The organism is Microcoleus sp. bin48.metabat.b7b8b9.023 (assembly GCF_013299185.1).
Taxonomy (GTDB): Bacteria; Cyanobacteriota; Cyanobacteriia; order Cyanobacteriales; family Microcoleaceae; genus Microcoleus.
Genome location: NZ_JAAFKG010000044.1, coordinates 1 through 42,809 on the forward strand (window position 1 = coordinate 1; position 42,809 = coordinate 42,809).

Here is a 42,809-nt window from a genome sequence, read left to right on the forward strand (position 1 = left end):
TGTAGGGGCAATCCCACGCCAGGTTGCCCCAATTCCTGAAATGCTTGCAAATCATCGATAAGGAGGGTAGGCACGGGGGCACTACCCCTACAAAACCCTGGTTTCCCTGAGAATGAAATAGCCCTGCAAATCCAATATTTTTACTCGCAATCAAACGTTTTATACGATTCAAGAATTAGACAAACTCTTTGCTGCGATCAATTACGTGTTTCAACAGTGTGAATTGCTGCTGGATGCTGAAATAGCGAGTCATAATTGAAAAGTAGTATAGCAATCCTCGCATCATTTTCATAATTATTGTAGGTTTTTTTTAAGAACCCGGTTGCCCCGATAGATAGGTAGGGTGGTTTTATTGTCTGGATAGGAAATTTTAAACTACCAAAAGTATTGCTCAAAAGTCGGCTCGCACTTGGGCGAAGGTACGTAGTTGGGCTTTAGCCTCCTTTCCTAATATTATAAAGAGGGCTAAAGCCCAACTACATACCTAAATAGCAAAAATGACTTTACTAGCCCAGGCGTCAAATAAAATATTATAAAGTCTCAAATGTGGGGAGTGATTCGCTTTCTCTACGATCGCCCTTGCCACTCCCCATCCCACCAAAAGCGATCGCCCTTCACCTCCCATAAGGCTAGACTGGTCTAAGTTTTACCATAAAAATTTCTACCCCGTTCATGAACATCGCCTATCTAGTCAACCAATACCCCAAAGTCAGCCACAGCTTCGTCCGCAGAGAACTCCTGGCTGTCGAAACTTACGGCATCAAAGTCGGGCGTTACTCGATCCGATCCTGCGAATCCGAACTCGTAGACGGCGCAGACAAACAAGAACAAGAATTGACCAAAGTCATCCTAGGAGTTGGCGTACAGGGCTTAGCGTTGGGCTTACTCCGCACTGCCGCAACTAGGCCAATTCGATTCCTCGAAGCTTTGCGCTTAATGTTCAAAGTTGGCTTACACTCGGAACGCGGGATTTTGCTGCATCTGGCTTATTTCGCAGAAGCTTGCATTCTTTTAAACTGGTTCGCAGAATCCGGTACCACACACGTACACGCCCACTTCGGCACAAATTCCACAACTGTTGCAATGTTATGCCGCGTGCTCGGCGGCCCGACATACAGCTTCACCGTTCACGGGCCTGAAGAATTTGATAAAGCTACACTTCTTTCCTTAGATGAAAAAATTAAACGATCGACCTTTGTAGCAGCAGTTAGTTCCTTCGGCAAAAGTCAGCTTTTTCGGTGGTGCGATCGCGCTTATTGGTCAAAAATCAACGTCATACACTGCGGTGTCGATGCAGCATTTTTAGCCGCACCCCACGTCCCCATACCCGCAGCACCCCGCTTAGCCTGCATCGGGAGACTCAGCGAACAAAAAGGTCATTTATTACTACTAGAAGCCGCCAGCAAGCTAGCTGTTCAAGGCTTGGAGTTTAAATTGGTATTTGTTGGGGACGGGCCGCTGCGAGCTGAAATTGAGCAGCAGATTGCACAACTCAATCTGCAAAACTATATAGAAATTACCGGCTGGGCCAGTGGCGATCGAGTTCAGAAAGAGATTTTAGCTTCCCGCGCCATGGTATTGCCGAGTTTTGCTGAAGGTTTACCGGTCGTAATTATGGAAGCCCTCGCCCTCAATCGGCCCGTAATTAGCACCTATGTTGCTGGTATCCCGGAGCTCGTAGAACCCGGTGTTTGCGGTTGGTTAGTTCCTCCCGGTTCCGTAGAAGCATTGGCTGTTGCTATGCGTGCGGCATTGGAAGCACCTTTGGAAAAGCTAGAAGAAATGGGGAAAATAGGAGCCGAACGGGTTGCTCAACAACATAATGTTGATATAGAGGCAAAGAAATTAGTGGCGCTATTTCAAGCATCTATTGAACAATCATCATAATATAAGAAGACCGGGCGGTTAAAACCGCGTCGATACAGACGAAACCCGCCTCCGCGGGTTGAAGAATTGGCGATTTCAACCGCCGAATTATCTTTAGTCCGCGGAGGCGGACTTTGTTTGTGTAGACGCGGTTTCAACCGCCGTCTTATCTTTTTAAGGAATAGGAACAGATTTCAACAACTTATCAACAATCGTCTTCGCCTTCCTTCCCCCCGCCGGAATCAAACGGTGAGAAAGTACGTGCGGTGCCAAATATTTCACATCATCAGGAGTCGCATAATCCCGGCCCTCCATAAACGCCAAAGCCTGAGATGCGCGGTGCAAAGCCACTGCACCACGGGGACTCACGCCTAGAGTAATCTCTTCATCCTGGCGAGTCGATCGCACCAAATCCACAATATACTGCTTCAAAGAGCCTTCCACCTGCACCAAAGCACACAAACGGCGCAATTCCTGCACCTCTTCCAACGAAATACAAGGCTGCAAATCCTCAACAGCAAAAGTATCAGACAGCCGTTGCAACATTTGCAACTCTTCCGACGCAGCGGGATAGCCCAACGTCAAAGACAAGGTAAACCGATCCATCTGCGCTTCCGGTAGCGGAAAAGTGCCTTGATATTCGATCGGGTTTTGAGTCGCAATCACAAAAAACGGCGCCGGAACATTCCGAGAAACTCCATCTACCGTCACCTGCTTTTCTTCCATCACTTCCAGCAAAGCCGACTGAGTGCGAGGCGTCGCCCGATTAATCTCATCTGCCAGCAAAACATTAGCAAAAACTGGGCCCGGCAAAAACTCAAACTTGCCGCTGCTAGGATTCCAAATATTAGTACCGGTGATATCGGTTGGCAACAAATCGGGAGTACACTGAATGCGTTGAAACTTCCCATCGATCGATCGCGCTAAAGACTTCGCTAACAGCGTTTTTCCGACACCAGGCACGTCTTCCAGCAGCGCGTGTCCCCCGGAAAGCACGGCTACCAGCACTAAGCGAATAGCATCCGCTTTACCGACAATTGTCTTGCCTAGATTTTGTTTGAGCCGCTCAATATGTTCTCTCATATCCCTGATTTTTAAGTAGAAGTCATCAGTCATTAGTCATTAGTCATTAGTCAGTTGGTAGGGTAGGGGCGGTGCCCCCGTGCCCGCCCTCTCTCTCTCATTAGTCATCAGCAAGGAAGAAAAGAAGGAATTAAGAAATACACAGCTAGCTTTTTAGCGTTCCGCATTTTACGTTACTTACGTTAATTTACTTGGCTAATTGCTAGTTGTTAATTGCTTGTTCTTTTATTCTCATTCAGCCTGCGCGGACGCAAGTTTGTGTAGTAGTGATTTCAATCGCCCAAGCAAAACTGTACGCAATGAATTGACAATTCGGACGATGCTCGGAGTAACGTCCCACAATTATTTTTCTTGTGGGATGGCTTTGAGCATCCTCCGAAAATTTGATTAATAAATATTTTGGCAAGATATATACTAACCATTAGCAGCTAACACCTTTCTAGCAACATCACAATCTGCCTGAATTTGATTTTTGAGAGCATCTAGAGAAGCGAATTTTTGTTCGGGTCGCAAAAATTCTATCAAACTTGCGCTCAATGTTTGACCGTACAAATCCCCAGACCAATCTAACAGGTGAACTTCTACAGTGAGTTGCAGGCCGTTTACCGTCGGGCGGCAACCAACATTCATCACTCCATTTATGAATGATAAATCTGATGCTGGGCGCGGAATTAGAGATTGGGGATTTTCCCACTTATAGGCAGAACTTTCATCTTTTTTGATGATTCCGCCTCCATCCTTCACCGAGACTTGCACCGCGTACACGCCAAAACGCGGCAAAAATTTTTCCGGTGGCAGTTCGATATTAGCAGTCGGAAATCCGATCGTCCTACCCAGCCGCTGTCCGCCCACCACAGGCCCCACTAAACTGTAAGGCCGCCCCAGCAATTTATTCGCTTTTGTGAGGTCGCCGGATGCTAAACCTTCGCGGATCGCGGAACTGCTGATTCGATCGCCCTCAGCGCAATTGTGCAGGGGTACAAGAGCAACATCAATACCGTAACCCGAGGCGATCGACTGCAAATCCACAGCCGTCCCAGCACGTCCGCGTCCGAACCGAAAATCTACCCCCACACTAATTCGACTCGCTTGCAGTTGCCGCACCAGAATTTCCTCGACAAACTCAGCAGCAGTCAATGCCGCCAGTTCTCGATCGAACGGCAGCAGCACAAGTTGCTCGACACCCATTGCTGCGAGCAATTCTACCTTTTCTGCCAGAGGTGTCAGCAGTTTTTTGGGTTGACCTGTAAAAAATTCTTGCGGGTGGGGATTGAATGTCACCACAGTACCGTAAAGCCGATCGCCCGCGTCACAATCGCGACCAGAGAGGCTGTTGCCCTCTGCCCGGGGGTGGGCACCATTGAAATTCAGGGCGCTGCGGGCTGTTTCCGGCAGTGCTGCTGAGTCGTTTTCCCAGCTTGCCGGATGTTCGCCTTCCAAATTTTGAGCTCTGCCAGCGTTTGGGCGCAAGTTTTGCCCCGACGCAGAAACCGTCGCAGAAGTTAGCCCCGGCGATCGATTTAAAATTGGCTGCACGACTTGTTGATGCCCTAGGTGCAAACCATCAAAGTTTCCCAAGGCAACAGAAGTTGGAGTCAGAGCAGCGGTTGAAGAAGAAGTTATCCACACGCTTAAGATTTTGCCATACTTAGCCAGATTGCGATCGCCAGTCGATTTTAGATTTTAGATTTTAGATTTTAGATTTTAGATTTGACTCCACAGAATCGATCTGGGAGTTAGAACTTCAATCTAAACTTTTTTGTTCTCTGCGACCTAAGCCAGGGCTTGTATCCGTCTTTAACTCAGGTCAGCCCTCACTTAAATTTTAGATTTCCGACCTCAAGATTTCCGAACCATCTGGCAATCTCAAATCCATCACGCAGGCACTTTAGGGGCTTCCACCGACCCTTCAGACGACCCTTCAGACAAATCCTTGTTTTGAGGAGGTAGCAACTGTAACGACAAACCTTCCCGCGCCATCAAACTGTTCGGGAATCTTTGAGCCACTTGTTCTCCCACCTTGTCTAAAAACTCGTCATTGTGCAGCGGATCGTGGTGAAAGATCACCAACTTTTTGACATTAGCAGCCTTTGCCACCTTCACAGCTTCCTGCCAAGTCGAATGTCCCCAGCCAACTCTGCTAGACTTTTCCGAATAATACTCCTCATCCGTATAAGTAGCATCGTAGATCAGCACCTCAGCATCGCGAGCCAAATTCAGCACATTTTCGTCCAAACGATCGGGAAAATGTTCGGTATCAGTCACGTAAGCAGCCGCATACCCCCGCCAGTTGACGCGGTAGCCGATAGCTTCACCGGGGTGGTTCAACAAAGCTGTTTCCACCTTAATCTCTCCGATTTCCATGGGCTCACCCACCTCTATATCGTTAAATTTCAGGTCTGCCCCCATAATTTGCAGGGGCACCGGAAAATTAGGGTGGAGCATCTGGTCGTTGAGTCGCTGCTGGATAGTAGCTTGATTAGGAGTAGGAGCAACGGCACCATAGATGTGAAAACAATTGCCCTTAATAAAAGCTGGTACAAAAAATGGGAATCCTTGAATGTGATCCCAGTGAGTGTGAGTAAAAAACATATGAGCTTCTACGGGCATCTGCGACAGGAGAGTTTGTCCCAAAACCCGCAATCCAGTACCGCCATCGAAAATTAGGCGGCTGTCACCCACTCGCATTTCTATACAGGGCGTGTTGCCCCCGTAACGTACTGTTTCAGCTCCGGGAGACGCTATACTACCTCTAACGCCCCAAAAGTGAACCGTAAATTGGTTTTGCATACTAGACATGGGTTTTCCTGCAAGATTGTTCCGGCGAGCCATCGATAAGGTGTTTACATATTTAGTAAGGGCTTTTCCATCAAACCCAAGCTTTTTGACGGTCGAGTTCCCCACTTGTTGGAAGTGCCAAGAGTCTCGCTTCCCAGAAAATGCAAAACTGTTGGGCTTGATAACAGAGGAATAAATTACAAGGTAGACTGATGAAGTCTCGATCGTAACTATTCTTTTTCTCTCTTCACTAGCGTAACCTCCGCAGACACACTTTGGGGCAGGAGTTTGACCTGATTCTAATCTGGCAGCCGCTGTTTTCGGATCTCTGGACTTGGCGAGTGCGCTAGCGCGGTGGGTTGTTGCCGTTCCTACTTGATATCTCGTCCGGTCGATCGACCGTAATATATGCTACCGGAGCGCGTTTGCACCCATATTTGGCAGAGCTTGCGGATGAGCGTGACTGCGGGCCCCTACAATAAATTACAGTTAATTTTAACCGACTTAAGACGATCGGCCCATCAAACCCCTGCCCCAAGCGTCAGGGACTGCTGTCGATCGCCCGGTTTTATTAACTGAACTCCCTTTAAATTAACCAGCCTCATCATTATAAATCTCTTTCCACAGGATTCTTCAACCGGCGATGCCGCCATCCTTGGAACTATTGCCGTCCGATTCCCAGTGACTGGAACTTTTGCCCGATCGCTCCCTAAAATAAAAAGGAAATTCTCTGCGGTCGTACTCGATCGAGGTCGTACCGAGGAATGGCATTTGGTCGTGCCAACTTAATGCCCTACCTCAAAAAAATATCAGGACACCAGGGTTTAAAACCCCGTCCTAAAAGGACGGCTTGTAAATCTTTGTTGCAACACAGTCAGTTTTATGCTAGGAGGTCTAGTATAAGGAAATAGGTAAATGCCATGCTAGTTTTTGAGTTTAAAGCCTACGGAAATAAGAGTCAGTTTGCCGCAGTTTTTGAAGCAAGCTGATGGCAACGCATCTGTTTGTTGGCAACGCTCGACCCAATTTTTGTATTCTTTAATCTAAAATCGGAAATGGTATGACACTGGGGGCAGCGAGATCCCGGGCTCTTGGCAAAAGGCTATATTTTCGTCGCGCGGTTCTCGGAGGGCGAATTCCAGCACTCAAAATATCCGAAATTTCTGAAATTTTCAATTGTTGTGTCTTTTGCCGGCACCGAACTCCGATCGCCCTCGGTCTCAAGAGTAGGTTAGAAATATTGGCGAACTACCTGTCGTGATTTTCTCAACTATCTTCAATAACTCTTTTTGGGGTAATGATTTCTCGGAATTCGACGGATTTGTGGCAGTCACCATGAGTGGGAATTTCAGGTATTATAAAACTTCATTAAGATTCTAAGCATCAATAGACAATGGTAGTATCATATAGTCAAGAGAGCCAACTGAGAGAATTATGGCGAGAGTTAAAAAATGGAGAGTCTGAATGCAACTAGCAGAGAGACACATCATTAAATCCACCGAAAATCGTTTTGTTGAAATTGACGGGCTAGCCTTTAAATCAAAAAATTTGTACAACGCGGCTAACTACGTTATTCGTCAGAGTTTTGTCTATGGATGGGGTTACATTAATTACAACGAAATGAACCGTTTGATGAAGTCTCATCAAGCATACAAAGACTTACCAGCCAAGGTAAGTCAACAAGTATTGATGATATTGGACAAGAATTGGAAGTCTTTTTTTGAAGCAATCAAAGCTTACAAAACGCAGCCCACGAAATTCACGGGTTGCCCGAAATTACCAAAGTATAAAGATAAAGTCAAGGGTCGGAATATTCTTATTTATACAATTCAAGCGATTAGTAGCAAGCAACTAAAAAAAGGAATTATCAAGCTGTCCGGTAGTAATATTTTAATTAAAACCAAAGTAAAACCAGAGCAAATTTGTCAAGTTAGATTGGTTCCCAAATGCGATTGCTATGTAATTGAGGTAGTTTACAATGAACCGGAGTCCACCCTGGATGAAAACCCAAAAGAATTAGTAGCTAGTATTGATTTAGGATTGAATAATTTAGTAGCGCTAACTTCAAATCAGCCGGGATTTGTCCCTTTACTGATTAACGGGCGACCACTGAAATCAATTAATCAATTCTACAACAAGCGTAAAGCCCATCTACAATCTCAGCTAAAAGGTTCGCGTAAAACCTCATCACGGATGCAACGCCTAACTCGTTGTCGAAACCAGAAAATCGATAATTACTTGCACTCATCCAGTCGTGACATCATCAATCTTTTAAGAGAACTCAAGATTGGGACTCTGGTAATTGGCAAAAATGTACAATGGAAAAACGAGATTAATTTAGGGAAACAAACTAATCAGAACTTCGTAACTGTTCCTCATGCTCGATTGATTGAGATGTTGGAATATAAGGCTGCATTGGTGGGAATAAAAGTGATGGTGCAGGAAGAATCATATACTTCTCAATCCAGTTTCCTGAATTTAGACCCGATTCCTGTTTATGGGGAGAATGGTGCCGATCGTGTCAAGTTTTGTGGTAAACGAATTAAGAGAGGATTGTACAAAACATCGAGCGGTAGATTAATTAACGCCGATGTCAATGGCTCTTATAATATCTTAAGAAAAGCAATCCCAAATGCGTTTAGCAATGGGATAGGTCGTGGGCGTAGTTCAGCCAAGGCGGGTCAATCCGCTCGAAGTAAAAGTGAAGGGGGAGGGACTCAACGCCTCCCATGTCATGTCATAAATGCCTATACTTTTACCAGCTATCCTAGAGTCTAAGACTCTAGTTTGCCAAGAATCTAAATTAGTGCCAAAAATGACTGGATAACTTAAAGTTATTTGTGCAAAAAAGTAAGTATGAATCAATTTAAAAAAACTACAACCAAGCTGCATCAAACTGTAGCGCAAGAGTCCGATCGCACTTGGGAACTCGGTCAGCGACCACCCATCGACCTGTCCTTGGACTTGGCTGATGCTGGTGCTTTGAGGACATTTAGCCGTCTAGACGATCGCCCGCAGGAAACCCCAGAGAGAACCGAAAAAAAACGCCGGAGGGTGGATGGGAAGAGCAATCGAGCTCGATCGCCTGTGGTTTCTAGCGCCTTTCTCAAGTGGCTGCTACCGCGTTTGAGTCGATCGAAAGGTGGGTTGGCGGCTTTCACCCTGGCAGCAGTTTGGGGGTGGTGGAACAGTCAGTTATTGCTTTCGACAGGGCTGGGGATCGCAGCGATGATGCTGGTTTACCGAGGGCAGTCCGGGGAATGGCAATTGCTGCGATCGAAAGCCGAGCAATTTTGGGAGGGCCCGAACCGCCGGTTGGTTGTAGCAGTCGGCGCCGGCGGGATTGCGACTCTGGGTGCTTACATGAGTTTAGGGATTTGGGAGGATTCTGAGAGCCACTGGACGGCTTTGAGCCTGATTTTGCAAAATTTTGGCACGATCGCGATTGCAGGGCTGTTGCTGCGCCAAGCGCTGAGTCTGGGCTCCTCAAAAGATGAAGATGAAGCAGCGCTCGATCGAATCTTGGGAGATTTGACTGATGCTGACCCTGTGAAGCGTTTGATTGCTGTGCGGCAAATGACCGATTTGGTGAATCGGGGTGGGTTTAAGCGCGTGACTTCTGTTAAAAGTTGGAGCGCCCGGGCTCGGGCTGCCGAGTGTTTTCGGCTGATGTTGAGTCGGGAACCCGAAGCTATAGTCCGCAATGCCATTCTTGAAGGTTTGCAGACTTGGGACGACACTTATGGCGTTGTTTTAGAGTCCAAAAATAAAGTCATCGACTATTAGCTGACCGTCAAAAGCATAAAATGTAATGCGATGAATATTCGGGGCTTTGACGCGCAGGGGTGTGTTGGGCGCGATCGGAGAATTAGACCCTGCCAGATTGGGCGCTGGCATTTCATCTTGAACGATCGGGTTGCCGTCGATGTCGCAAGCAGATAAAACCGTTCGCCGCGAACTGGTGACAAGTCCTGCTACGCTGCGAACTGGATACTTGAAACTTACTTCTATTAGTCCGCTTTTTGGGGCACCCATTAATACTGTTGAGCCAGAAACCGTTAGGAATGCTGGGTTTGAAGGTTGGATGGCGACGGCATTGCTAAAAGTCACTCCCCAATGGGCAAACTGGTTTTCTACTACTTCAAAGCATTTCAATTCTTCTAAAGCTAGGCGAACCATTCCCGGTGCGCTGACGCGCGATCGCACATCTAACCCTGAACCCGATCGTTCTGGAGTAGCGACCAATGTCTGTTTGCCGTTTAAATCCATGCTTCGACAGGCAGTATCAAACTCTGCAAACCCGTCAGCTAGAAGACTTTTTGCATCAACCATAAAACCCTCGCGATCCCGTTTCCTAAGCAGTTGCATTTTTTATACCTCCCTGATATTAGTTGTTTCTTGTGTTTTGGAATTGATAGCGGCGAGGCTCGTGATTTCATTGCCTGCAATCAGAGGTATGGAAAACCCATCGCCCGCCTTTTAACAGAAACCTTCGACATTAAAAGCCACTGCTCCGTAAAATATGGTAATTAATTATTTGCGATCGGCGATCGGATGTAAACCTGCCGCGATTAAAAGCTAGATCTGATACCGCTGCTTTCCGAGTGCCTGCTTTCGGAGTCGGCGAACCGACTTGATTGTGTTGAGGGGTCTTACCCATCATTTTGTTATTATCTCCGATCGCAAGTAGTTTGCAACGGTGAGGATAACTGCACAACCTGGGCGCGCAGATCGCAAAACTTAGTTGCTGTGTGTAGTTTCAGGCTTCACTTGTACTAAAATAGATTGAAATCAATACTGAATCTTTACAAAAACGGCGCCAGCTTTGCAATCTTTTTAAATAAAGACGAGGCGACCCGCGAAACTCTACAATCTCACAGCGATTGAGGCTTATTTATGCTTGTTCCTCTCGGCTTCGGTCAGCGATCGATAGTTACTTCTCTCGGCAGAATGGTATATTACACTGCTGAAAAAATGCCTTGGATCGGATTGCCGAACTCAAATTCGGAAAATCTACCTAATTTGGTATTTTTTCACGGTTTTGGGGGCGGGTCAAGTGCCTACGAATGGTCGAAAGTTTATCCGGCTTTTGCAGCGGAATATCGAGTCTTAGCACCGGATTTAATTGGTTGGGGGCGATCGGAACATCCCCAAAGAAATTATCAGGTGGAAGATTATATCACATCTCTGATTCAATTTATCGAAAAAACTTGCGGAAGTCCTACCGATGTGATAGCTTCTTCGCTGACTGGGGCGATCGCGATTCGAGCTGCGATCGCCCGCCCGGATCTGTTCAAATCGCTGATTTTGACGATTCCCAGCGGTTTGTCGGACTTCGGACAAGATTACGGCAGCAGTTTCTTCGCTAAACTCGTCAACACGCCAATTTTAGATCGGTTGCTCTACAGTACGGGCATTGCTACAGATGGCGGCATTCGCAGCTTTTTAGAAGAGCGCCAATTTGCCGATTCCCGTCGAGTGTACCAAGAAATTGTCGATGCTTATCTAGAATCTGCTTTAGAACCAAATGCAGAATATGCAGCCTTATCTTTTGTGCGGGGAGATTTGTGTTTTGATTTGTCACTTTATATCACTCAGCTAACAACACCGACAGCGATTATTTGGGGTGAAAAATCTCAGTTTACTAGCCCCGAGATTGGCCGGCGGTTGGCTAATCTCAACGCGGAAGCAATTAAGGTTTTTCAAACTCTGGAAAATGTGGGTTTGACTCCGCAGTTGGAAGTTCCGGCTGTGACTATTGGTTTAATTCGACAGTATTTAAGGTTGTTTTCTCAGGAGTAAAGAAGAAGGTACGTTGTTGGGCTTTAGCCCTCTTCGCGAATATAAGATAAGAGCGCTAAAGCGCAACTACGTACCTAATTTGATAATTACAACTGTCAAACTAATCAAGGTACGTTGTTGGGCTTTAACCCTCTTTAGATATACGTCTAAAGAGGGCTAAAGCCCAACAACATACCTATTTTACTGTCAACTAACTGACTATTCTTTAACTCGCACGTCGATGACGCTGGCGTTGAAAATGTATTTTTTGCCTTCAAGTTCGAGAGTAGTTCCGATTTTGACTTTCATGTTTCCTAAAACCGGGCCGTTTTCAGTAATTTGACCTTTCCCCTCTAAAGTAAATCTCATATTTCTGCTGAAAGATTCTTCTTCTCTAGGATCTGGGACAGCTTTTAATGTGCCGTTGGGCTGAGGAACTGCGAGGGTTCTAGTTATGGTTTTTACCTCTTTGATTGTAATCTGACCGGAGGGCTGGTTGCGGATTACTACGTTGATTTTATCGCCGGCTTTGAACAACTCTTGAAAGTTTGTGCCTTTGAGTCCGATCGCAATTGCATCCATTTCTACGGTTTTGACGCTGGCGCCGCCGACTTGGGCCACCGAACCGCCGGAAGTGCCGGGAAAGAAGAAGATGCCGACTGCCACCAGCAGCACAATCATTGCTGCACCTATGTCTAGAATGCTGAGTTTACCGAACAACCGGCCTTGAGAATCCAAAATTTTCATAAATCGCCTATAGACTGACAGCGACAGGAGTATCTGTACAAGCCAAAAGATATTACCACAACGATCGCCCAAAATCCGCAGAACTTGGAGAGTCGGGAGATGGCCAGACGGGGAAAGTGGTTAAAATTTGGCAACAAGTTAAAATAGCAACTAAGCGGCGTTATATTTCGTCTGCCGATTTAGTGACTTTTTGAGTTTTTGCTAAAAAAACCGGGGCGGTTGAAACCGCACCTACACAGACAAAACCTGCCTCCGCAGGTTGAAAAACAGATGGTTGAAATTATAGCCTTTCTCAAAAATATGAGGTATGACTGGCAGCCCACACAACCTTTAAACTAAGAGGGCTGAAGCCCAACAACGTACCTCATCTTTCTGAGAACCGTTATACATTATTTTCTTCAGTCTCTTAGAGAATGACTTTATTTTTGTAGGTGCGGTTTCAACTGTACGTCTTATCTCCTTCTTCCTTCTTCCTTCTTCCTTCTTCCTTCTTCCTTCTTTTAGGGCGTATAAATCATGTTAAAAGGTTTTTGGTTGACTTGTCGGCGTAGTTGTGGCCGGGGGATTTATCTATTTTTGTCGGTGATTGTGGCTGCGGGTATCTGCGTAATTTCCCCACAACCGACTCAAGCATTTTCTTTGCCGGAACTGATTATGCGGGGGATTCAAGTTATTCAATTGTCGAATATGTCCGATCGCCAGGAGGTGGCTGTTGGCCGACAAATCAACCAGCAGTTGGTGAATAGGGAGTTTAGGGTCGATCGCGATCGGGCTACTACAGCATACATCAACCGCATCGGTCAGCGGCTGGCCCAAGAAAGCGATCGCCCGGATATTCCTTATACTTTTCAGGTGATTGACGATAACAATATTAATGCTTTTGCGACGATGGGCGGTTTTGTTTATGTGAATAAGGGTTTGATGGCGGCGGCGGATAATGAGGCCGAATTAGCAAGTGTCATCGCGCATGAAATCGGACATATTAGTGCTCGCCATTCGATCAAGCAAATGCGTCAAATGGCGATCGCATCTGGTGTAGCTTCTGCCACTGGGCTCAGTGGTTCTAGGGCGGTACAGATTGGGGTAGAGTTGGCTTTGCGTCGCCCTCACAGCCGTCAAGCTGAGTATGAGGCGGATCAGTTGGGTTTGCAAACCATGGGGCGATCGGGCTACGCTCAATCTGGGATGGTTGATTTTATGAAAAAGTTGCTTAACAAGCCTTCTCCACCAAGTATTTTGAGCACTCACCCGGCTACTAGCGATCGAATTGCTGCGATTTCCCAGGCTATGGATCCGGATCTGGCTAGCGGTGAAGGTTTGAATAATGCGGCTTACAAGTTGGAAATGCGTCGGCTGTTGCGATCGTAGATCCGGCGATTAATAACTATTGTCTTCTCTTTTCTTACTTCGCGCCCTTTGCGTCTTCGCGGTTGGTTAAACAATAAATCTGGTTGATTGAGTGCGTTAGCAGTGGGTAAGTTGCGATTAATCAGAAAGTGGGTTATTCCGCTGTCACGCAAATCTCCGTAGGGGCTCTCGCATTCGGGCGACAATCTCAGATAAAAACCCGAATAAAAATATCCGAATGCGAGAGCCCAAACCACACAAATAAACCCCGTAAACCTCATCTATCCTGAAGTGAATCGCTGTATCTGTTCAATAAATCGGGGTAGAGTACCGTGTTGGAAACAATTTTGCGATGTTTGACCCTCATTAACTGATTTCCCCCGATTTTACGAATCGCTCTCACCCCAAATACCACCAAAAATCGGAATTCGCGCGCCGGAGGGTGAAGCATTTGGACATAAAATATCGCATTTTTTCCTTGAATTGTCGCCCAAATGCTTCACCCCTACATCTCGGTCACAAATAATCAGAAAGTGGGTTATTCCGCTGTCACGCAAATCTCCGTAGGGGCTCTCGCATTCGGGCGACAATCTCAGATAAAAACCCGAATTAAAATATCCGAATGCGAGAGCCCAAACCACACAAATAAACCCCGTGAACCAAAGCAATCCTGAAGTGAATCGCTGTATCTGTTCAATAAATCGGGGTAGAGTACCGTGTTGGAAACAATTTTGCGATGTTTGACCCTCATCATTAACAGATTTCCCCCGATTTATTGAGCGGATACGTTTGATCGTTGTATGAACAACGATGACTGTTTCAATCCCCTTGCGGGGAAGTCGTTTGGGAAAGTGAAAAGCAAAAACAGCGCCGAAAGGAAGGCTGTCATGTTTCAATCCCCTTGCGGGGAAGTCGTTTGGGAAAGTTAAAGGTGCTTTAACTTATGAATTAAAGACCCGTAAAGTTTCAATCCCCTTGCGGGGAAGTCGTTTGGGAAAGCGGCAGCACTAGGTGAAGAAGAACCAACAGTCCAACCAAATTGTTTCAATCCCCTTGCGGGGAAGTCGTTTGGGAAAGTCCCCAGTCAAGCTTTATCTAAAAATAAGATTCGTTTTAAGTTTCAATCCCCTTGCGGGGAAGTCGTTTGGGAAAGAATAATCAGGAATAACAAATGAATCTTGCACCAGGTCAAAGTGTTTCAATCCCCTTGCGGGGAAGTCGTTTGGGAAAGTCAAAAACTGGAGATTGATCTCATCCGGGAAACTAACGTTTCAATCCCCTTGCGGGGAAGTCGTTTGGGAAAGGCGTACCCGGAAGTTGTCGATTATATAGACAACGGTGATGTTTCAATCCCCTTGCGGGGAAGTCGTTTGGGAAAGTCGTCTGTTGTACTCCACGAAGGAGCAACAAAGGAAGAAGGTTTCAATCCCCTTGCGGGGAAGTCGTTTGGGAAAGGCGATACCAGTAGTTTTAGAGGCTGGAATATTGGTAAGTTTCAATCCCCTTGCGGGGAAGTCGTTTGGGAAAGTTGTTCTGGTAACTGTTTTTGGCTTTGTCTCAGCACTTTGGTTTCAATCCCCTTGCGGGGAAGTCGTTTGGGAAAGCGAAGAAAAAGCTCTAGTCGGGTCTTCTCTTAGGAGCGTTTCAATCCCCTTGCGGGGAAGTCGTTTGGGAAAGTAAACCCACTGGCACTCGTGTCGTCTCGTCTTCATCAAGTTTCAATCCCCTTGCGGGGGAGTTGTTTTGGAAAGGAGCGATATATGCTAATCTACGAGTAGCAAGTTTCAATCCCCTTGCGGGGGAGTTGTTTTGGAAAGAGAGAAGCTACTGCCTGGGTATCAGGTTCAGATCTTCATGTTTCAATCCCCTTGCGGGGGAGTTGTTTTGGAAAGAAGTTACAGATTTTAGGCGTTTTGGGGTTTTGGTTTTTAATCAGTTTCAATCCCCTTGCGGGGGAGTTGTTTTGGAAAGCTTTTCCGGCGAATCCGGGTCTTCCTGCCACCGGATTCGCCGGAAAAGCCAATATTTTTGACTTATTTCAAGTCGAAGTTTCAATCCCCTTGCGGGGGAGTTGTTTTGGAAAGATCATCATCACCATCCCAAAGTCTGAAAACGTGTTTCAATCCCCTTGCGGGGGAGTTGTTTTGGAAAGTGATGCTGTCATTGTTGATGCTACACCAGAACAGATGTTTCAATCCCCTTGCGGGGGAGTTGTTTTGGAAAGACTAACTGTAGAAATTGCGGTCCCAAAAAAGGCGAAGGCGGAGTTTCAATCCCCTTGCGGGGGAGTTGTTTTGGAAAGTGCCCACGATTTTTACCACAATGTCACGGAACCAATTAAAGTTTCAATCCCCTTGCGGGGGAGTTGTTTTGGAAAGTTTATACCAACTTGGATCTCTTGTTAGATTCATAGAAAGTTTCAATCCCCTTGCGGGGGAGTTGTTTTGGAAAGAGTTCGGCTACAAACCCTTACCCAGAGAGCGTTCCAGACGCCAAATCGACGCACCGTTTTTTCACTCTCAATAGATGGGGGTCATCTTCAATAAGCAGAGGATTGAAAAAGCCCAAACCTAGACTACAAAGACGATCGACGCACCTCAACGAAAGAATCAGGGTTTCGTCGATCGCCCACCTAGATCGAAATCGCTTGCAGTAATGAAACCAACCGCAGCCGATCGCCCACCTAGATCGAAATCGCTTGCGGTAATGAAACCAACCGCAGGCGATCGCACAATCTATTCAATTTTCAAAGTTCCGCGTGAAAACTCTGGCTTTCCACTACTACAAACAATAGAGACTTAAGGAGAGATTGTCAAGCTTTTCCAAGCACTTCGTTTGGATTTAAGCTTCCTGTTGGACAACAGAGCTCAATTGAGCTTTCGACTGAGCTTTTGGAAGTGGAATCTGCGGCTTCAATTGTCTGACAACTTCATCAAACGGCAAAATTCGGACTTGATTGTTAAACACATTTACCTGATAAACTCTGCGATAACTCAAGTCAAATCCAGTCAGCCAGCCACTTTTTGGATGATAAGCCCCCGTGTCAATATCCAGCCACCCTTGGCCCCTGACTAATTCCCCAGGCCTCACCCCCTCAAAGGTAAACGTGATCGTGTGACCGGTAATAATTAATTTATCAGGAAAAAACGGTTTCGGCATCGCATGAAATTCCTTGCGAATCCAGCACAATTGTTCGATCGACTGTTTGTCAATTGGCATGGTAGGATGCACGCCCGCGTGCACCAGCCAGATATCCCCTAAGTCTAAATGCGTTGGGAGCGATCGCAACCACTCTAAGTGTTTGTACGGCATCATGCCTGTATCCTTGTAACTGGCGACAGTCGCATCCCCACCGCTGTACAGCCAAGATTGCCACGCCCGCAAATCCACTGAGGGCCCCGACAAAGCATCTAACATTAGTTGTTCGTGGTTTCCCAGCAGGGTTTGATACCGGCTTTGCTGCACGAAATCTAATACCTGAGCGCTTTTCGGCCCGCGATCGATTAAGTCTCCTAAAAAATATACGCGATCGTCCGAACTCGGGGCAAGTGCCTCTAGTAAAAGCATTAATCCATCGTAATGCCCGTGTACGTCCCCAATAACAATGCGCCGGTGCTCCACTGTGTTTATCCGTTTTTCTGACTCGAAACCTTAATTACTAGCCTATAGCATCTGATTTAGCTGCTATTTCCTCCGACCTTTTGCTTAGGAGGGGTGTTACCCATTATACAACTTTTATAAATTTTTTGTAAAGTTGCCTAATTCTGTTTGCGTAGTTACCGATCGCAACACTGAGAAGTTATCCCAGCTTTCGGTATAGTTAAACAGTTGACAGTTGACAGTTGACAGTTGACAGCGAAGTGATAAGAACCGAGATTTAAACTCCGTTCCGATCGCAATCTGCCTGAAGGCAGGGGCTTCAAACCCCTGCTATTCGGTGAAGTACAAAGATACCCTAGAAACACGGGAGTGCCTTCTCCTGTGAATCTTTCAGAGATATTGATAACCGCTGTTAATTGTCCTGTGGCAATTGCTACTACCGAGTCATACCATTTTTCTGTGAAGCGACATAGAATCTGATCCCCCCTAACCCCCCTTAATAAGGGGGGGACAAGAGTTAGTCAAAGTCCCCCTTCTTAAGGGGGATTTAGGGGGATCCGGATATGTGCAACGACCCATTAAATTGGTATCAGTCGATTTTAGATTGACTCAACAATTATTTTACGGTGTAGGGTGCGGCAGCCATCAGTCGATCGAGCAAATCGAAGATAACTCTAGCTAACGCATTCTACAATGCTATTGAGTCAAAGCTCTGAGAAAAGTCTGCATTTCTGCTAAAAAACCTTTCTTTTTTAGCGGTTTTGCCGGTGCAGTCGAATCCGGATCGGCGATTCCCATAGCTTTCGCTAAAATCCTTTCTAAATCGTCTCCCACAGGTTTTTGGGCAGTTTCCGAAATTAATTGGTATTCGTCCTTTATTTCCAGCCAGACTTGCCACGGTTGTGGATAGCAGCGGAATAAAGCCGCCGTATCTAGCGGTCTGATATAGTAACAGGATTCGATTTTGCTCAGGAATCGATCGCGCAACTGACGGCCTGCATACCCTATACCTATAGTAGCAACATCTTCCAGGCGCGGGTTGAGCAAGATCACAGGGCGGCCTGCCGCAGCTATGTAAAGTTTTTCAACTTGCGACACCTCTACCGCCGCCGGATTCACCAGCAAAAACAGTTCATCTTCCGGTGCTATATTATCTTCAACAGGAGTGCGGCTGCTGCCCAAATCACTTATTTTAAAAGGTACTTCTCCCCAATCGCGACGGGCGAGGGCGGCTGCACCAGCATCGGGAAAAAAGACTTTCATTCCCGAGTGGCTTTCCTCAAATTCTGGTAAGAATTGTTGCGTGATAGACTGTGCTTGCAGGGCGATTTCGGGAAAGACTAATTCGACTTGCAGGAGATTCTTGCCATCCGAGAGGGCGGCGGCGGTGGCAATGCGCGATTGGGCGATCGCATCATTGAGATCGTTGGGGAGTTCTGTCATTAATCTTATTATTCGTACTCGACTTCTCTCAATCTAATTTTACCGCATTCAGAACGCTCAGCATAGAAATTTTAATCTTCAAAAATCATCAAAATTTTGTGGGCGGGCTTCTAGCGGGCCGGAAATATGCAATTCAAATATGCCACAGCTTAAGCCACAAAAGCTAACACCGACACGGGCGAACCGGAACCTCCCAAAAGACGTAATATTCCGATCGCCAAAGTGAAGTCTGCCGCAGGTAAAAAGTGGAGGTTTGCCAGATTTTCCAGCACAATTCGCTGCTGTTGCAATACCATTTTATTCACAGCAAAACTTGCATCTTGTCCCGGATCGACTCCGTGAGTGTCAATACCAATTCCCGCAATCGATCGCTTTTCTAGCAAAAATTGAGTTGCAGCTTGACCAAATCCCGGAAAGTGGCAAACTCCGCCTTCGTCAGGATTGAAAAATGCTCGCCGATCGTGCCATTTGGCTTGCCATCCAGTATATAATAGAACTATATTTTCCGGTTCAATAAATTTGTGCTGGCGTTCCCAATTCAATATATCATCTATTGTTAAAGTGTAATCGGGATTGGCAAGACATTGCTCCCGAAGGTCGATCGCAATTCCGGGCAAAACTAGAGACTGCGGCGCACAACTATCAACACTCGCGCCTGCTGGATCGAAAGTATTCGGTGCATTGATGTGAGTACCACTATGTTCTCCCATCGAGAATTTTCGCAGGAAATAGCCGTTTTTGTCTATTTCAGATACTATTTCAAATTCCGGCGCTGAATCTCCCGGCCAGATGGGAATCTGTGGATGAATTGGATGGCTTAAGTCTATAATGTCGCGGTAGGCGATCGTCTTTAAATTGTCTGAGTTAAAGTTGTTTGTCATCGACACAAAAACTCACATTATATTAATGGTACGGTGCGTCATATCAAATCCCGTAGCATCGTCCTGTATTAATCTCTCTATTCTCTCTCTGTGTCCTCTGCGCCCTCTGTGGTTAAATCATTCCGGTACAGCCTGATTGAATATCAGCCATTAGTCGATCGCTCTCATCGAAAATCCGGCATAGCTGACGCACCCTACAAATCGACAATGCGATCGAGCGTAGCTGCCATCACATCCTTTGTTTGCCCGGAAACAGTATACACCAAAGCCTCTCGATAAACTCTTCCAGCCGGGTGCAGCCTACCATTAGCCGCACCGCTGGAAACCACCACCGCAGCGTGCCCGCACCGCACCGCCAAATCAATAGCTTCCGCTCGGAGCGCTAATTGTTCCGCTTTTGAGCTATGTTGAGATTGTAGGAAATGCTGTTTTAGCCGATCGAGCTTCTGCTCCAATTTTGTGCAAGCCACCACAATCGCAGGCGAATCTTTAACTATCGCCGCCGCTGCAATTACATCCAATCCCGCGCGAATGCAGCCAAAAGTCACCGGCACAAAATTCAGGATATTTTTGCTATCATTTTCCGCAATCCAACCGACAGCTTTAACCGAAATTATTTCCGATTCATGCAACAACCAATTATTAAGACTTGCTGTCACAGTATTAGTCGAGTTCATCGCGATTAACGGCATGATTTCGCTGACAGCTATTTTACCAGATTCCCGTTCAATATTAGCAAAAGGCAGCAAACCAAAAACCGCGCGATTGTCTGGAAGTACCGCGGCCACAATAAACTTGTCAAACAAGCCAAAACCAGTAATCCAAGGAACATTCCCCGACAGTAGATAGCCATCTTTTACCGGAGTTGCCGTAACTGCCGGATTGCCAGATCGCCTCAAATGCGAAAACCCAACACCCAAGCGTAACTCTTTTTGGGCGATCGCGCGCAAGTATCTGCCTTTGAGCATTTCATTCTCGCTGCTAGCAATCATCGCAGTCGCGCTGTGGTGCTGAGTTTGCAGGAAAGACAAAGCCCCAGAATATCGCGCAGTCAATTCCTGATATTGGTAAAAAAGCTCCGGTGGAATGTCCGCGCCGCCCCATTTTTGGGGAACACGCAACGCTAAGAGCGATCGATTTTCCAATCCTAAAAGTGCTGTTTTCAGCGCTTCTGAGTCACTGTCGATAATTTCCGCGCGGGGTGCAACGCACTCTTTCAAATAACTTTCCGCGCTATCAAGAATATCTTGAAAATCCATCTTTTATAATTAATTTTATATACCGATTATCAAAAAAAATGAGGTACGTTGTTGGGCTTTAGCCCTCTTATATTATATAGTAGTAAGCGAGATCGCATCAAAAAATATTTACATTAATACCTCATATTTCGGAGCGATATTATATAGCCTTTCTCAGAAAGATGAGGTATGACTGGTGGCTTGTATAACCGCTGAGACTAAGAGGGCTAAAGCCCAACAACATACCTAATCTTTCCGATCAATGCTATAGTTATTTTTTATGATAATGATTGTGGGACGGGCATCTTGCCCGTCCCAAAACTCACTTACTACCAAACTTTCCAAGGAGCATTGCCTTCATCCCAAAGCTCGTTTAAATACTTATATTCCCGATAAGTATCCATCGCATAAAAGAAGCCTTCATGGCGGTAAGCCATCAACTGTCCATCTGCTGCCAAACGTTGCATTGGCTCCTGTTCTAAAACACAATCATCTCCACCCAAATACTCAAATATCCGGCGGTTAAATATAATATATCCAACACTAATCCAGCCGTCTATTTGAGGTTTTTCAGCAAATTCTCGTACTTGACCTTCACTGTCAACATCCAAAATTCCAAAACGCGAAATCGGGCGAAATGTAGTTACAGTTGCCAGCTTACCGTGAGACTTGTGAAACTCCATCAATTTATCGATATTGACATCAGCAACTCCATCACCATAAGTCACCATGAAATTCTCGCCATCGATATATTTCTCGATCCGTTTTACCCGCCCTCCCGTCATGCTTTCTGCACCAGTATCAGCCAGCGTTACATGAAAATTTTGTTCGCGATGTTCCTGCTGATAAGTGATGGTATTTTTCCGTCCCAGACATATCGTAAAGTCATTGTTCATGGCTTCATAATTCAGGAAATATTCTTTAATCATGTTGCCGCGATAGCCCAAGCAGACAATGAAGTTTTGGAAGCCGTAGTGGGCGTAGATTTTCATGATGTGCCAAATAATCGGGCGCCCGCCGACATCAACTAAAGGCTTGGGGCGAAATTCTGTTTCTTCTCTCAGACGAGTACCAAGACCGCCCGCTAGGATGACTACTTGCATTTTTTCACCTTTTGAAAACTTATCAATTAATCTATCATCAATTATCTGGGATTTTTTCAAAGAATTATTAATAATTTCTCAGATTGAGTGAAGCTTTGTAAACCCTAAAAAAATCCTATTCTAAATACAATGTAGGGTGCGGACTGTGCATCGCGCACTTAAATGGTGCGTGCAATTCCTAACTCAGTCTGTCCCGGACACATCAACCTCAAAGAAACCGGGTTTTTCACCTAATTTGTGGGTGAGAGCGAATAATTTTCGTGAAAAAACCCGGTTTCTAGCCAGTGCGTCCAGGACTATCACTAATGCTAAACTAGGAAACAGACAAAAACATTAGACAACTATACTGAACATCAAAAACAACAATGAAAAGTCAACTCGATCGCCTAAAAAGATTTTTAGGTATAATCTGCGCGATCGCCTCAATTACAATTTTATTGCACTCGGCAACATCCGCTGTTGGTGGCGCTGTTTTTGCAGGGGAGGTCTCAAATATACCACAAACCACCATAGCCTTTGTCCCTCAGATACCGGGCGGCGGATTGGATGTTCACGAAGCCGCAGGAGGGCATACTTTAGAGAGACACGTTGGTAAAACAGAAGGAGAACTAGCACAGCGACTCGGACGAGAAATGGAAATTTCTGCGGCATCTTCCTTTGCTAGCCGTTCCATCGCTGAAGCCGCGATTGCGGAAGCAATGTACAAACAGAAAAGTGCGATCGACTCCTGGGTGAAAAAAGGAGGCAATCGTTATACGATCGACTACAACGCCAACAGAATAATTGGCATTAGCCTGCGCCGCCGTTCATCCAAAGCAACTCCAGTCTCTCGCCTAAAAATTGTCCTCCAGCGCAGCAAGAAATTACCTCCCGGATACTTTATTCTCACCGCTTATCCCCAATGATCGATCAATTTCCTAATTTAACCCAATTTTTCAGTTCCTACTTTCACCAAGACTGGCCGCTAGAAGCTGACACTCCCAGCCAAGCAGTCAACAACTATTTGAACAGCGAACCCCCCGAAAGTATTGAAGCTGCATCGCAAGAACTCGCTCAACTGCTAGAAATGCCGATTTCAGAACCAGATTTAGAAACCTTCATCCTCGATGAATTAGGCTGTTACTATGACGCACAATCGGAAAATCAAACCGTCAGAGAATGGCTAGAATCTGTGCAAAAATCTTTGACAGATCGCAGTTAATTCGGCGGTTGAAACCGCGACTACACAAACCAAGTCTGCCTCCGCAGACTAAGAGATAGAGGAATATTTAAGCCTGATTTTTTTGTAGATACTGCCTACTCTTTAGTCTCGCGTTGGGCGGACATCGTTTGTGTAGTCGCGGTTTCCAACCGCCGGGTTTCTAACCGCCTCGGATTTCAAATTAGATCGCACATTTCTCTCAAATCCCATATTTCTTCGTCCGCGAAGGCGGACATCGTTTGTGTAGTCGCGGTTTCCAACCGCCGGGTTTCTAACCGCCTCGGATTTCAAAATAGATCGCACATTTCTCTCAAATCCCATATTTCTTCGTCCGCGGAGGCGGACATCGTTCAGAGAATGGCTAGAATCTGTGCAAAAATCTTTGACCAATCCTAGATGATTCGGCGGTTGGAAACCGCGACTACACAAGCCAAGTCTGCCTCCGCAGACTAAGAGATAGAGGAGTATTTAAGCCTGATTTTTTTGTAGATACTGCCTACTCTTTAGTCTCGCGTTGCGCGGACATCGTTTGTGTAGTCGCGGTTTCCAACCGCCGGGTTTCTAACCGCCTCGGATTTCAAATTAGATCGCACATTTCTCTCAAATCCCATATTTCTTCGTCCGCGAAGGCGGACATCGTTTGTGTAGTCGCGGTTTCCAACCGCCGGGTTTCTAACCGCCTCGGATTTCAAAATAGATCGCACATTTCTCTCAAATCCCATATTTCTTCGTCCGCGGAGGCGGACATCGTTCAGAGAATGGCTAGAATCTGTGCAAAAATCTTTGACCAATCCTAGATGATTCGGCGGTTGGAAACCGCGACTACACAAGCCAAGTCTGCCTCCGCAGACTAAGAGATAGAGGAGTATTTAAGCCTGATTTTTTTGTAGATACTGCCTACTCTTTAGTCTCGCGTTGCGCGGACATCGTTTGTGTAGTCGCGGTTTCCAACCGCCGGGTTTCTAACCGCCTCGGATTTCAAATTAGATCGCACATTTCTCTCAAATCCCATATTTCTTCGTCCGCGAAGGCGGACATCGTTTGTGTAGTCGCGGTTTCCAACCGCCGGGTTTCTAACTCTCAAATCCCATATTTCTTCGTCCGCGGAGGCGGACATTGTTTGTGTAGTCGCGGTTTCCAACCGCCGACTTTTACTTGCTAATAGTCAACAAATAACCTTCATGGACATTGACATTAGGAACAACATAAGTCAAATTATTACCAACAACCGAAACACTTTCTTCTTTAACCGCAACTAGCTTTTGCACAGCGCCTTCGAGATTGTTAGGAATCTTCTCTAATTTGAGACTAACTTTTTGACCGCTTTTAATCCCAAGCTGCTGCAAATTCACAAGATTCAAGGTAACGGTTGTGGCTGAGGAATAATTGCGATCGAAATAACCCAAAAGTACCTGTGCTTTACCTTCGGGATTTGACTTGCTAGCTAAGGCCACAAGACGATCGCGATCTGACCGGCTCAGCACCCGCGAATTTACTCCATCAGCATAAGCTTTGTAAGTCCACCAAGCAGCCCTCGGCTCAAAAGTATTCGGTACAACCGTCCCAGTCAGGGTATTGTTGAAGCAATTACTAACTTTTTTACCTACGGTTGTATCCCAACAGGCTCTGCAAGCACCATCCGCTCTTGCATACTCTAAGTTAGACAAATAACCTAAAATTTCCCCCGGCTGATACTGCGCTAATTCTCCGACAATTTCGTTGACATAAATCTTTTGCAATTTTAGTTCCTTGTAAAAGGGACTTTGTTGAAAATTGCGTTTAGCATCAAATACGTGATCGTCAACAAATAAAATTATGGTATCATTGAGTTCGTGCCAAGCTAGGAAATTTACTTCCAGTTTGTTCGCTTTGCAGTAATCCAAAAAAGCCGCGAGATATTCTTTGTTGTAAGTGCTGATGCTCGGCCCGCCAATCATCGCTGACGGCCCCAATTCTTGCCGCAAGATTTTGTAAGCTCTTTTGTAAGTTTCAAAGAATTGTTCTCTGCTACCTTTCCAAAATGGATTTGCTAAATCTGGTTCGTTCCAGATATCCCAAATAATTTTTTTGCCTTTATTTTGTTGTGCTAACTGTCGGATGAATGCTTCCCACGCGGGGTAATTTTGATAGGGCCAGCCTTTGGGATTGCTACCGTAGCCCCACAAGTCGCTAACTAATAGTTGAAATTCGGCTCCGCTGGCGATTACTCGATCGTACACATCGAGTCTTCCGGCGCGCCACAGCTTGGGCTGCAAGGGCTTAATCGAGCTATCGGGGGGCTTGCTGGGGTCGATTCCGTGCAAGAAGCCGCTCATGGAGGTGATACCGGTGGCTGGTTGTCCAAAATCGACTGTGACGTGCGATCGCATTTGGGCAATAGTTGGCTGCTGCCCAACATACGCGATTAACAGGACTGTTACCAAAGTTAAGCAAATTGGTAGCAGCTTATTAATTGGTTTGAACTTGAAGGTGAATTGCATATTGTATGTGGTTGAAAATAGAAAGAGACTTCAATAAAGGTATGTAGTTGCGCTTTAGCGCTCTTTTCTATTTAATATATGAAAGAAAGAGCGCTGAAGCGCAACTACGTACCTTAGAATGAGTTCAATCAAGGTATGTAGTTGCGCTTCAGCGCTCTAATCTATATATTCAAAGAGCGCTGAAGCGCAACAACGTACCTTAAAATGAGGTTTTTGAAAGGTATGTAGTTGCGCTTTAGCGCTCTTTGAATATATACATTCAAAGAGCGCTTAAGCGCAACTACGTACCTTAAATTTTAACGAACAGACAAGGCAACTTCATAACCCTGTACTAATTCCATCAATTCTTGCCAAGCTTCTGAATTAATTAGCGAACAAGTATCAAGTTGAACCCCCTTTTCTGAAGATAACGCAACAAAATTTACGATCCAACTCAAGATAGTTTCGCTTGTCAACAATGGCGTGCATTTCCAAGCTGACTGCAACTTCTCCACCATCCCGGACATATCCCCCCGCTCCCAAGCTTGCCAAGCCTGCCATACTAGATAATAGTAATGGAGCATACTGTCAACTTTTTCGATCTGTTTTTGGACTTTGGGGGCGATCGCAAATTTGTCTCGATTCCCACTAGCAGATAGAACTTGGGCGACAACTTCTGAGTATTCCAACAGCATCCGTTCTTCCTTAAAAAGCTCTTGAGCCCGCAGTTTGCAAGCTTGTCCTGCCAGCCTCCGCAATTCGGGATTTTGGGCCCATAATTCTACGGTTTCAGCTAACTCTTGTACAGTCTGTTGCGAATCTATTGTCGGATCCGCAATTAACTTTCCGGTATCTCCCAACTCTTCGGGAATTCCGCTGACTGCTGTGGCAATTACGGGCAATCCCTTCGCCATTGCTTCCATTACTGCTAGCGGCATTCCCTCGGCTTTGGATGATAAAATAAAGATGTCGCTGGCATCCAACCAATCGGCAACATCCCACCGCTGGCCGATAAATTTAACTTGTTCGGTGACTCCTAATTGGCTGACAGTTGCTCTCAATTCCGGTTCCATGTTGTCGTGAGTGGTGGAACCGGGGCCGGCCCAAACGAAGTAAATTTGCGGCCAAACAGGCAGATTTTTCAGTTTGGCGATCGCCTGCAATTGATACTGATATCCTTTAATTGGAGTCAGTCTCGCCGCCGTGAAACAAACCACAGCCTCTTCGGGAATGCCTTGTTCTTGGCGCAGGCGCTGGCGGGTTGAGAGATTGGGCGGTTCAAAGTAATTGTTTGGCCTGCCGTAATAAATTACTTTCCCCCATTCCCGAGGCATTTTGAACAAACTCTTGAACAAGTTTAAATTCTCGTGGGAAACAGCTATCACCGCTTTAGCCAAGTTGTACTGGTAGGAGACTGCATCGAAATAGGGAATTTGATCGCCACGGTTAAAAGTCTTATAAGTGCGATCGATATAACCGAGAGTAATTACATAAGGTATGTTTTGTTTGAGCGCAACTTGTTTCGCAGCAAAATTTGCCATCGGCCAGCCATCGCTAAATATAATTAAATCCGGTTTAGCTTCCGCGTAAATTCTTTCAGCATCGCTACAATTGTAGGCAATTCGCAAAAACTCCCTCATCGTATCGAACTCCAGCCAAATATGCTCGATACCTAGTTGTTGTTGTTCGGTAATTAAAGGATTAGAAGCTTTAGTTTGCACGCTAGTAACTCGGTAGCCATCGGCTGCTAATTTGCAAAGCAGCGAGTGGTTAAACTGCGCCAAACCGCCGATTCCGTGGTCTTCTGCGTAGACGAGTACGTGCGGTGCAAGTTTGCGGCCAATTGAACTGGGTTCTGATTTAAATTGATAGGTATTGTTGACTGCCTCCGCCACCATGTCTTGCCATTCTTTTAAATTGGTTAAGGCATAGGCATCAAAGTTGTTCGTGTATTTTTCCGAAGAAACTCTAAAAGTTTCCAACCATTTAAAAACTGTTTCTGTGCCATTATAAGGAGTATAGTAGAGAGATTTTTTCAAACACTCGACCATCTCTGGCAAATATCCGTCGTGGTACATCCGCCACGCTATCCACACTAAAGACTTGTAACGTTCTGCCTTTTGTAATTGGCGTATGCGATCGGGTAAATTGGGTTGGGCGAAGAATTGCTCCATCACAGTTTCCATGCTTTTCATCACTTTTTGCCCGCCGGACATGAGATTGCTATTGTGCTGGCGGTAGCAGGTTAATATCTCTTTCAACCACGCACATTTGCAGCCTTTTAAACCCAAACGCAAAGCAAAATCTAAATCTTCTGTTGGCGGAAAGCGATGGTCAAAACCGCCCAGACGTTCCCACCACTCGCGCCGCACCATCATTGCACTGGGACGCACGCTTTTGTGCAGGACAAAGCTTTCTAAATCTAAGTTGGGCGTGTCTTCCCAAGGCATGACTGGGTAGATGTCTTTTCCGGTTTCATCAACCATCAACCAGCCGTTTTGTACCATCCCTAAAGAGGGGTCAGCTTCAAAACAAGCAATTTGTTTGGCGAGTTTTTCTGGCAGGAAAAAGTCGTCGGCATCCAGAAATGCTAAGAATTCGCCTTTGGCCAGTTCGCAAGCGCGGTTTCGGGCTTTTGCTGCTCCTTGATTTTCTTGATATACGTACTGAATTACATCGCGGTACGGCTCTAAAGTTTGCCTCGTATTGTCTGTAGAACCGTCATCTACGACGATGATTTCCCAGTTTTGGTAAGTTTGATTTACAGCACTCTCCACAGCTCTAGTAATGTAGCGTTCGCAGTTGTATGCCGGGATAATTACGCTGACTCGCGGTGTTTTTGAGGTAGGTATGCTAGCCATTATTTTTTTCCATTCTGGTAAGTTTCTTAACGATTGAAAATCGATTGTAACTCCATAAGTTTGAGCGATCGCACTCAGACGCTTCTGCCAATCTGTGACTGTTGGCCTTAGAGGATAAGGACTGTACTGGATAGATTTTTGGAAAAATTCAACCGCCTCTACTGGATGGTTACTATAGTACAATTGCCAAGCCATCCAAGTCAATGCTTCGTAAAAAGCCGGATTTTCTAACTCGCGGATGTGCTGCGGCAAATCTGGTTTGGCGAAAAATTGCTGTTTTAAGGTAATAAAAAGATTGGCTTGTTTGAGAGCTTTTTTTATGGATACATTTTGATCGTGCTGGCGGTAGGATACTGTCACTTGAGGCAGCCATGCTGCTTGGCAACCCAAGAGGGCTAAACGCAGGACTAAATCTGAATCGTCTACTGAATCAAATTCTGAATTAAATCCGCCTGCAAGTTCGAGCCAATGGCGCGAAAACATCATGGCGCTGGGAAGTACGGGCATTTGTACTATCCAAGTTTCTAAATCTAATTTGGGGAAATATTCCCAAGCTTTGATATCGGAAATTTTGTCGCCTTGCTGGTTGACAATGCGCCAGCCGCTGTTAACAATTCCTAAGGATGGTTGCTGGCGAAATAGGGATATTTGTGCTGCTAATTTATCTGGCCAAAAGAAGTCATCTTGATCTAAAAAAGCGATGAATTCGCCTTTGGCTTCTTGAATTCCTCGGTTGCGGGCTGCTGCTACTCCGGCATTTTCTTGATATACGTAGCGAATTTTGTCAAAATAAGGCTGCAATACCTGATGTGTCTCATCTGTCGAACCGTCGTCTACAACGATAATTTCTAAATCTGTAAAAGTTTGGCACAGCACGCTTTCTACCGCTTGCACGATGTAGCGAGATCCGTTGTATGCTGCTATAATTACGCTGACTTGCGGTGTGCGTGTGGCTGCTGACATTGTTTACCTGGTTGTTAAGTAGAAGGCCGAAGGAAGAGGGAAGAGGGAAGAGGGAAAAAGATATACACAACAAGCTTGAGGGCGAGCCGTATTTTGAGTTTTATTAGGTGGGTTTACTTAACTGGTTGCTATCTTAGTTTAATCGAAATATGTGTTTGCTCGACTTGCCTACAAATTAACTTAAAGTTCGTTAGCGCAGCCCTCGAAGAGGATCGCACCAATGGCATCCAGATACTCGGCATTTACCAAAAAAAATTGGTTGAAAGCCCCAATCCGGAGCGGGAGAAATTAAAATCAGACTATTCATTACTCGATTCGTCGGACTTAATGGTAGAGTTCGATTTAAGGTGTCAACTGTCAACTGTCAACTGTCAACTGTCAACTGTCAACTGTTGAAAGCCGGCCGATGTCGGTGCATGATTTGGAGGATATTAGAGAGGTTTTGCTCTACAATTACACAGGGAATTATTACTAAACAGGAACGTTAAAAGTGAATTCAGAAACAGCAGCGGTTGATTTGCAACAACAGGCAGAAATATATTTAGCTTTAGGGAAGTTGGATCGGACGATCGCACTTTGCCACCAAATTCTCGAATCCCACCCCGATTCCGCCGAGACTTGCAAAACCCTAGGAAAGGCGCTGCAAGCTCAGGGTAAGCTAGAAGACGCTCGGTATTGGTATAAAGTTGCGATCGCCCACAAACCCGATTTTGCCGAAGCTTTTGCTAACCTCGGCACCCTCTGCGCTAGTTTGCAACAATGGCAAGAGGCGATCGACTGTTACCAAAAAGCGATCGCCCTGCAACCAGACTTTGCAGGATTTTACCGCAATTTGAGCCGGATATTTACCGAAGTCGGTCAACCTCGGCAAGCAGCCGACTGTTGGTATCAATCACTCAGCGTGGAACCCATCGACATACCGGAAGAATATCTAGATTTGGGCAATACCTTATTGGCGCAAAACAAGCCACAAAAAGCTCTAGTTTGTTACCACCGCGCTATTTATTTAAACCCTAGTTGTTGTGAAGCTTACACCAAATTAGCCGAAGCTGCTAGCGCGCTAAAACAGTGGGACGAAGCTATTGTTAACTACCGCAAAGCTATCAAGCTGCAACCGGATATTTCGGAGTTACATTACAAATTAGGCAATGTTTTGCAAGCCAATAAACTCTGGCGCGAAGCAGAATCTGCCTACTGCGAAAGTATTGAGCTGAATCCGAATTCTTTTTGGTCTTACTACAATTTAGGCAGCGTTCTGCTCGAATTAGAACAATGGCAAGAAGCTATTATTGTCTACCGCACGGCTGTGGCAATTGACCCAAATTTTTCTTGGTCTTACTACAGCCTCGGCGAAGCTTACGGCAAATTAGAAAAATGGTCGGAGTGCGCCGCAGCATACCAGCACGCTGTTGACTTAGACCCAAATTTTTCTGGTTCTTGTCACAAGTTGGGAGATGCACTTTTTCAATTAGAAAAATGGTCGGAATCTGCGACAGCTTACCAGCGGGCGATCGCCCTTAATTCCGAATTCTTTTGGTCTCATTATAATTTAGCATTAACTTTAGTTAAACTCCAGGATTGGTTGGCAGCAATCTCCGCCTACCAGCGCGCCATCGAACTCAATCGAGACTTTTCTTGGGCTTACCACAATTTAGGAGAACCGCTGTTAAAAACCCAGCAGTGGAAAGCAGCAGCTACTGCTTATCAGCGCGCTATTGAACTCAACCCCAATTTTTCTTGGTCTTATTATAATTTAGGCGATGCTTTGACTGAGATCCACAACTGGAACGAAGCTGTTTCTGCTTACCTTTGTGCGCTGCAAATCGAACCCGAACTCCCCAACATTGACGCCAAGTTAGGCGATGCTCTCATCAAAAGAGTGCCGTCAGGGTTAGATCCGGCAACGAGTTACTATCACCACGAATTGCAGCCGCTGCACGCTCCTGAATTTTACTGCGAAACAGCCCAAAAGTTTGCCGAGAGCGATCGCCCCGACGCAGCTACAGTCTTGTACTTGATGGCGTTAGAAATTCGGCCGCAAGATGCCGCAATATCCGGGAAATTGGCGGAAATTTTGCAAAAAAAGGACTTTACGGGCGATCGCAGTATATTATCAGAGTTGGAGAATGACGATATTCGCGATCGCTACATTGCCCGAGTCGTCAAAAATCACACTTTTGCAGAAGTCGGGGGATTGTGGGGAACAGTCAACGAAAAAGTATCTGTAGCAAGCAAATACGGTGCAGTTTCTCTGACAATGATTGATGTCACGCCCCCAGCCGCACACATTTGGGATGATTTTCGCGATCGTATGGCAAGTTTAAATATTGCTAATTATAATTGTATCAGTCAAGATATAACTCAGATTCAGCTTGCAGAAATTGGTGAGCCTTACGATGTCGTCCACTGTGCAGGAGTTTTGTACCATCACCCCCACCCTTTGCAAATTTTAATGAGCTTGCGTCAAATAACAGGGCAGTATTTAATCTTAACTTCAGCAATTACCCAAGAACTTATAGAAAACGAGCGGGGACGCTACGAAATTCCAGCTTCTGGGGTAATCTTCATTCCCGCTTTGGGCGAAGCAGAACGAGCTATCTTAACAGCTTACTGGCAACAGTACACCTACGGCACACCAATTCTCGGAGTAATTGATAAAGCAGTTTTTGACATCAACGACTTTGGCCCATGGTGGTGGCTTCCTACAGCTTCTGCTTTAGAATCTATGTGTAAAGTAGCTGGCTTTAAGGTTTTAGATAAAGGATTGACTTGGTACAATAACGCTCTGACTCTATTGCTGGAGATTTAAAGATTGTGCATTCAGTTGACAGTTGTAGGGGCGGTGGATGGTGCGTGCCCGCCCTCTTCGTTAACAGTTGACCGCTTGAGGGCGACCTCTACCTAGAAGGAAGAGGATTGGAGTAATGAATAGTCTGATTTTAATTTATTCCAAAAGGGAGAGGATTTAAACCAATTCTTTCTGGTAAACGAACAATTTCAAAAAATCCGCACAAACAAATGATCGAAAATTCTATTTATGAGATGATTCCTAGTTCTCTTCCTCCAATATTCCTACTAGAACCCAGTCTGTTTTTAATTGCCAAATAAAATATACGAACCGCACCCGATGGTTGGGATTTTATTAATTACCCAAATCCTTGCTTTATTGCTTCTGACTTATCTTCTACATAACTAAGCCTTATTCCATCCGTTACAGCGGTTCTCAAAAAAGTGATGTATGCCCTATGCCCTATGCCCTGTTTGCCCTATGCCCTATGCCCTATGCCCTATGCCCTATGCCTATGAGTACCTCATATGGGAGATCGAAAAGCTATACATCTTCTGTTACATAATCCATTGCCGAACTTCCTTCTTCCTTTATATTTGGAAAAACACTCAATGAACAATCAGCAACCAGAGACGGCATTAGGAAACATTTTAGTAGTAGACGATACGCCAGAAAATCTGCGCCTGTTGTCTACAATGTTGACTCATCGGGGGTACGCGCCCCGCTGCGTGATTAACGGGCAAATGGCTCTGAGAGCCTGCAATTCTAATCCGCCCGATTTGATTTTACTCGACATAATGATGCCGGAAATGAACGGCTACGAAGTGTGTCAGCATCTGAAATCCGAACCTAAAACTCGCGAAATTCCGGTAATTTTTATCAGCGCTAAAGATGAAGTTTTCGACAAAGTAAACGCATTTGCAGTAGGAGCCGTTGACTACATCAGCAAGCCATTTCAGTTTGAAGAAGTGCTCGCCCGCATCGAAAGTCACCTGACCCTGCGGAACTTACAAAAACAGCTAAAAGAACAAAATGTGCTGCTTCTAGAAGAAATAACCAGCCGTTTAGCCGTTGAAAAAACTCTTTACGAAAAAAACCAGGTTTTGCAACAAGAAATCAGCAACCGCCTCGCCGTTGAAAAAGCCTTGCAAGAGCAAAACTTGCTCCTCCAACAAGAGATATCGAACCGCAAGCGCGCTGAATCTGCCCTCTTAAAATCTAACCAAGAATTGGCGCGGTCGAATGCCGAACTAGAACAATTTGCTTATGTAGCTTCTCACGACTTGCAAGCGCCTTTAGCAACTATTGCCAGCTACGCTCAACTTTTAGAAAAACGCTACAAAGACCAACTCGACAGCCAAGCTATTAAGTTTATCACCAATATCGTTCAGGGCTGCACGAGAATGCAAACTTTAATTGACGATTTGCTCGAATATTCGCGAGTTGGTCGCAGTCAGAAACCCTTTGAATTGGCAGATTGCAATCATGCCGTCCAGCAAGCAATTGCCAACCTACAAGGGGCTATCCGCAACGCTCAAGCAGTTGTTACCTACAGTGAATTGCCAGAGGTAATGGGGGATATTTCTCAACTGGTACAGCTTTTTCAAAATTTACTCGGCAATGCAATTAAATATCGCCACGATGCACCGCCTACGGTTCATATTACCGCTTCCCAACATGAGGAAAACTGGTTGTTTTCTGTGTCGGATAATGGGATTGGGATTGCTCCACAGCATCAAGAACGCATCTTTCAAATTTTCCAGCGCTTGCACACTCAAAGAGAATATTCTGGGACAGGTATTGGTTTAGCAATTTGTCAAAAGATTGTGGAACGTCACGGTGGATCTATGTGGGTGGAGTCGGAACCGGGTCAAGGTTCAACTTTTCACTTTACTCTCCCTTAATCGAGACATCAAGCACACACTTATAGCGGTTATCGGAAAGATGAGGTATTGACCAATTCATTAACCATTACAAAATTCCGCAATCCCCGAATCCCCGAATCCTCGAATCTCAAATCTCAAATCAAATTTGTACCTCATCTTTCGCTCGAAAGGCTATATAGCGGTTCTCAAGCGTGGTGAGGTATTCCCGATGCCCGATGCCCGATGCCCGATGCCCGATGCCCGATGCCCGATGCCCGATGCCCGATGCCCGATGCCCGATGCCCTATGCCCATGAGTACCTCATATTTTTGAGAAAGGCTATATCCAGAAGCTAGATGACAGGAGAAGCTGAATTAAATCCTATATTTTCAGGGCGAAGCTTGAAGGTAGCAGTTAAATTGCAAGTTAGAATAAAACATATTTCGCGTTGACAGCCGAGTGAATTTGTGATATAATTATAACTCTTAAACACAAGTTTTGTAGCGTTCAGTCACACCGCAATCCGATCGCCGATGTATGTGTAGGTGCAATTCGATAACTCCCCCGGAAATAAAAGATAAAATCCAAGTTAGCTTGAGACAACTTTTAATTAATAAATATTATGAAAGCAGTTTTTAACTTAGCTGTACCTCCTACGTGCTTCAAGGTTCTGTTAGTAGAAGACCACCCTCAGGAAGCTGAGCTTATTGAAGATTTGCTGTCAGGAATTAGCGGCCTGCAGTATATATTGCTGACGAAAGTAGAGTGCCTCAGCGAAGCGCAGCAGCGATTGAATCAAGAAAGTTTTGACATAATTTTATTAGACCTTTCACTACCAGACAGTCAGGGCATCGAGACGGTGGCTCGGATACAAGAGTACGGGGTAAATGTGCCGATCGTAGTTTTGACCGCCCAAAACGACGAAGAGCTGGCGCTGCGGTTGATTTCGGTGGGCGTACAGGATTATTTAGTCAAAAGAAAAATCGACGGCGAACTGTTAATGCGATCGCTCCGTTACGCCATAGAACGCCAGAACAGTCAAGATGCTTTGCGAAAAAGCGAAGAAAAATATCGCTCGGTGGTGGAAAATTCCCTGATCGGAATTGCCATCGTCGCTCCAATTATTGACCCCGCAATTGCTGAAAATTGCAATTGGATTGAAGTTAACGACGCGCTGTGCGATTTGCTCTTATACGAGCGCGACGAACTCGTAGACAAGCATTGCCTGGAGCTTACTCATCCAGAGGATTTTGAGGCTAATTTTGAAAAATTTTCTCAGATGTTAGCAGGTAAAACCGACGGTTACATCTCAGATAAAAGGTGGTTTAGAAAAGATGGCGAAATAGTTTACACGCGAGTTTCGCTGCGCTGCATCCGCGGCCTAGATGGATCTATTGACCGGATAATTGAAGTGGTGTTGGACGTGAGCGATCGCTACCGCTACGAAGCACAACTGAAAGCATCTGAAGAATTTTTAAACCACACTCTAAATGCGACCCCAGATCCAATTTTTGTCAAAGATGACCAGCACCGCTGGATGATATTAAATGATGCTTTTTGTCAGTTGATAGGGAAATCTCGACAAGAACTGATCGGCAAATCAGAATATGACTTTCTTCCAAAATCAGAAGCGGATGTTTTTTGCAGAAAAGATGAAGAATTATTGGCAAAAGATATCAGTTTGGAAACAGAAGATAAATTCACCGACACTGCGGGGAAAGAATGGATAATTTCTACCAAAAAAAGCGTTTTTAAAAGAGCTGATAACAGTAAAGTAATAGTTGGCACAATCAGAGATTTTACCGAATACAGACGGCAGCAAATAGCTCTGGAACAAAGCGAAGCTCGATTTCAAAAACTCGTAGCTAACCTGCCCGGAGTAATTTATCAATTTCGCTCTTCAGCAACTGGAGAAAGATCTTTTCCCTATGTCTCTTCTGGGAGTCGCGAACTTTACGAATTAGAGGCGGAAGTAATAGAGCAAAATGCAGAATTGTTTTTCAGCGGAATTCATGCAGACGATCGCTTAGATTTAGAAGCATCGATCGCAATTTCAGCCGCTACGCTGGAACCTTGGCGGCAGCAGTGGCGGCAGATTATGCCATCCGGAAAAGTTAAGTGGCTGCAAGGAGCATCCAGACCGGAAAGGCTCACCAATCAGAGCAAATCTGAGAGCAAAGGCGATATTCTCTGGGACGGTTTAGTGATGGATATCACTGAGTTAAAGCAGGCACAGACAGAGCGCGATCGCTTTTTTACTATTTCCTTAGACTTGCTTTGCATTGCTGGTTTCGACGGCTATTTTAAACGATTAAACTCTGCTTGGTCAAATGCTCTGCGCTACAGCAGTGCCGAACTGCTCGCCAAACCATTCATCGAATTTGTTCATCCAGACGATCGAGCAGCCACCTCAGCCGAAATGGAAAAACTAATCGCCGGTACGTCCATTATCTACTTTGAAAACCGCTATCTTTGCCAAGACGGTTCCTACAAATGGTTGCTGTGGACGGCATCGCCTTTTAGCGAAGAAGGTTTGATTTATGCAGTGGCTCGCGATATTACTTCTCGCAAAAAAGCTGAGTCGGAACTTCAGCGACAAGCAGTAGCAATGGCCGCTGCTCATGACGGCATTGCTATTTTTAACGCTCGTAAAGAATGTATTTATTCAAACGACGCTTATCTTAAAATGTACGGCTTGGCTAGCGCTAGCGAACTGTATGGGAAGAAATGGAAAATGCTCTACAGCCGTGCTGAAATTCAATATCTTGAACGTGAAATAATCCCGGCGCTCCAGGAAAAAGGGTACTGCAATATAGAAGCGATCGGTCAGCGGCGCGACGGTACTAAGTTCCCTCAAGAATTGTCGCTGACAATGCTTGCAGGGGGCGAGATAATTTCGATCTTCCGCGATATCACCAAAAGAAAACAAGCAGAATCAGAACTGCAATCTAGCCAGCGCCGCTATCAAACTTTAGCAGAAGCATCGCCGGTTTGCATATTTCACAGTGATGCCTTTGGTAATTGTCTTTATGTGAATCAGCGGTGGAGCGAAATCACGGGATTAGATCCAGAATTAGCAGCCGAAACAGGCTGGATGAATGCCGTACATCCTGATGATGCCGAGCGGGTGAAAAATGAATGGTATGGAGCAGTTATTAACAAAATTCCTTTTAAATCAGAATACCGCTTTCAGCGTCCAGACGGTCGGGTAATTTGGGCGATCGGTCAGGCGATCGCCGAAATCGGAGACAAGCAGGAAGTTAAAGGCTATATCGGCAGCATTACTGATATTAGCGATCGCAAACAAGCTGAATTAGACCTACTGCGGGTGACTCAAGCCGTAGAAAGCACCAGTGATGCGATCGGCATTGCTGACTTGACAGGGCGATCGATCTACCACAATCAAGCCTTTATTGTGCGGTACGGCTACACAGCAGAAGAACTGAACGCAGCGGGTGGAGCAACGGCAATTTATCCGCAAAATTCAGTGCTGCAAGAAATGTTTAAAACGATTCGTAAAGGCAAATCTTGGCAAGGCGAACTCAAAATCAAAACTAAAAGCAAGGAACTGGTAACAACCTTATTTCGCGCTGACTGTATTAAAGATGAAACTGATAATTTAATCGGGTTTGTGGGAGTAATTACCGACATCACAGACCGCAAAAAAGCTGAGATGGCGCTGCTAAAGCAATTAAGGCGAGAACGCCTGGTAGTTGCCATGCTCGATCGCATTCGCTCCTCCCTCAATTTAGAAGAAGTTCTCACCGCTGCTGTCGATCAAGTGCGGCAATTATTGCAAACAGACCGCACAGTTATTTACCGCTTTAATCCCGACTGGAGCGGCACTGTAGTTGTCGAATCCGTGGCAAAGAATCGAATTTCGCTCCGAGGTTTTAACAATTTTGACCTCTGTTTTAAAGATAAATTTGTTGCTATTTACCAGCAAGGCTGTATTCGAGCTATCGAAGATATTTATGGTGAAAATCTGAGCGAATGCTACATTAAAATTCTCGAAAGTTTTGAAGTGAGAGCTAACTTAGTAGTGCCGATTTTACAAGCACGAGAAAGCATTTACCCTGCCCAATCCACCGCAGAAAATCAACTTTGGGGACTGCTGATCGCCCACGATTGCAGCGGCCCCCGTGTCTGGGATTCCTCAGAAATAGAATCCCTGCGGCAATTGTGCGTGCAATTGGCGATCGCGATCCAGCAATCAACACTATTTCAACAAGCACAAACCGAAATAGCCGATCGCAAACAAGCAGAAGCAGCCCTACAATTAGCTAAAGAAGCCGCCGAAACCGCCAACCGCGCCAAAAGCGAATTTCTCGCCAACATGAGCCACGAACTCCGCACGCCTTTAAACGGGGTTTTAGGTTACGCTCAAATCCTCAAAACCGACAGAGACTTAAGCTGCGATCAACAAGAAAGTCTCAGCAATATTCAACATTGCGGTCAACACCTGCTGATGTTAATCAACGATGTTTTAGACCTTTCTAAAATCGAAGCTAGAAAAATGGAACTCTACCCGGAAGAGTTAAATTTTCTAAATTTTACGAAAAATATTGCGGATCTGTTTCAGATGCGGGCAGATCAAAAAGGAATTTGTTTCAATTACGAACAAGTATCGCCCCTGCCCACCTGCGTCCAAGTCGATCAAAAAAGATTGCGCCAAATTCTAATTAATTTACTCAGCAATGCGGTTAAATTTACTAACAGCGGCGGAGTAACTTTCAAAGTCGGCTATGTCGGCACAGAGGCCTGGAGTCGCAGACAAGGAGAAACATACGAATTCTCGCTTTTGAGTTCTGAACTCAAAGAAAATTATCTGCGCTTTTCCCACAATGCGATCGCAGCTAAACACGCTTTAAAAATCCGATTTCAAGTCGAGGATACCGGGACAGGAATAGACAAAAGCAAGTTAGAAGAAATATTTTTGCCCTTCCACCAAGTAGGAGGCAATACCTTTGTTGAAGGTACGGGTCTCGGACTCTCGATCAGCCAGAAATTAGCGAAACTGATGGGCAGCAAAATTCGCGTCAACAGCACTTTCGGAAAAGGCAGCACTTTCTGGCTAGATTTAGAATTGCCCGCAGCCAAACGCTACTTAGAGGTGTCTCCTTTGCGGGAAAAACGCTGGCTGGTCGGTTTTGTGGGCAATAAGCGGAAAGTGCTAATCGTGGACGACAATCAACTAAATCGCGATTTGTTGTGCAGGATGCTGGGGCGTTTGGGATTTGAAGTTGCAGAGGCACAAAATGGTCAAGAATGCCTCTACAAAGCAGTCAAATTTCAACCTGATGTGATTTTAATGGACTTGCAAATGCCTGTAATGGATGGCTTAGAAACTACAAGGAGACTGCGGCAGTTGCCGGAATTAAAAGATGTCGTGTTAATCGCTTTGTCAGCTAGCGTTTTCGAGTCGGCGCAGCAAGAGAGCATCCTTGCAGGGTGCGATGATTTTCTTCCCAAGCCGATCGAAGCAAATCACTTTTTGGAACAGTTGCGCGTGCATTTGGGACTAGAATGGATTTACGAGGAATCTCCGGAAAACCAAAATTGTAAAACTCCCAGTTTGTCACCAGCATCTGATTTTCCTGCTTATGCTGCTCTGTTACCTGCGGCTTCTGAGTCGGTAGCAAAAATTGTGAAACTTGCGGCTATGGGCGACATTGAAGAAATTTTTGAGGAGAGTGCTAAGCTGGAAAGTTTGGAACCAAAATTAGTGCCGTTTGCCACGAAGCTCCGCCAACTTGCTAAGGGATTTCAGCTCAAACAAATTCGGAATATTTTACAGCAGTATATCGATGGTTAGTAGTTATTAGTTATTGGTTATTGGTTATTGGTTATTGGTTATTGGTTATTGGTTATTGGTTATTGGTTATTGGTTATTGGTTATTGGTTATTGGTTATTGGTTATTAGTTATTAGTTATTGGTTATTGGTTATTGGTTATTAGTTATTGGTTCAAATGCCCAATGCCAATGCCCAATCCCTCCGCTACGCTCCGCCCAATGCCCAATGCGTACCTCATGTTAGTGAGAAAGGCTATATAATATTCTGTTGTTTCACTGTAACAGCCAACCAAATAAATCTCCTACTGTCAGTTGCAATTCCCTGGCAAAAGATGGCACGGGCAATAACTGTTCCGGTTCGTCAAACACCTCGGTTGATTGAGCCGGCCGATATACAAAAACCGATCGCTCTTCTGGATCGATTAACCAACCCGTTTGAGTTCCGTGTTTGAGACAATGTAAAATATTTTTAGTAACTTTAGTTTGGCTTTGGTCGGGGGAGAGGATTTCAATTGTCCAATCCGGGGCGATCGCAAACACATTTGCCACACAGCCATTTTCGTTGCGGGGAATGCGCTCCCAAGTGAATACAGTCACGTCGGGAACGATCGCGCGACCGCCAAAAACACACCGCAGTTCGGGAAATGCTCGCGCCACCTTTTGAGGTTTGAGAGCAGCATTAGCAGCACTTGTCAACTCGCCTTGAATTACACTATGTTCTCCTTGAGGCATGGGTTTTTGAATGATTTTACCGTCAATGTACTCGCTGGCTGGCTTGGTTTCTGACAACTTCAGAAACTCTTCGAGTGTCAAAGATTTTGGCAGGGTTTGTACCATCCGATTTTACCTCTAAAATAGGAGTTTCACCTGCTATTTTACCAAAAATGGCCCGACTCGCGCGATCGCCGCTCCGCTTACTTCTTGCTTCGGCTATACCACCTTGCATCCTGCGGCTAATCTTGCTTCTATATATTCAGAGACAGTTTTTTGAGAGATTTGGGATTGAAAATACTTTGCCTCAGTAACGGCCACGGAGAAGATGCGATCGCCCTTCGCATCTTGCAGGAACTACAACAGCACCCGCATCCCCCAGAATTATTAGCCGTGTTTCCGCTAGTGGGGGAAGGGCAAGCTTTCGCTCAACTAGAAAACGCCCGCATCATCGGCCCGGTGCAGCGGATGCCTTCGGGTGGCTTTATCTACATGGATGGAAAGGAATTTTTGCGCGATGTCAAAGGCGGGTTGCTTCAGTTGACTCTAGCTCAGTTTAAAGCTATCCGCGCTTGGGTGCGATCGCAACAACAGTCTGGAAATCACAACGCCGCGATTTTAGCTTGCGGGGATATTGTACCGCTGCTGTTTGCTTGGCTCAGCGGCGCGCCCTATGCCTTTGTCGGCACGGCCAAGTCCGAATATCACGTGCGGGACGAGCAGGGGCCTCTGGCTGGCAAATCCCGCCCGTGGGCTTGGAAGATTTGGTCGCGATCGGTTTATTTCCCTTGGGAGCGCTGGTTGATGACTAGAAAGCTCTGTAAAGCTGTTTTTGTGCGGGACGCCCTCACCGCCGAGACTTTAGAAAAGCTGGGAATTCCCGCCTACAATCTCGGCAATCCCATGATGGACGGACTCGAACCGGAAAACCCCGCCCGTTTTTACGGCGCTGATGCAGAGTTTCGGGAAATGGAGCGATCGCTCGTCATCACCTTACTGCCCGGTTCCCGAGCGCCGGAAGCCTATGCTAATTGGCTGCTAATAGTAGAGGCTGTAGCCGGAATTTTGTCTCTGTTTGGCGATCGCAAATTGTTATTTTTCGGAGCTATTTCTCCCGAGTTAAACTTAGAAGCTTTGCGACCTAGTTTAGAATTTTTCGGCTGGCGCCAAGAGGGCGAAACTAAAACCCAGCGGCGAGAAGGTAGTATTTTGCGACCTGCTGTTTCTAACGCTCAAGAAATTAGGAAAGAATCTCCTAATTTGCTATTGCCCTTGACTTTTGTGCAAAGAAAAGCCACGATGATTTTAACTCAGCAAAGTTTTAACGATTGTTTGTACCAAGCCGATTTAGCGATCGCAATGGCCGGAACAGCTACAGAACAATTTGTAGGTTTAGGAAAACCGGCGATCGCCATTCCCGGAACCGGCCCGCAATTTACTCCCGCTTTTGCCGAAGCTCAAAGTCGCCTCTTAGGCCCCTCCTTAATTTTAGTCAAACATCCCGCCGAAGTTGCCGGCACCATCCAGTCTTTGCTTCGCGATCCTGACAGGTTGCAGCTAATCGCTGAAAATGGCTGGCGCCGCATGGGAGAAAGCGGTGCATCAGCCCGAATTGCCGAGTGTTTAATTCAACGGTTCGACGAATCCAGCAATTCTTAATTGTGTGGGATACATTAGGAATACAAAAAGGTTTTGTCGCTCCTGAATATCTTTAATTGCACTTTATTGAAAAATTTTTGTTCGCTAATTACTAACTTCTGTCGTTCGTAGTCAGGACTTTAGTCCTCTGATTTTATGCGGACTAAAGTCCTCACTACAAACCAATTTTACAGTTTGTAGTCAGGACTTTAGTCCTCTGATTTTATGCGGACTAAAGTCCTCACTACAAACCAATTTTACAGTTTGTAGTCAGGACTTTAGTCCTCTGATTTTATGCGGACTAAAGTCCTCACTACAAACCAATTTTACAGTTCGTAGTCAGGACTTTAGTCCTCTGATTTTATGCGGACTAAAGTCCTCACTACAAACCAATTTTACAGTTCGTAGTCAGGACTTTAGTCCTCTGATTTTATGCGGACTAAAGTCCTCACTACAAACCAATTTTACAGTTCGTAGTCAGGACTTTAGTCCTCTGATTTTATGCGGACTAAAGTCCTCACTACAAACCAATTTTACAGTTTGTAGTCAGGACTTTAGTCCTCTGATTTTATGCGGACTAAAGTCCTCACTACGAACCAATTTTACAGTTTGTAGTCAGGACTTTAGTCCTCTGATTTTATGCGGACTAAAGTCCTCACTAC

27 protein-coding genes, 1 pseudogene and 2 CRISPR repeat arrays are annotated in these 42,809 nt (G+C 45.5%); of the genes and pseudogenes, 12 read left to right on the forward strand and 16 right to left on the reverse strand.

Annotated features, from left to right (window positions below; genetic code table 11):
- The first annotated feature begins 672 nt into the window (after nt 1-672).
- Complete coding sequence (locus QZW82_RS22235) at nt 673-1,887, forward strand: glycosyltransferase (RefSeq protein WP_293152950.1); 1,215 nt, start codon at nt 673-675, stop codon at nt 1,885-1,887.
- Nucleotides 1,888-2,040: 153 nt separating this feature from the next.
- On the opposite strand, the gene QZW82_RS22240 is transcribed toward QZW82_RS22235, so the two are convergent.
- From QZW82_RS22240 to QZW82_RS22255, 4 genes are all read right to left on the reverse strand, one after another.
- On the reverse strand, nt 2,041-2,949 hold the full coding sequence (locus tag QZW82_RS22240) for a MoxR family ATPase (RefSeq protein WP_293152953.1): 909 nt from the start codon (nt 2,947-2,949) through the stop codon (nt 2,041-2,043).
- Between the two features lie 414 nt (nt 2,950-3,363).
- A complete protein-coding gene (locus QZW82_RS22245; RefSeq protein ID WP_293152956.1) occupies nt 3,364-4,578 on the reverse strand; it encodes a bifunctional riboflavin kinase/FAD synthetase in 1,215 nt (404 codons plus the stop codon).
- Nucleotides 4,579-4,824: 246 nt separating this feature from the next.
- Nucleotides 4,825-5,748, reverse strand: coding sequence for an MBL fold metallo-hydrolase (locus QZW82_RS22250; protein ID WP_293152959.1), 924 nt, complete (start codon nt 5,746-5,748; stop codon nt 4,825-4,827).
- A gap of 612 nt (nt 5,749-6,360) precedes the next feature.
- Complete coding sequence (locus tag QZW82_RS22255) at nt 6,361-6,498, reverse strand: hypothetical protein (protein ID WP_293152962.1); 138 nt, start codon at nt 6,496-6,498, stop codon at nt 6,361-6,363.
- Between the two features lie 693 nt (nt 6,499-7,191).
- On the opposite strand from QZW82_RS22255, the pseudogene QZW82_RS22260 reads away from it, so the two are divergent.
- Both QZW82_RS22260 and QZW82_RS22265 read left to right on the forward strand, forming a co-directional pair.
- Nucleotides 7,192-8,470 (forward strand): annotated as a pseudogene (locus tag QZW82_RS22260) (transposase).
- 113 nt (nt 8,471-8,583) lie between these two features.
- Nucleotides 8,584-9,513, forward strand: a complete 930-nt coding sequence (locus tag QZW82_RS22265) for a hypothetical protein (RefSeq protein WP_293152968.1) — start codon at nt 8,584-8,586, stop codon at nt 9,511-9,513.
- Here the strand turns inward: QZW82_RS22265 and QZW82_RS22270 are convergent.
- Entirely contained in the window at nt 9,481-10,059 is a 579-nt protein-coding gene (locus QZW82_RS22270; protein ID WP_293152971.1) for a hypothetical protein, read from the reverse strand. The two genes, QZW82_RS22265 and QZW82_RS22270, sit on opposite strands and share 33 nt — an antisense overlap.
- 166 nt (nt 10,060-10,225) lie before the next feature.
- Entirely contained in the window at nt 10,226-10,390 is a 165-nt protein-coding gene (locus QZW82_RS22275; protein WP_293152974.1) for a hypothetical protein, read from the reverse strand.
- Nucleotides 10,391-10,623: 233 nt separating this feature from the next.
- On the opposite strand from QZW82_RS22275, the gene QZW82_RS22280 reads away from it, so the two are divergent.
- On the forward strand, nt 10,624-11,529 hold the full coding sequence (locus QZW82_RS22280; protein ID WP_293152977.1) for an alpha/beta fold hydrolase: 906 nt from the start codon (nt 10,624-10,626) through the stop codon (nt 11,527-11,529).
- 198 nt (nt 11,530-11,727) lie between these two features.
- On the opposite strand, the gene QZW82_RS22285 is transcribed toward QZW82_RS22280, so the two are convergent.
- The gene (locus tag QZW82_RS22285) at nt 11,728-12,255 is read right to left on the reverse strand and encodes a DUF4330 domain-containing protein (RefSeq protein WP_293152980.1); all 528 of its coding nucleotides are present in this window, start codon (nt 12,253-12,255) and stop codon (nt 11,728-11,730) included.
- 516 nt (nt 12,256-12,771) lie between these two features.
- Here QZW82_RS22285 and QZW82_RS22290 point away from each other — a divergent pair.
- The gene (locus QZW82_RS22290) at nt 12,772-13,623 is read left to right on the forward strand and encodes a M48 family metallopeptidase (protein ID WP_293152983.1); all 852 of its coding nucleotides are present in this window, start codon (nt 12,772-12,774) and stop codon (nt 13,621-13,623) included.
- A gap of 795 nt (nt 13,624-14,418) precedes the next feature.
- Nucleotides 14,419-15,573: direct repeats of the CRISPR family, unit length 36 nt; unit sequence GTTTCAATCCCCTTGCGGGGAAGTCGTTTGGGAAAG.
- Nucleotides 15,574-15,650: 77 nt separating this feature from the next.
- Nucleotides 15,651-16,054: a CRISPR direct-repeat array (repeat unit 36 nt; unit sequence GTTTCAATCCCCTTGCGGGGGAGTTGTTTTGGAAAG).
- A 389-nt stretch (nt 16,055-16,443) separates the two neighbouring features.
- On the opposite strand, the gene QZW82_RS22295 is transcribed toward QZW82_RS22290, so the two are convergent.
- The 6 genes from QZW82_RS22295 to rfbF all read right to left on the reverse strand — a co-directional run bounded on the left by QZW82_RS22295 (nt 16,444) and on the right by rfbF (nt 21,867).
- A complete protein-coding gene (locus tag QZW82_RS22295) occupies nt 16,444-17,223 on the reverse strand; it encodes a metallophosphoesterase family protein (protein WP_293152986.1) in 780 nt (259 codons plus the stop codon).
- A gap of 155 nt (nt 17,224-17,378) precedes the next feature.
- Nucleotides 17,379-17,525: a hypothetical protein gene (locus tag QZW82_RS22300; protein ID WP_293152989.1), complete on the reverse strand. Its 147-nt coding sequence runs from the start codon at nt 17,523-17,525 to the stop codon at nt 17,379-17,381.
- Between the two features lie 373 nt (nt 17,526-17,898).
- Nucleotides 17,899-18,645: a DUF1995 family protein gene (locus tag QZW82_RS22305; RefSeq protein ID WP_293152992.1), complete on the reverse strand. Its 747-nt coding sequence runs from the start codon at nt 18,643-18,645 to the stop codon at nt 17,899-17,901.
- A gap of 149 nt (nt 18,646-18,794) precedes the next feature.
- On the reverse strand, nt 18,795-19,526 hold the full coding sequence (locus QZW82_RS22310; protein ID WP_293152995.1) for a cyclase family protein: 732 nt from the start codon (nt 19,524-19,526) through the stop codon (nt 18,795-18,797).
- A gap of 194 nt (nt 19,527-19,720) precedes the next feature.
- On the reverse strand, nt 19,721-20,785 hold the full coding sequence (locus QZW82_RS22315) for an acyl-CoA dehydrogenase family protein (protein WP_293152998.1): 1,065 nt from the start codon (nt 20,783-20,785) through the stop codon (nt 19,721-19,723).
- Between the two features lie 308 nt (nt 20,786-21,093).
- Nucleotides 21,094-21,867 (reverse strand): glucose-1-phosphate cytidylyltransferase, encoded by a 774-nt coding sequence (gene rfbF, locus QZW82_RS22320; RefSeq protein ID WP_293153001.1) that lies wholly within the window; start codon nt 21,865-21,867, stop codon nt 21,094-21,096.
- A gap of 365 nt (nt 21,868-22,232) precedes the next feature.
- Between rfbF and QZW82_RS22325 the strand changes: the two genes are divergently transcribed.
- The gene (locus tag QZW82_RS22325) at nt 22,233-22,772 is read left to right on the forward strand and encodes an RNase A-like domain-containing protein (RefSeq protein ID WP_293153004.1); all 540 of its coding nucleotides are present in this window, start codon (nt 22,233-22,235) and stop codon (nt 22,770-22,772) included.
- Nucleotides 22,769-23,068 (forward strand): contact-dependent growth inhibition system immunity protein, encoded by a 300-nt coding sequence (locus QZW82_RS22330; RefSeq protein WP_293153007.1) that lies wholly within the window; start codon nt 22,769-22,771, stop codon nt 23,066-23,068. Before QZW82_RS22325 ends, QZW82_RS22330 begins: the two co-directional genes overlap by 4 nt.
- A gap of 1,151 nt (nt 23,069-24,219) precedes the next feature.
- Here QZW82_RS22330 and QZW82_RS22335 read toward each other — a convergent pair.
- Entirely contained in the window at nt 24,220-25,548 is a 1,329-nt protein-coding gene (locus QZW82_RS22335) for a beta-xylosidase (protein ID WP_293153010.1), read from the reverse strand.
- 296 nt (nt 25,549-25,844) lie between these two features.
- Complete coding sequence (locus QZW82_RS22340) at nt 25,845-29,351, reverse strand: glycosyltransferase (RefSeq protein ID WP_293153013.1); 3,507 nt, start codon at nt 29,349-29,351, stop codon at nt 25,845-25,847.
- A 93-nt stretch (nt 29,352-29,444) separates the two neighbouring features.
- On the opposite strand from QZW82_RS22340, the gene QZW82_RS22345 reads away from it, so the two are divergent.
- The 4 genes from QZW82_RS22345 to QZW82_RS22360 all read left to right on the forward strand — a co-directional run bounded on the left by QZW82_RS22345 (nt 29,445) and on the right by QZW82_RS22360 (nt 39,819).
- Entirely contained in the window at nt 29,445-29,747 is a 303-nt protein-coding gene (locus QZW82_RS22345) for a hypothetical protein (protein ID WP_293153016.1), read from the forward strand.
- 94 nt (nt 29,748-29,841) lie between these two features.
- A complete protein-coding gene (locus tag QZW82_RS22350; RefSeq protein ID WP_293153019.1) occupies nt 29,842-32,160 on the forward strand; it encodes a tetratricopeptide repeat protein in 2,319 nt (772 codons plus the stop codon).
- A gap of 590 nt (nt 32,161-32,750) precedes the next feature.
- Nucleotides 32,751-34,043, forward strand: coding sequence for an ATP-binding protein (locus tag QZW82_RS22355; protein WP_293153022.1), 1,293 nt, complete (start codon nt 32,751-32,753; stop codon nt 34,041-34,043).
- Between the two features lie 583 nt (nt 34,044-34,626).
- Nucleotides 34,627-39,819 carry a PAS domain S-box protein gene (locus QZW82_RS22360; protein ID WP_293153025.1) on the forward strand — a complete coding sequence of 1,731 codons (5,193 nt, stop codon included), beginning with the start codon at nt 34,627-34,629 and terminating at the stop codon, nt 39,817-39,819.
- Nucleotides 39,820-40,071: 252 nt separating this feature from the next.
- Here the strand turns inward: QZW82_RS22360 and QZW82_RS22365 are convergent, their stop codons facing one another.
- Nucleotides 40,072-40,635 carry a Uma2 family endonuclease gene (locus tag QZW82_RS22365; protein ID WP_293153028.1) on the reverse strand — a complete coding sequence of 188 codons (564 nt, stop codon included), beginning with the start codon at nt 40,633-40,635 and terminating at the stop codon, nt 40,072-40,074.
- 165 nt (nt 40,636-40,800) lie between these two features.
- Here QZW82_RS22365 and QZW82_RS22370 point away from each other — a divergent pair, with 165 nt between their 5' ends.
- Nucleotides 40,801-42,168: a lipid-A-disaccharide synthase-related protein gene (locus QZW82_RS22370; protein ID WP_293153031.1), complete on the forward strand. Its 1,368-nt coding sequence runs from the start codon at nt 40,801-40,803 to the stop codon at nt 42,166-42,168.
- Nucleotides 42,169-42,809: the final 641 nt, after the last annotated feature.

What these genes read in the sequence shown, in the direction of transcription:
- QZW82_RS22330 (WP_293153007.1), top strand. Translation starts at nt 22,769, where the DNA reads ATGATCGATCAATTTCCTAATTTAACCCAATTTTTCAGTTCCTACTTT.
- rfbF (WP_293153001.1), bottom strand. Translation starts at nt 21,867, where the DNA reads ATGCAAGTAGTCATCCTAGCGGGCGGTCTTGGTACTCGTCTGAGAGAA.
- QZW82_RS22360 (WP_293153025.1), top strand. Translation starts at nt 34,627, where the DNA reads ATGAAAGCAGTTTTTAACTTAGCTGTACCTCCTACGTGCTTCAAGGTT.
- QZW82_RS22285 (WP_293152980.1), bottom strand. Translation starts at nt 12,255, where the DNA reads ATGAAAATTTTGGATTCTCAAGGCCGGTTGTTCGGTAAACTCAGCATT.
- QZW82_RS22305 (WP_293152992.1), bottom strand. Translation starts at nt 18,645, where the DNA reads ATGACAGAACTCCCCAACGATCTCAATGATGCGATCGCCCAATCGCGC.
- QZW82_RS22240 (WP_293152953.1), bottom strand. Translation starts at nt 2,949, where the DNA reads ATGAGAGAACATATTGAGCGGCTCAAACAAAATCTAGGCAAGACAATT.
- QZW82_RS22335 (WP_293153010.1), bottom strand. Translation starts at nt 25,548, where the DNA reads ATGCAATTCACCTTCAAGTTCAAACCAATTAATAAGCTGCTACCAATT.
- QZW82_RS22310 (WP_293152995.1), bottom strand. Translation starts at nt 19,526, where the DNA reads ATGACAAACAACTTTAACTCAGACAATTTAAAGACGATCGCCTACCGC.
- QZW82_RS22365 (WP_293153028.1), bottom strand. Translation starts at nt 40,635, where the DNA reads ATGGTACAAACCCTGCCAAAATCTTTGACACTCGAAGAGTTTCTGAAG.
- QZW82_RS22275 (WP_293152974.1), bottom strand. Translation starts at nt 10,390, where the DNA reads ATGATGGGTAAGACCCCTCAACACAATCAAGTCGGTTCGCCGACTCCG.
- QZW82_RS22265 (WP_293152968.1), top strand. Translation starts at nt 8,584, where the DNA reads ATGAATCAATTTAAAAAAACTACAACCAAGCTGCATCAAACTGTAGCG.
- QZW82_RS22255 (WP_293152962.1), bottom strand. Translation starts at nt 6,498, where the DNA reads ATGCCATTCCTCGGTACGACCTCGATCGAGTACGACCGCAGAGAATTT.
- QZW82_RS22325 (WP_293153004.1), top strand. Translation starts at nt 22,233, where the DNA reads ATGAAAAGTCAACTCGATCGCCTAAAAAGATTTTTAGGTATAATCTGC.
- QZW82_RS22270 (WP_293152971.1), bottom strand. Translation starts at nt 10,059, where the DNA reads ATGGTTGATGCAAAAAGTCTTCTAGCTGACGGGTTTGCAGAGTTTGAT.
- QZW82_RS22235 (WP_293152950.1), top strand. Translation starts at nt 673, where the DNA reads ATGAACATCGCCTATCTAGTCAACCAATACCCCAAAGTCAGCCACAGC.
- QZW82_RS22250 (WP_293152959.1), bottom strand. Translation starts at nt 5,748, where the DNA reads ATGTCTAGTATGCAAAACCAATTTACGGTTCACTTTTGGGGCGTTAGA.
- QZW82_RS22290 (WP_293152983.1), top strand. Translation starts at nt 12,772, where the DNA reads ATGTTAAAAGGTTTTTGGTTGACTTGTCGGCGTAGTTGTGGCCGGGGG.
- QZW82_RS22280 (WP_293152977.1), top strand. Translation starts at nt 10,624, where the DNA reads ATGCTTGTTCCTCTCGGCTTCGGTCAGCGATCGATAGTTACTTCTCTC.
- QZW82_RS22355 (WP_293153022.1), top strand. Translation starts at nt 32,751, where the DNA reads ATGAACAATCAGCAACCAGAGACGGCATTAGGAAACATTTTAGTAGTA.
- QZW82_RS22315 (WP_293152998.1), bottom strand. Translation starts at nt 20,785, where the DNA reads ATGGATTTTCAAGATATTCTTGATAGCGCGGAAAGTTATTTGAAAGAG.
- QZW82_RS22340 (WP_293153013.1), bottom strand. Translation starts at nt 29,351, where the DNA reads ATGTCAGCAGCCACACGCACACCGCAAGTCAGCGTAATTATAGCAGCA.